The organism is Chryseobacterium sp. WLY505, from assembly GCF_030846215.1.
Taxonomy (GTDB): Bacteria; Bacteroidota; Bacteroidia; order Flavobacteriales; family Weeksellaceae; genus Chryseobacterium.
Genome location: NZ_JAVCWI010000014.1, coordinates 1 through 57,671, shown reverse-complemented (window position 1 = coordinate 57,671; position 57,671 = coordinate 1). Strand labels below are relative to the sequence as shown.

Annotated in this window: 52 protein-coding genes (1 of these 52 running past the window's edge); 20 read left to right on the top strand and 32 right to left on the bottom strand. The window is 36.3% G+C overall.

Going from position 1 to position 57,671, the window contains the following annotated elements; translation table 11 throughout:
* Positions 1–299, bottom strand: partial view of a hypothetical protein gene (locus RAH34_RS20455; RefSeq protein ID WP_114820706.1) — the 5' portion only. Its footprint begins 175 nt before the window's first position; only the first 299 of its 474 coding nucleotides appear in the window; it begins with the start codon at positions 297–299; its stop codon lies off the left edge, out of view.
* Positions 300–419: 120 nt separating this feature from the next.
* On the opposite strand from RAH34_RS20455, the gene RAH34_RS20450 reads away from it, so the two are divergent.
* Positions 420–2,549, top strand: coding sequence for a S9 family peptidase (locus RAH34_RS20450; protein WP_306597347.1), 2,130 nt, complete (start codon positions 420–422; stop codon positions 2,547–2,549).
* A gap of 56 nt (positions 2,550–2,605) precedes the next feature.
* Here RAH34_RS20450 and RAH34_RS20445 read toward each other — a convergent pair whose 3' ends face one another.
* From RAH34_RS20445 to RAH34_RS20435, 3 genes are all read right to left on the bottom strand, one after another.
* Positions 2,606–3,430 (bottom strand): GLPGLI family protein, encoded by an 825-nt coding sequence (locus tag RAH34_RS20445; RefSeq protein ID WP_306597346.1) that lies wholly within the window; start codon positions 3,428–3,430, stop codon positions 2,606–2,608.
* A 139-nt stretch (positions 3,431–3,569) separates the two neighbouring features.
* The gene (locus RAH34_RS20440; RefSeq protein ID WP_306597345.1) at positions 3,570–4,394 is read right to left on the bottom strand and encodes a GLPGLI family protein; all 825 of its coding nucleotides are present in this window, start codon (positions 4,392–4,394) and stop codon (positions 3,570–3,572) included.
* 69 nt (positions 4,395–4,463) lie between these two features.
* Positions 4,464–4,667 carry a hypothetical protein gene (locus tag RAH34_RS20435; protein ID WP_306597344.1) on the bottom strand — a complete coding sequence of 68 codons (204 nt, stop codon included), beginning with the start codon at positions 4,665–4,667 and terminating at the stop codon, positions 4,464–4,466.
* A 266-nt stretch (positions 4,668–4,933) separates the two neighbouring features.
* Between RAH34_RS20435 and RAH34_RS20430 the strand changes: the two genes are divergently transcribed.
* From RAH34_RS20430 to recG, 6 genes are all read left to right on the top strand, one after another.
* Positions 4,934–6,589: a peptide MFS transporter gene (locus RAH34_RS20430; RefSeq protein WP_306597343.1), complete on the top strand. Its 1,656-nt coding sequence runs from the start codon at positions 4,934–4,936 to the stop codon at positions 6,587–6,589.
* A 134-nt stretch (positions 6,590–6,723) separates the two neighbouring features.
* Positions 6,724–8,478 (top strand): peptide MFS transporter, encoded by a 1,755-nt coding sequence (locus RAH34_RS20425; RefSeq protein ID WP_306597342.1) that lies wholly within the window; start codon positions 6,724–6,726, stop codon positions 8,476–8,478.
* Positions 8,479–8,536: 58 nt separating this feature from the next.
* Entirely contained in the window at positions 8,537–9,529 is a 993-nt protein-coding gene (locus RAH34_RS20420) for a YhcG family protein (protein WP_306597341.1), read from the top strand.
* Positions 9,530–9,552: 23 nt separating this feature from the next.
* Positions 9,553–11,064, top strand: a complete 1,512-nt coding sequence (locus tag RAH34_RS20415) for a peptide MFS transporter (RefSeq protein WP_114820699.1) — start codon at positions 9,553–9,555, stop codon at positions 11,062–11,064.
* A 41-nt stretch (positions 11,065–11,105) separates the two neighbouring features.
* Positions 11,106–11,639 carry a thioredoxin family protein gene (locus tag RAH34_RS20410; RefSeq protein ID WP_114820698.1) on the top strand — a complete coding sequence of 178 codons (534 nt, stop codon included), beginning with the start codon at positions 11,106–11,108 and terminating at the stop codon, positions 11,637–11,639.
* Between the two features lie 165 nt (positions 11,640–11,804).
* Positions 11,805–13,892 (top strand): ATP-dependent DNA helicase RecG, encoded by a 2,088-nt coding sequence (recG, locus tag RAH34_RS20405; protein WP_306597340.1) that lies wholly within the window; start codon positions 11,805–11,807, stop codon positions 13,890–13,892.
* Between the two features lie 610 nt (positions 13,893–14,502).
* Here recG and RAH34_RS20400 read toward each other — a convergent pair.
* The 4 genes from RAH34_RS20400 to dapA all read right to left on the bottom strand — a co-directional run bounded on the left by RAH34_RS20400 (position 14,503) and on the right by dapA (position 17,315).
* On the bottom strand, positions 14,503–14,952 hold the full coding sequence (locus RAH34_RS20400) for a response regulator (protein ID WP_306597339.1): 450 nt from the start codon (positions 14,950–14,952) through the stop codon (positions 14,503–14,505).
* Complete coding sequence (locus RAH34_RS20395) at positions 14,945–15,526, bottom strand: AraC family transcriptional regulator (RefSeq protein WP_114820695.1); 582 nt, start codon at positions 15,524–15,526, stop codon at positions 14,945–14,947. The genes RAH34_RS20400 and RAH34_RS20395 overlap by 8 nt, the downstream gene beginning before the upstream one ends.
* A 294-nt stretch (positions 15,527–15,820) precedes the next feature.
* Positions 15,821–16,324 carry a GNAT family N-acetyltransferase gene (locus RAH34_RS20390; RefSeq protein ID WP_306597338.1) on the bottom strand — a complete coding sequence of 168 codons (504 nt, stop codon included), beginning with the start codon at positions 16,322–16,324 and terminating at the stop codon, positions 15,821–15,823.
* 118 nt (positions 16,325–16,442) lie between these two features.
* Complete coding sequence (gene dapA / locus RAH34_RS20385; protein WP_114820693.1) at positions 16,443–17,315, bottom strand: 4-hydroxy-tetrahydrodipicolinate synthase; 873 nt, start codon at positions 17,313–17,315, stop codon at positions 16,443–16,445.
* A 107-nt stretch (positions 17,316–17,422) separates the two neighbouring features.
* On the opposite strand from dapA, the gene RAH34_RS20380 reads away from it, so the two are divergent.
* Genes RAH34_RS20380 through recO form a run of 4 tightly spaced genes read left to right on the top strand, consistent with a single transcriptional unit; the run spans position 17,423 to position 22,075 of the window.
* Positions 17,423–18,178, top strand: coding sequence for a 5'-nucleotidase C-terminal domain-containing protein (locus RAH34_RS20380; RefSeq protein ID WP_306597337.1), 756 nt, complete (start codon positions 17,423–17,425; stop codon positions 18,176–18,178).
* Between the two features lie 2 nt (positions 18,179–18,180).
* Positions 18,181–19,131 carry a bifunctional UDP-sugar hydrolase/5'-nucleotidase gene (locus tag RAH34_RS20375; protein ID WP_306597336.1) on the top strand — a complete coding sequence of 317 codons (951 nt, stop codon included), beginning with the start codon at positions 18,181–18,183 and terminating at the stop codon, positions 19,129–19,131.
* Between the two features lies 1 nt (position 19,132).
* A complete protein-coding gene (locus tag RAH34_RS20370; protein ID WP_306597335.1) occupies positions 19,133–21,385 on the top strand; it encodes a T9SS type A sorting domain-containing protein in 2,253 nt (750 codons plus the stop codon).
* A 3-nt stretch (positions 21,386–21,388) separates the two neighbouring features.
* Positions 21,389–22,075: a DNA repair protein RecO gene (gene recO, locus RAH34_RS20365; RefSeq protein ID WP_114820689.1), complete on the top strand. Its 687-nt coding sequence runs from the start codon at positions 21,389–21,391 to the stop codon at positions 22,073–22,075.
* Between the two features lie 6 nt (positions 22,076–22,081).
* Here recO and RAH34_RS20360 read toward each other — a convergent pair whose 3' ends face one another.
* The 4 genes from RAH34_RS20360 to RAH34_RS20345 all read right to left on the bottom strand — a co-directional run bounded on the left by RAH34_RS20360 (position 22,082) and on the right by RAH34_RS20345 (position 26,873).
* Positions 22,082–24,760 (bottom strand): glucosidase, encoded by a 2,679-nt coding sequence (locus RAH34_RS20360; RefSeq protein ID WP_306597334.1) that lies wholly within the window; start codon positions 24,758–24,760, stop codon positions 22,082–22,084.
* Between the two features lie 134 nt (positions 24,761–24,894).
* Positions 24,895–25,704 carry a glucose 1-dehydrogenase gene (locus tag RAH34_RS20355; RefSeq protein ID WP_306597333.1) on the bottom strand — a complete coding sequence of 270 codons (810 nt, stop codon included), beginning with the start codon at positions 25,702–25,704 and terminating at the stop codon, positions 24,895–24,897.
* Between the two features lie 73 nt (positions 25,705–25,777).
* A complete protein-coding gene (locus tag RAH34_RS20350; protein WP_306597332.1) occupies positions 25,778–26,251 on the bottom strand; it encodes an N-acetyltransferase in 474 nt (157 codons plus the stop codon).
* A 4-nt stretch (positions 26,252–26,255) separates the two neighbouring features.
* Positions 26,256–26,873 (bottom strand): DUF1684 domain-containing protein, encoded by a 618-nt coding sequence (locus RAH34_RS20345; protein WP_306597331.1) that lies wholly within the window; start codon positions 26,871–26,873, stop codon positions 26,256–26,258.
* A gap of 130 nt (positions 26,874–27,003) precedes the next feature.
* Between RAH34_RS20345 and RAH34_RS20340 the strand changes: the two genes are divergently transcribed.
* The gene (locus RAH34_RS20340) at positions 27,004–28,584 is read left to right on the top strand and encodes a GMC family oxidoreductase N-terminal domain-containing protein (RefSeq protein ID WP_306597330.1); all 1,581 of its coding nucleotides are present in this window, start codon (positions 27,004–27,006) and stop codon (positions 28,582–28,584) included.
* Positions 28,585–28,586: 2 nt separating this feature from the next.
* On the opposite strand, the gene RAH34_RS20335 is transcribed toward RAH34_RS20340, so the two are convergent.
* From RAH34_RS20335 to mqo, 3 genes are all read right to left on the bottom strand, one after another.
* Positions 28,587–29,453 (bottom strand): AadS family aminoglycoside 6-adenylyltransferase, encoded by an 867-nt coding sequence (locus RAH34_RS20335; RefSeq protein ID WP_306597329.1) that lies wholly within the window; start codon positions 29,451–29,453, stop codon positions 28,587–28,589.
* 1 nt (position 29,454) lies between these two features.
* Positions 29,455–29,856, bottom strand: a complete 402-nt coding sequence (locus RAH34_RS20330) for a hypothetical protein (RefSeq protein WP_114820683.1) — start codon at positions 29,854–29,856, stop codon at positions 29,455–29,457.
* A 67-nt stretch (positions 29,857–29,923) separates the two neighbouring features.
* Entirely contained in the window at positions 29,924–31,429 is a 1,506-nt protein-coding gene (mqo, locus tag RAH34_RS20325; RefSeq protein WP_306597328.1) for a malate dehydrogenase (quinone), read from the bottom strand.
* 501 nt (positions 31,430–31,930) lie between these two features.
* Between mqo and RAH34_RS20320 the strand changes: the two genes are divergently transcribed.
* From RAH34_RS20320 to RAH34_RS20310, 3 genes are read left to right on the top strand one after another with little or no spacing between them, the layout of a single operon-like run.
* Entirely contained in the window at positions 31,931–33,034 is a 1,104-nt protein-coding gene (locus RAH34_RS20320) for a hypothetical protein (RefSeq protein ID WP_306597327.1), read from the top strand.
* Between the two features lie 15 nt (positions 33,035–33,049).
* Complete coding sequence (locus tag RAH34_RS20315) at positions 33,050–33,871, top strand: hypothetical protein (RefSeq protein WP_306597326.1); 822 nt, start codon at positions 33,050–33,052, stop codon at positions 33,869–33,871.
* 38 nt (positions 33,872–33,909) lie between these two features.
* Complete coding sequence (locus tag RAH34_RS20310) at positions 33,910–34,653, top strand: hypothetical protein (RefSeq protein WP_306597325.1); 744 nt, start codon at positions 33,910–33,912, stop codon at positions 34,651–34,653.
* 77 nt (positions 34,654–34,730) lie between these two features.
* Here the strand turns inward: RAH34_RS20310 and RAH34_RS20305 are convergent, their stop codons facing one another.
* A complete protein-coding gene (locus RAH34_RS20305) occupies positions 34,731–35,771 on the bottom strand; it encodes an NAD(P)H-dependent glycerol-3-phosphate dehydrogenase (RefSeq protein ID WP_306597324.1) in 1,041 nt (346 codons plus the stop codon).
* Positions 35,772–35,995: 224 nt separating this feature from the next.
* On the opposite strand from RAH34_RS20305, the gene RAH34_RS20300 reads away from it, so the two are divergent.
* Complete coding sequence (locus RAH34_RS20300; RefSeq protein WP_306597323.1) at positions 35,996–37,027, top strand: M23 family metallopeptidase; 1,032 nt, start codon at positions 35,996–35,998, stop codon at positions 37,025–37,027.
* A gap of 305 nt (positions 37,028–37,332) precedes the next feature.
* On the opposite strand, the gene RAH34_RS20295 is transcribed toward RAH34_RS20300, so the two are convergent.
* From RAH34_RS20295 to RAH34_RS20275, 5 genes are all read right to left on the bottom strand, one after another.
* Positions 37,333–38,505, bottom strand: a complete 1,173-nt coding sequence (locus RAH34_RS20295) for an MBL fold metallo-hydrolase (protein WP_306597322.1) — start codon at positions 38,503–38,505, stop codon at positions 37,333–37,335.
* 17 nt (positions 38,506–38,522) lie between these two features.
* Entirely contained in the window at positions 38,523–39,176 is a 654-nt protein-coding gene (locus tag RAH34_RS20290; protein ID WP_306597321.1) for an NAD(P)-dependent oxidoreductase, read from the bottom strand.
* Positions 39,177–39,234: 58 nt separating this feature from the next.
* Positions 39,235–39,645 carry an Rrf2 family transcriptional regulator gene (locus tag RAH34_RS20285; RefSeq protein ID WP_306597320.1) on the bottom strand — a complete coding sequence of 137 codons (411 nt, stop codon included), beginning with the start codon at positions 39,643–39,645 and terminating at the stop codon, positions 39,235–39,237.
* A gap of 65 nt (positions 39,646–39,710) precedes the next feature.
* Positions 39,711–40,661, bottom strand: a complete 951-nt coding sequence (locus tag RAH34_RS20280; protein ID WP_306597319.1) for a hypothetical protein — start codon at positions 40,659–40,661, stop codon at positions 39,711–39,713.
* Positions 40,662–40,804: 143 nt separating this feature from the next.
* Positions 40,805–41,239 carry an FKBP-type peptidyl-prolyl cis-trans isomerase gene (locus RAH34_RS20275; RefSeq protein ID WP_306597318.1) on the bottom strand — a complete coding sequence of 145 codons (435 nt, stop codon included), beginning with the start codon at positions 41,237–41,239 and terminating at the stop codon, positions 40,805–40,807.
* Positions 41,240–41,536: 297 nt separating this feature from the next.
* On the opposite strand from RAH34_RS20275, the gene RAH34_RS20270 reads away from it, so the two are divergent.
* The gene (locus tag RAH34_RS20270; RefSeq protein WP_306597317.1) at positions 41,537–42,544 is read left to right on the top strand and encodes a catalase; all 1,008 of its coding nucleotides are present in this window, start codon (positions 41,537–41,539) and stop codon (positions 42,542–42,544) included.
* Positions 42,545–42,772: 228 nt separating this feature from the next.
* On the opposite strand, the gene RAH34_RS20265 is transcribed toward RAH34_RS20270, so the two are convergent.
* From RAH34_RS20265 to RAH34_RS20225, 9 genes are all read right to left on the bottom strand, one after another.
* Positions 42,773–43,186 (bottom strand): nuclear transport factor 2 family protein, encoded by a 414-nt coding sequence (locus RAH34_RS20265; protein ID WP_306597316.1) that lies wholly within the window; start codon positions 43,184–43,186, stop codon positions 42,773–42,775.
* A 3-nt stretch (positions 43,187–43,189) separates the two neighbouring features.
* Positions 43,190–43,717 (bottom strand): TetR/AcrR family transcriptional regulator, encoded by a 528-nt coding sequence (locus RAH34_RS20260; protein ID WP_114820671.1) that lies wholly within the window; start codon positions 43,715–43,717, stop codon positions 43,190–43,192.
* A gap of 443 nt (positions 43,718–44,160) precedes the next feature.
* Positions 44,161–45,204 (bottom strand): TerC/Alx family metal homeostasis membrane protein, encoded by a 1,044-nt coding sequence (locus tag RAH34_RS20255; RefSeq protein WP_114820851.1) that lies wholly within the window; start codon positions 45,202–45,204, stop codon positions 44,161–44,163.
* Between the two features lie 85 nt (positions 45,205–45,289).
* Positions 45,290–45,898, bottom strand: coding sequence for a TerD family protein (locus RAH34_RS20250; protein ID WP_089694597.1), 609 nt, complete (start codon positions 45,896–45,898; stop codon positions 45,290–45,292).
* Between the two features lie 66 nt (positions 45,899–45,964).
* On the bottom strand, positions 45,965–46,912 hold the full coding sequence (locus RAH34_RS20245; RefSeq protein WP_114820852.1) for a hypothetical protein: 948 nt from the start codon (positions 46,910–46,912) through the stop codon (positions 45,965–45,967).
* A 16-nt stretch (positions 46,913–46,928) separates the two neighbouring features.
* Complete coding sequence (locus RAH34_RS20240; RefSeq protein WP_306597315.1) at positions 46,929–48,104, bottom strand: toxic anion resistance protein; 1,176 nt, start codon at positions 48,102–48,104, stop codon at positions 46,929–46,931.
* Between the two features lie 2 nt (positions 48,105–48,106).
* Positions 48,107–48,664: a TerD family protein gene (locus tag RAH34_RS20235; RefSeq protein ID WP_114820853.1), complete on the bottom strand. Its 558-nt coding sequence runs from the start codon at positions 48,662–48,664 to the stop codon at positions 48,107–48,109.
* Positions 48,654–49,478 (bottom strand): phosphoribosyltransferase family protein, encoded by an 825-nt coding sequence (locus tag RAH34_RS20230; RefSeq protein WP_306597314.1) that lies wholly within the window; start codon positions 49,476–49,478, stop codon positions 48,654–48,656. The genes RAH34_RS20235 and RAH34_RS20230 overlap by 11 nt, the downstream gene beginning before the upstream one ends.
* Before the next feature lie 8 nt (positions 49,479–49,486).
* Positions 49,487–50,155: an HAD family hydrolase gene (locus tag RAH34_RS20225; RefSeq protein ID WP_306597313.1), complete on the bottom strand. Its 669-nt coding sequence runs from the start codon at positions 50,153–50,155 to the stop codon at positions 49,487–49,489.
* Between the two features lie 628 nt (positions 50,156–50,783).
* Here RAH34_RS20225 and fusA point away from each other — a divergent pair.
* Positions 50,784–52,850, top strand: coding sequence for an elongation factor G (fusA, locus tag RAH34_RS20220; protein WP_306597312.1), 2,067 nt, complete (start codon positions 50,784–50,786; stop codon positions 52,848–52,850).
* Between the two features lie 96 nt (positions 52,851–52,946).
* Here the strand turns inward: fusA and RAH34_RS20215 are convergent, their stop codons facing one another.
* Positions 52,947–54,485: a SulP family inorganic anion transporter gene (locus tag RAH34_RS20215; RefSeq protein WP_306597311.1), complete on the bottom strand. Its 1,539-nt coding sequence runs from the start codon at positions 54,483–54,485 to the stop codon at positions 52,947–52,949.
* A 620-nt stretch (positions 54,486–55,105) separates the two neighbouring features.
* On the opposite strand from RAH34_RS20215, the gene RAH34_RS20210 reads away from it, so the two are divergent.
* Positions 55,106–55,534, top strand: coding sequence for a transposase (locus RAH34_RS20210; RefSeq protein WP_079240508.1), 429 nt, complete (start codon positions 55,106–55,108; stop codon positions 55,532–55,534).
* Between the two features lie 10 nt (positions 55,535–55,544).
* Positions 55,545–55,883, top strand: coding sequence for a helix-turn-helix domain-containing protein (locus tag RAH34_RS20205; protein ID WP_114820970.1), 339 nt, complete (start codon positions 55,545–55,547; stop codon positions 55,881–55,883).
* A gap of 433 nt (positions 55,884–56,316) precedes the next feature.
* Here the strand turns inward: RAH34_RS20205 and RAH34_RS20200 are convergent, their stop codons facing one another.
* Entirely contained in the window at positions 56,317–57,156 is an 840-nt protein-coding gene (locus RAH34_RS20200) for a hypothetical protein (RefSeq protein WP_306597310.1), read from the bottom strand.
* Between the last annotated feature and the right edge of the window lie 515 nt (positions 57,157–57,671).

Here is a 57,671-nt window from a genome sequence, read left to right as displayed (position 1 = left end):
AGTTTTGCTTTTATTTTCTGCAGCTCATCTGCATATTTTCTAAATCCCGGATCTGAGGAATGGATAAATTTATACTCATCGCCTGCATACACATAGTAATGAATTTTTTTCTCTATCAACCCCGCCTCATCAGTAATTTCGGGATTATCATTCCCGTCTCTAAATACTACTTCCACCAATGTTCCTCCTTTTTTATGAGCACATTCTTCAGCGTCATTAAAACTGGAAAAACCTGTATAGACAATCTGGTCTTTTAATACATAACGGTTCAGTTTCTGGTTGTATGCATTCGTTTCCATAATTATTATTTGATTTGATTATAAGTATTGATATTCAATTTTTTTGCCAAAAAGCTTATTTGAAAAGCTTTTTTATACATTTAATAAAATTATTATCTTTGAAATCCATTAGTACTAGAAATGAAAAAATTACTCTTAACTCTTACTGTTGCGGCGGTATTCCAAAATTTGTCAGCACAGGAAATCACTTTAGATAAAATATATTCAGGATATTACCGCGGAAAAGGGATTGCGGGAATCTCTTCCATGAAAAACGGAGAGAATTATCTTGTGATTGAATCCTCAGGAATTGCAAAATATTCTTATAAAACTTCTCAGAAGGAAGGAAATGTTGTAGACGGAAAATTCGAAAGCTATATTTTTTCTGATGACGAATCTAAAATTCTTTTACAGACAGGAAGCCAGCCTATTTACAGACATTCTTTTCTAGGCAAATTTGATGTAAAAGATTTGAAATCCGGGAAAGTAATAAGTCTGAATGAAGGAAAACCTGTTCAGGAACCTACATTTTCACCAGATGCTACCAAAGTGGCTTTTATTTCCGACAATAATCTTTTCTATCAGGATCTTAGCTCAGGAAAAATCACACAGATTACTACCGATGGTAAAAAGAATTCTATCCTGAATGGTTTGGCAGACTGGGTATATGAGGAAGAATTCGGGCATGCAAGACAATACGAATGGACAAAAAATTCTGATGCCATCGTATTTGTGAAGTCTGACGAAAGCCAGGTTCCGGAGATCTACATTCCTATTTACGGGAAAAACCTTTATCCGGCTGAAATGCGCTATAAATATCCTAAAGCAGGCGAAAAAAACTCAGTTGTTTCAGCACAGCTATACCGTCTTGACAATGGAAAAACAACGCAGCTGAACTTAGGTTCTTTCAAAAACTACTATATTCCGAATGTATTCCAGACCGCAAAAGCAGATGAAATTGTTTTAATTACTTCTGAAAGGATTCAGAATGCATCAGATATCTTAAAAGTAAATACCAAAACAGGTGCAGTTCAGAAATTATTTACTGAAACAGATGAAAAATGGGTAGATACCGATGGCCCTACTCTTGAATTCCTTGAGGATGATTCATTCCTTTGGGCTTCTGAGAGAGATGGAAACCGCCATCTTTATTGGTATGACAAAGATGGAAAACTAAAAAAACAAATTACTAAAGGAAACTGGGAGGTAACCGATTATTATGGGTTTAATCCAAAGTCCAAAGAAATTTTTGTTCAGACTACTGAAAAAGGAAGCATCAATAAGGTAATTTCCAAAGTAAATATTGAAAACGGAAAAACCCAGCTGATCTCCAATGCAGAAGGAAATAACTCTGCAAACTTCAGCAAAAACTATAATTATTTCATCGAAACGTCTTCTACAGCAGCAAAACCTTATACATACGTTTTAAAAGACGGTAACGGGAAAGCAGTAAAAGAGCTTCAGAACAACAATGATCAGTTACAGAAACTAAAGGCTGATAATTTTGTTGAAAAGGAATTCATCACGATTCCAAACGCTGTAGGCGATCAGATGAATGCCTGGATCATGAAGCCTAAAAACTTTGATCCGAACAAGAAATATCCTTTATTTATGTTCCAGTATTCCGGGCCTGGATCTCAGCAGGTAGCCAACTCATGGGATAACGGAAACGCCATGTGGTTCAATCACCTTGTACAAAAAGGATATATTGTCGCTTGTGTAGACGGACGTGGCACAGGTTACAAAGGAGCAAAATACAAAAAGGTTACCTATATGAATTTAGGAAAATATGAGATCGAAGATCAGATCACTGCAGCTAAGTGGTTCGGAAACCAATCTTATATTGACAAAAGCAGAATCGGAATGTTCGGATGGAGCTTCGGGGGTTATATGACCAGTTTAGCAATGACTAAAGGAGCTGATGTTTTCAAAGTGGGAATTGCTGTAGCACCGGTAACCAACTGGAGATATTATGACTCTGTGTACACAGAAAGATTTATGAGAACACCTCAGGAAAATCCTGATGGATATGATAAAAATTCTCCTACGGAATATGCTAACTTATTAAAAGGCAAATTTCTATTAATTCACGGAACGGCTGATGATAACGTTCACTTCCAGAATTCTATGGAGTTTTCAGAAGCTTTGATTCAAAACAAAAAACAGTTTGATTTCATGGCTTATCCTGATAAAAACCACGGAATCTATGGGGGACAGACAAGACCTCAGTTATACCAGAAAATGACGGATTTCATCCTGAATAATCTATAATATTCAATTTATAACTCATAAAAAATCCCTTTCAGAAATTCTGAAAGGGATTTTCATTACTTAGGGTATTTCACCGCTTTATCCAGTTCTATAGGATTATTAAAGGCTTTTAACTTTTTTCTTTCGTTGGCTTCTGCAGGTTTCAGCTGTTCTTTAGACAAGACTGTTCCGTCCTCCAACAACAATTTCTGCCCTTCGCGCATAGTTAAATTTCCATTAAATGCATATTTAAAAGGATTGGAATAGAGGTCCAACCTTAGTTTATTTAAATCTTTTTGGGTAACGGGAATTGCTCTGGATATAGAGGCATTCAATGAATTACGTTGATAAGCATCCGGAATCTTTTCACTCTTAATCACATTAAAATAATAATTCTTTTCTGTATCATACAATTCCATAATCAATCCCGGTAATCCGTTAAACTTATAAGGCCCGTAAGGCATCGGAATATCTTTAGTAAACCATGCGATCCAGTTCCTCCCTCCGAACTGTGTAGTAGCTTTTTGAAGCTGGAAATTAGTGGAACCCTTTATACTGTCTGTAATATTCCATTGTTGTTTTGCTTCCTCAGATATTTTATAAAAATTTACATCTCCGATATATTCATAGTTTTGGTATATATTATCATCCTTCTTTTTTATTAAAAAAGAAGTCAGCCTGTTGCCTTTAAATGCATATTGCCCGGTAGCAATAAATAATGAATCACTAATATAATTCAGTCTATTATAATAAGCAATATCATCTTTTGTGATATCCAGATAATAATTTTCCCTGGTGATATCTTTTGAGGTGGAATCTTTCTTGTATTTCATCTCATAGATGAACCTGTTCTGAGCAAACATCATGCATGTTCCCAGCAATATAAATAATAAGTTTTTCATAATAATTTAATTTTCAGATAATAATTCCGGGATAAAGAACTCCAGATCTGCTCTTTCATACTGAACCGGATATTCAGACAAATTATTTTTGAAAAACTTATAGTTTCTTCTGAATTTCATTTTTTTATTGAGCTCACATTCATTTTTTCAATAGATCAATCTCAATGATATTATTATCTTTTTTTAATCTTTCTTTTGTTAATCGATCAACATCCCGTACTATTTCAGCACCTTTCCGGAAATTACCTAAATTATCTTTTTGATCTATGATCTTTCCTTGCATATAAAGTTGCCTGGTTTCTGCAGCAGGATCATTTCTATATTTTTGAAAGAGTTCTCTAAATTTATTCTCATTTAATATAATATCTTTAGTTTTTGAGTTTAGCTCAGGATATTTAATATCATCAGAAATGTTTTTAATTTCTACTAAATTATAAATATGACTTTTAGTACCATCCTCAATTTTTACAATTAAACCAGGAAGTCCATGAAATTTATACGGTCCATCTGGAATTGGGATATCTAAAGTAAACCAGGCGATCCATTTTCTTCCAACAAAATCTAAAGAAGCTTTTTGGGTATCATAACCAAAAAATTTTTGTCTCTCAGGAAGGATATTCCAATTCATTTTTCTATCATCTTTTACTCTAATTTTATCTAATCCGTAGTCACTTGTTAAAAAGAATATATCATTTTTCTTCTTTTCTATTTTGTACAGTATATCTGCATTAGGTATATAAAATTTACCCTTTTCAGCTTCAGCTACAGATATTGAATCTTCATTATACTTATGCTGACTGTAGAATAAGGATCTGCTATCAGAGATATCTAAAAACATAAATTCTTTTACAACATGAGTCCTATTCGTTGAGTCAGGAATAAAGGAGTATTCATAAATAAATCTTTTATTCTGACTAAAAATCAATTGTGAGTACAACAGGAATAGGATAATGATAATTTTCATAACAGTAAATTTAAATAAAGAATACATCCTATAAAGTGCCGGATGTATTCTTTCCTATTTATATTAAAATTAAACAGCAACTAAATGTGATCCCTCAGAACAAGAAACAGATCCAGATTGCTCTACAGAAACAGTCACCGTTGCACTACATACTTGTGGGTTTCTGTCTGAGCAACATTTATAGCTACATCCTGTATCTCCACTTGGTTGGAAAGGCCCACCTCCTATTAAACCTTTCAAATTTTCTCTCGAAATCTTTTTCAATTTTTTCATAATAAATGTTTTTTTTAATAACGTGTCATTATTGACATTTTGAAACTAGAAAACAAATATCACTTTATAGAGAAATCTTATTGTATATTTCGTGTACAATCCCTTATTACACTATTTATATTCTGTGTACAAGTTAAATCCAACAATATAAATCACTCTTTACACTTAAAATTTTATATTTATTTCATTAATCATTTAGGTAAGTATTATTTATTTTATCAATTGAAATTAAAAAGCTATTTTTGGGAAATTTGAAAATTGATTATATGAAGACTAAACATCCTAAAGGGCTTCCCTTTCTCTTTTTTACAGAAATGTGGGAGCGTTTCGGGTACTACCTGATTCTTGGAATCTTTGTTCTCTATGTTATTGAGCCTACGGGCATGAAGGGCGGACTTGGACTTCCGGATAAAACTGCTGATGACATTTTCGGAACTTATATTGCCTTAACTTATCTGACTCCCTTTATTGGAGGATTCCTGGCAGACAGAGTGTTAGGATATATTAAATCTATTTATCTTGGAGGTTTTTTAATGGCTGCAGGATATATAGGTATGGGAGTTTTTAAAGACTTACCTCTGTTTTATGCCTCTCTGGCTTTAATTATTATCGGAAACGGTTTCTTTAAACCTACTATTTCAACATTATTAGGAAACCTTTATTCAGAAGAACCTTATAAAGCAAATAAAGACTCAGGATATAATATTTTCTATATGGGAATCAATATCGGAGCATTTATCTGTAATATTATTGCGGCTTTTATGCGTAATAAATTCGGCTGGGGTGAAGCTTTCATCACTGCTGGTGTAGGAATGCTGATCGGAATGGTTATATTCACTATAGGAAGAAAGCATTATATCCACGCTGCACAGATGAAACCTGTACAGGAAGGAGATACCAAGCTTTCAGAAATTCTGATCAAAGTATTTGTTCCTGCTATCGTTGCCGGAGCAATAGGTTGGTTTATTCCTGGAAATATTTTTGGAAGTGACAGTACGGATGCCTTTATTTTCGCCTGTGTACCCGTTATTTATTTCTATGCATCTCTTTACTTTAAAGCTAAACCTGATGAAAAAGCCTCTATCGGAGCATTACTTTCTGTATTCCTGATCAGTATGTTCTTCTGGGCGGTCTTCAAACAAAACGGTACAGCTTTAACAAGATGGGCTAATTATTACACGGACAGAAGTGTTCCTGCTTCTCTTGAAAAGCCATTGGAAGGAATTTATATGGTGGATGGGAAGAGCTATGAAGATAAAGAAACTCCTGTTTATGATAACCAGTTCCGTTCTCAGAAAGATGATAATGGGGAGACTAAAAAGGAAATGGGAAAAGATGTATACTTTAAAAACATATCCCCTGAGCAGCGTGCTGCTCTTGAGAAAAATCCGGAAAACAAAGTTTATCTATACAATACAGAATTATTCCAATCTATCAATCCGTTCTGGGTTATTGCGTTAACTCCTGTTATTGTAGGGTTTTGGGCATTATTGAGAAGAAAAGGAAAAGAACCATTGACGCCTACCAAGATTGTTTTAGGACTATTTATTTCGGGACTTTCTTGTTTGGTAATGGTTTTAGCGGTAATGGCCGGAGAGAATGGCGCTGTAAAAGTATCTCCTCTATGGCTGGTTGCCAGTTATGGAGTGATTACCATCGGAGAATTATGCTTATCTCCAATGGGACTTTCCTTTGTATCCAAACTTTCGCCTGCAAGGATTACAGCATTGATGATGGGAGGATTTTTCCTGGCTAACTCAGTTGGAAATAAGCTTTCAGGAATTCTGGCAAGTACATGGTACAATTACGAAAACAAAACGAATTATTTCCTTGTTAACTTCGCTTTGTTAATATTTGCTACACTTTTAGGTCTTTCTATGTTAAAAAGACTGAATAAGATTATGACAGAAAAAGGGCATTAAAATGCTTAATATTATAACAATAACTAAGCTGCGGAATAGTCCCGCAGCTTTTTTATTTAAAAATAAAATTAAAACCTTGCCAAAAACCCAAAATAAACTATATTTGTCAGTCTTAACAAAAATTAACAATAGAAATGGATAATATTGAAGCATTGAGTCCGAAACCGGATGAATTTGTAGAGAATAAGAATTCCAGGCATCCTAAAGGATTATGGGTTCTTTTCGGAACAGAAATGTGGGAGCGTTTCAACTTTTATGGAATGAGAGCTCTTTTGACGCTCTTCATGGTAAATTCCTTATTAATAAAAGAAGCTGATGCAGCAATCATCTATGGTGGATTTCTAGCTTTATGTTATTTAACACCTCTTTTGGGAGGATTTATTGCTGATAAATATATCGGAAACAGATATGCGATCATCATTGGTGGATCATTAATGGCTATTGGCCAGTTCTTATTATTCATCAGTGCCTCTACTTTCTCAGCGGATATTGGTAGTGCTAAACTTATCATGTGGCTGGCATTATTCGTGATCATTTTTGGTAACGGATTCTTCAAACCGAATATTTCTTCAATGGTGGGAAGCCTTTATCCAAAACAGGAAAAATCTAAACTGGATTCTGCCTTCACTATTTTCTACATGGGGATCAACATCGGGGCTTTCCTTGGTCAGTTTATCTGTCCATACGTAGGAGACGTAAAAGATGCTGCAACCGGAGTAAGAGATATCTTCGCATTCAAATGGGGATTCTTAGCCGCTTCTATTGCGATGGTAATCGGAACTGTTACCTTCTTTATCCTTAAAAATAAATATGTAGTAACTCCTGAAGGAAGACCTATCGGGGGATTACCGAAAAACAATACAAGTGCTGACTTTGAAGAAGGAGAAACACAAACTGCTAAATTCTCTGGCCAGGCTTTAGGAATCACTGGTGGAATATTTGTTGTTTTATTCTTCGTTTTCAGATACCTTCTTGTAGGTGAATTTGGATTCAACTCCGTAGAAATGGGACAGTTGATTAAAGGGATCATTTATCCATTCATCTATTCGGCTGGTATTGCTCTAGCATTCTTAATTATGTCTTCTGCAGAAAATAAAGTGGAAAGACAGAGAATCTGGGTAATCTACATCGTATCATTCTTTATTATCTTTTTCTGGGCAGCATTTGAGCAGGCTGGATCTTCATTAACGTTTATTGCAGATAACCAGACTGACAGAAACATTTTCGGATGGAATATGCCGCCTTCAATGGTTCAGATCTTTAATGGTATTTTCGTAGTTCTTTTAGCGGTTCCTTTCAGTTTATGCTGGGACAAGTTAAGAGCTAAAGGAAAAGAGCCTGTATCTCCGTTCAAGCAAGCAATGGGATTAGCATTGATCGCTCTTTCTTATTTCATTATTGCACACAATGTAAAAGATCTTGGAAACTCAGGTCTGTTAGCCATCAAATGGTTAATGTTACTCTATTTCATCCAGACTTGTGGTGAGCTTTGTCTTTCTCCAATTGGTTTATCATTGGTTGGTAAACTGGCTCCGAAAAGATTTGCTTCATTACTTTATGGTGTTTTCTTCATTTCTAACGCTGCCGGTTATGCATTGGCAGGTTCATTAGGAGCACTCATCCCTGCAACAGGTGATAAATTTAAGAAAGCTGAAGAAATGGGTATTAATCTGCAGGATGTTTTAGATAAAAAAGTAACCTTGACAGCAGATCAGGTTGCTGCTTTTGATAAAGCTCAGTTACCATTACACAACCCTACTTTTGTAGGATTTGAAATCCACAATCTATTCGAATTCTTCATGGTATTCGTAGTACTTTGTGGGATTGCTTCTGTAATCTTAGGTTTAATTTCACCTATCCTGAAGAAAATGATGCATGGTGTAAACTAATTGTATCAACAAAATATAATAAAACCTCTGCCAAGTCAGAGGTTTTTTTTATTTTCGTATGATGGAAATTTCCGAAGATTCTTTATTCCAATCCGTAAAGGAAATCATTAGACAATCGCGCGAAAAAGTGTTTCGTATAGCGAATTCTACTCTACTGCTCACTTACTGGCAGATTGGAAAATTGATTGTTGAAGATGAACAACAGGGAAGAGAACGTGCAGAATACGGAAAATATACACTGAAAAAACTTTCTCAGAAGCTTACCTTAGAATTTGGGAAGGGGTTTGATGAAAGTAATTTAAGAAATATGCGCTCTTTTTATCATACATTTCCAATATGTGACGCGTTGCGTCACGAATTGAGCTGGACCCATTACAGATTATTGATAAGGCTTGACAATGCCGATAAAATGGATTATTATATCAATGAGTCCATTCAGAATAACTGGAACTATAGAGATCTCAAAAGACAAATCAATTCCCTTGCTTACGAAAGAGTTTTAGAGCATAAAAAATCTTCTCCGGAAACTATTCACAGTGTTTTAAAAGATCCTTATATTTTTGAATTCCTTGGTTTAAAAGCTGATGAACAATTCTCTGAAAAGGAAATTGAAACAGCCATTATTGATCATATTCAAAAGTTTTTACTGGAGTTTGGGAAAGGTTTTGCTTTCGTAGCCAGACAACAACATATTTCAACGGATACATCGGATTTTTATATTGACCTTGTCTTCTATAATTACATCTTAAAATGCTTTGTCATCATTGATTTGAAAACCGGAGAACTCTCTCATCAGGATATCGGACAGATTGATATGTATGTAAGAATGTATGATGATCTGAAACGCGGTGAAGGTGATAATCCGACCATCGGAATTTTATTATGTTCAGAAAAGGATGAGACCATTGTAAAATATTCCGTTTTGAATGATAAAAACAATTTATTTGCCAGTAAATACCTGCTGTACCTCCCAAAAGAAGAAGAATTAAAACAAATTATTGACCAGGACAGAATCCGTTTTGAACTGGATCAGAAAGATAAAAACCCTTAATTAGAACTTAATCATATATCATTATGAGCTTAACTTTAGATGAAATACAAAATTTCAAAGGAAAGTATCCCAGACAAATCTGGAGCCTGTTTTTCTCTGAAATGTGGGAACGCTTCTGTTTCTACGGAATGCGTGGAATGCTGGTTTTCTTTATGATTTCACAGCTTAATTTCCATGAAAAAGAAGCCAACCTTCAATATGGTGCCACCCAGGCATTCGTATATGCCTTTACCTTTGTTGGTGGACTTTTTGCTGATAAAATCTTAGGATTCCGAAAGTCTCTTTTCTGGGGCGGTCTTCTGATGATCGTAGGAAGTTTAATTCTTGCTACCGATCCCCATAAATTCTTTTTCTTAGGAATAGCATTCACCGTAGTTGGGACAGGTTTCTTCAAACCTAATATTTCATCAATGGTTGGACAGCTTTACAAACCTAATGACTCTAGAGCAGACGCAGGTTTTTCGCTTTTCTATGCCGGAATTAATCTTGGAGCTTTACTAGGTGGTTACTTATGTATTGCAATAGGTAAAGGAGAATTTTTAAGCAACATTATTGCAGAAGAAATGAGATGGCATATTGCTTTTGGATTAGCTTCAATAGTAATGGTCGTAAGCTTGATCAATTTTGTCTTTACACAAAGAACATTAGGGACTATCGGTTTACAGCCGGGCCACCCTTTAGCAGAGGTAAAAACAGCTCCGATACCGAAATGGAAAGAATACGGAGTATATGTCTTGTCTTTAGTTTTTGTACCCATCATCATGACCATGGTAGCCAAGACAGAATATACAGATTATTTTATGTGGACCATCGGGCCTTTAACTTTGATCTATTTATTCTATGAAATGTCTAAAGTAACGGCTTCAGAGCGCAAAAAACTTTGGGCAGCTTTGGTTTTCATTATATTTTCAATCATATTCTGGGGAATCTATGAGCAAAGTGGAGGTTCTTTAAGTATTTTCGCTGCCAAAAACCTGAATAAGGATCTTTTCGGATTAGACCCAAATGGGGTGAATAACTCAGGAGGCGCTTTCTTCATCATTTTCCTTGCTCCATTGATCGGACTTCTCTGGATCTGGCTGAACAAAAGAAAAATTGAACCCAACACGATTATCAAATTCGGATTAGGATTTATTTTCTTAGGATTAGGATATTACGTTTTATTTGCAACGCGCCTGTTCGCAGACCTTCAGGGAATCACTTCACTGAATTTCTTTACCCTGGCACTGCTTATTATTACCCTTGGGGAATTATGCCTCTCTCCTATCGGATTATCCATTATGACGAAGCTTTCAACCAAGAATCTTCAGGGAATGATGATGGGAATGTGGTTCCTTGCATCGGCCTATGGACAGTACGTTGCCGGGATTATCGGGGCAAGTCTTGCTACTTCAAAAGAAGGTTCCACCAACTATGATGCTTTGATCACTTATACCGATGGATATAAACAATTGGGATTATACGCGGTAATTGCCGGAGTGGTATTAATTTTGATATCTCCGTACGTGAAAAAATTAATGCAGGATGTAAAATAAAGAATAAGTAATTATGCTTATTTTTACCTAAATATCACAATATGAAGAAAATTTTAAGCATAATTCTCTTACTTTTAATAAATTTTAGTTTTGCCCAGGTAAAATGGATGACCATTGACGAAGCTTTAAAAGCCCAAAAGGAAAGTCCAAAAAAAATATTAATTGATTTCTATGCAGACTGGTGTGGTCCATGTAAAATAATGGATAAAAAAACATATGGCCATCCTGTACTGGCTCAGATTTTAAATGAAAATTATTATCCTGTAAAATTTAATGCAGAAGAAAAAAAGAGCATTGAAATCTTTGGAAGAACATTTTCAAATCCTAATGCTGAACATAAAAAGGGGAAAAATTCTCTGCATGAGTTTACACAGTATATGAATGTAGGGGCTGTTCCAAGCACAGTATTTCTGGATGAACATGGCAATCCCATCACCATTCTTCAGGGCGAACTGTCTGCCAAAGAACTGGAACCTTATCTGGAACTGATCTCAAAAGATTTGTTTAAAAAGATTAAAACCAGAGAACAATGGGAGGATTATCAGAAAAAATTCAAATCTAAAATTAAAGATTAATTGAGAACTTCGAAACAGGATTTTCTCTTTCAATTCTAAAAATTCACTATAGAGGCTTCCAATTTTTTGGAAGTCTTTTTTATTTTACCGAAATTCGAACCTTTATTTTTTATCATCTGAAATAAGGATCAAAAAATTCGAAAAACAGCATCCTGAAACCTGACAATGAATCTCGAAACCTCCATAGAATACGTAAAAGGAATAGGTCCGGAAAGAGCCAAACTCATCAAAAGTGTGTTGGGTCTATCTACCGTAGAAGACATGTTGAATTTCTATCCTATCCGTTATCTGGACAAAAGTAAAATCTATACTGTTTCTCAACTCAGAGAAGAAACCAGTCAGGAAATACAATTGAAGGGAAAAATTACTCAGGTACAGGAAATTCAGACCGGTAAAACCAAACGATTATCAGCAAAGTTCAATGATGAAACAGGCAGTATAGATCTGGTTTGGTTTCAATATTCAAAGTGGCTGAAAGAACAGCTTCCAATCAACAGGGAAGTTTATATTTTCGGGAAGATCAATGTTTTCAACCGTCAGTTTTCTATGCCACATCCGGAAATTGAAGCAGAAGAAAAAAAAGAGGGAGACACTCGTCTTAAACCCATTTACCCGAGTTCTGAAAAACTAACCAAACGAGGATTGAATCAAAGATTTTTCCAGAATGCCTTAAGAAATATCTGCAAAGAAATTCCAAGTCTTATTGAAGAAAATTTCCCGGAATATCTGATGAAAACCTTTAAATTCATGTCCAGACAGCATGCTTTTCTGAATGTTCATTTTCCAAAAGATCAGGAACATTTTGATAAGGCAGATTACAGACTGAAATTTGAAGAATCGTTTTTCTTTCAGTTAGGATATGGCTTAAAGAAACTTCATCATAAAACACAATCCCACGGTAATCCTTTCCCGATTATTGGAGATCACTTCAATGATTTTTATGAAAACCATCTTCCTTTTGAGCTTACCAATGCACAGAAAAGGGTTTTAAAGGAAATAAGAATGGACATGAAAAGGCCGATTCAGATGAACAGGCTTTTGCAAGGTGATGTAGGATCAGGAAAAACGATGGTTGCCCTTCTTACCATGCTTATTGCCATGGACAATGGTTTTCAGAGCTGTCTCATGGCTCCCACAGAAATTTTGGCCCAACAGCATTACAATGGTATCAAAGGACTATTGGAAAAAACAGGAATCAATATCCGCCTACTTACAGGTTCTACCAAAGCAGCAGAAAGAAGAATCATCCATGAAGAACTGGAAAATGGTACACTTTCTATTTTAGTAGGTACTCATGCTGTGTTAGAAGACAAGGTTAAATTTAAAAATCTGGGATTAGCCATTATTGATGAACAGCATAGATTCGGGGTTGCTCAAAGGGCTAAACTGTGGGCTAAAAATAAGATTCCACCCCATATTCTGGTGATGACTGCCACTCCTATTCCAAGAACTCTGGCCATGAGTTTTTATTCCGATCTTGATGTTTCCGTGATTGACGAGATGCCAGTGGGGAGAAAGCCTATTATCACAGCTCACCGCCGGGAAAAAGACAGATTGTATGTATATAACTTCTGTAAAGATGAAATTAAAAAAGGCAGACAGGTTTATTTCGTATATCCTCTCATCGAGGAATCGGAAACCCTGGATTATAAAAACCTGATGGAAGGTTTGGAGCATGTGATGGATTATTTTTCAGAATACAATGTGACCATGCTTCACGGGAAAATGAAACCGGATGAAAAAGATGCTGCGATGGCTTATTTTGCATCGGGAAAAGCTGAGATAATGGTTGCAACAACGGTAATTGAAGTGGGAGTAAACGTTCCGAATGCTTCGGTAATGGTGATTGAAAGTTCTGAAAGATTCGGACTATCACAGCTTCACCAGCTCAGAGGGCGTGTAGGAAGAGGTGCTGAACAGAGTTACTGTATCCTGATGACCTCCGATAAATTATCAAAAGAAAGCAGAACACGCATTAAAACAATGACTGAAACCAATGATGGCTTTAAAATTTCTGAGGTGGATATGCAGCTTCGCGGCCCCGGAGATATATTGGGTACTCAGCAAAGTGGTGTGGTAGATTTTAAAAGACTGGATCTTATTAATGATTCTGCGATCATCAAAACAACAAAAAATACAGTAGAAAAAATACTTGAAGCAGATCCTATGCTTTCAAGACCTGATAATCTGATCATCAAAAATTATTATATCAGATACTACAAAGGAAAAAATAAGTGGAGTAAAATATCATAAAAAAACCGCAGAAAAAAACTTCCTGCGGCCCCCTTATAAAACTGTTATTTAGAAGAAATTACTTTTTGGTATGTCCAAAAAAAATTTATTTTAATAGTTCAGGCTTAATATTTTGTGATGTGGTGTGAAAATATTTATATAACAATATAATAATGAGCTAAAACCATAACTATTAAAATAAATTATAAAAAACAAAATGAATTATTTTTTCCAACTTGCTTATTATAAAAACTAACTGTTTTTCGGTGGAGATGAGGGAATGAAACGAATAAAAATATCTCCAACTACTTATTGAGTTTTCATGATTGTACCGTTTTGTTTAAAGATCTTCTGTGCTTTATAATTGGAAAATTAGTATAATCCATTTTGTTTAACTAACATCGTGATTTATATAATTTTGTTCTTTAGAAACAATTACTTTTCATTCACCTGTATCTTCTACTATATAATCAAATTTGTGTCTCAGTTTACTTTTACAAATGTCAGTATATTAATTCAGATGCCTTTTATATTATTTTAATTATTAGTTATAAAATTTTCACCTATTTGTGAATAGTATGCTATAAATACGATTTAGAATTTATTAATATTAAATTAATAAATCCCTTATTTATAGTACTTTCAAGATAAAATTATCTTTATTCAACCCTGAAGTATGATACTGCCAATTGATGGTAATAACTTCTGTAAGCACCTTTTTAAGCTTCTCAAAACACTCCGGTTTTTTCATAAAAATATGCGCTCCTTGTACAAAAATATCTTCTATTTCACTTTCAGGAATAGCATCTGAAAAAATAGCCGTTACCATATTGCTGAATTTTGAATTCGAACTGATATCCTTCAGGCATTCCATGCTTTCTTTTCCGGGAATTCTGTAATTGATAAAAACAAGTTCAGGAACTACGGCATCATCATTATTCAGGTATTCCATGAGACTGTTCCCATTACTGAAACATTGAACTTTTATAGAGATTTTCAACTCTTTCAGAATATTTTTAAAAAAAATCAAAGTGTTTTCATCGTTATCTGCTACAATTACGTTCAGAAATTCTTTATTCATACTGCATTTTAGGGTTTATTACCGTGCTTTGTGCTCTTCTTCGTTTGCCTATAATTTTTTGAAACTGGGATGGAGTGATCCCTGTTGTATTTTTGAACTGGGTACTCAAATGCGCCACACTGGAATAATTCAGCTTATGAGCTATTTCTGTAAGGCTTTGTTTGTTTCTTATGATCAAAGCCTTTGCATGCTCAATCTTTTGCAGAATAATAAAATTCTCTATAGAGGTATAAGCAACTTCTGAAAAAAGATTGGAAAGATATCCGTAGCTGTGATTCAGCTTTTCAGAAATATAGATGGAGGCTTTTACGGGTATAATTTCATCAGAAAAGACGAGTTCTACAATAGTATCTTTTATTTTCTGAACCAGCGCGCTTTTTTGGCTTTCTATGATCTCGATTCCATAATCTTCAAGATTTTTCTTGAAAAGATTGTGCTGTTCCTGTGTAAGGGGCTCATAGAATTCCACTTCACCGAAGTTCAGTAATCTGTACTTCAGCCCGTGTTCTTTAAGTTTTTCGTCCAATACCTTTTTACAAAGGGCATTGAAATCAAATTTAACATACATTTTCATCCTAGTATATATAAGCCAATATTATTTAGTAAATATAATAATTTATTTCAAGTAAATGTGAAATAGGTGTATATTTTTAATATTTTACGATATATACGAAAAAACTCCTGTATTTTAGAATACAGGAATTTAAACACTAAGGATGAAAAAAATATACTGATAAAAAGCTTTTCAGCTCAAAACCAAGCATATGAATGTATTGTATAAGTGATTTGGTTCTGAAGCAAAGATGAATCAAAAAAAGAAATCACTTGTTATAGAATTACAGGATAAAGTTACAAAATTTTAAGTCAATTATCTGTGAATTAGATACTCCATAAGATAATCATCCATCACAAAACCGTTACCAATATCAAAAACGCCTTCGTCATACACTTTGTATCCCTGGGATTCGTAGAAGTTTCTGGCAGCATTGTATTTATTAACATTCAGGATAATTCTGTTGTTTCCGTTTTCAGAAACTTTTTTATTCAGAAACTGAAGGGCTCCTTTCCCAAATCCTTTTCCTTTACTCTCAGGAACCAGATAAATCCTGTGTAACTTGGTGGTTTTCTCCTCATAGTTGTGCTCATATCCGATAAAGCCTTCACTGGTATTACTACTTTCATCCTGAATAAGATAATAATGATAATACGGATTTTGAAAATGATGTAAAATTTCCTTTTCAGAATACATTTCTGAGAGCATAAACTCCATTTGTTTTTTCGAAAGAATGTCTGCATAAGCATTTTCCCATGATCGTCTTGCAAGATCCTGAATCAAAGGGATATCTGCTTCTGTTGCCTGTTGTAATTTCATGACTGGTTATATTATGATGATTAAAAAAAGTGAAAAGCCTAAACTTTTCACTCCTTATATTGTTCAATGATGACTGATGAGTTTTAACATGATTAAAATTCATTTTGCCGGTTCATTATTAAATTGTAGCCATTTCAGCTTTAATTTTTGCATGAAGACCTTCTGAAGCTTTCACCAAAGGAAGTCTCAGGTAATTTTTGATGATTCCTTTTTCTGCCAGGATTACTTTGATACCACAAGGGTTACCTTCTGCAAAAATCAGACGGGTAATATCTACCAGTTTGTTGTGAATTTCATAAGCTTCTTTTACCTTACCCTCGAAAGCCAGCTGTACCATCGTGGAGAACTCTTTAGGATATGCCTGCCCGATTACGGAAATTACTCCATCTCCTCCTGCAAGAGTTACCGGCAATGTATATTCATCATCTCCTGAAACTAAAGAAAATCCTTCAGGTTTCTTTCTCAGAATATCAAAATACTGAAGAATATTAGGAGAAGCTTCCTTAATCAGGAATAAGTTAGGAAATTCCTTTGCAAGACGAAGCGTAGTATCTGCTTCAACATTTTGTCCTGTTCTTGACGGAACATTATAAATAATAATATTTTTTCCTGTGGAAGCTAAAGCTTTATAATGTTGATAAAGACCTTCCTGGTTGGGTTTATTATAATATGGAGATACTGAAAGTACGGCTTCAAATGCAGAAAGATCTGCTTCTTCAATCTGTTTCTTGACGTCAAGAGTATCGTTACCGCCAATTCCCAAAACTAAGGGAAGACGTTTATTATTCACCTTAATGATATGCTCAATTACCTGTTTCTTCTCCTCAGCAGAAAGCGTTGCGGCTTCTGCCGTTGTTCCCAATACAACTAAATAATTGGTTCCGTTTTCGATATTGTACTCCACCAGTTTTGTTAAACTGTCGAAGTCAACGGATAAATCTTCATTAAAGGGCGTTACCAATGCAACACCTACTCCTTTTAAAATGCTCATCTGTTAGAATTATTTTTGTCAAATTTAATAATTTACAGTAAGAATTTGTAATAAATAATAATGTTTTATTATACATATAGTTATATTTGCATATACTAAAAGAGATTATGAAAAATAAATTCTTGTTACTGGGAATTGCTCTGGTGTCGCTTACTGCATGCAAAACGGCTTCTGTGCCGCAGCTTGTGAATGTAAAGACCCAGAAAAATATTTCTATTAATAATGAGCTAAAGAATGATGAGGAGTTTGTAAAATTTATCGAACCTTATAAGCAGAAACTGGATAAAGAAATGAACCAGAAGATCTCACACACCAATGTGGATCTTACCAAACAGGGCGATAACAGCAATCTGGGTAATCTTTTAGCTGACTATACGTTTGAAGGAGGTAATGAATGGATCAAAACTCATCTTAAGCAAAACGTAGATGCTGCACTGATCAATATCGGAGGAATCCGAACCACTATTGGAAAAGGAGATATTTTACTTAAAAATGTATTTGAAGTAATGCCTTTTGAAAATGAAGTGGTAATTGTAAAAATGAAAGGAGCAGATTTACAGGGGCTTTTTGAGTATTATGCAAAAACGCAGGTCAACAATCCTGTTTCTCATTTATACATTGAAACAAAAAACGGACAGGTAATCAAAGCCTTAATCAACGGTAATACAGTAGATCCTGCTAAAGATTATTATATTGCGACTTCAGATTATCTTGCACTGGGAGGAGACAATATGAAATTCTTTGCTAAAGGAGAATCTATTGCTACAGGAATTAAAATGAGAGATTTATTTATCGATTATTTTAAAAAATCCCCTGAAGTGGTAGTCAATTCGGATGTTCGTTTAAATTTTATCGGGAAGTAATAATGGATAGAAAAAGTTTTTTAAAAGCAATAGGAGGCGGATCTTTAGCAATGGCTTTAGCTCCCAATATGATGATGGCGGAGGAATTAAAAATCCTTAATTTACAATCTGCAAATAAACTGACTATTCTTCATACCAATGACCAACATAGCAGAATAGAACCTTTCGACGCGAGCTATACCAAAAATCCCAATCAGGGAGGTTTTGCAAGAAGGGCAAGCTTAATCCAACAGATCAGAAGCCAGGAAAGTAATGTTCTTCTTCTTGATTCCGGAGATATTTTCCAGGGAACTCCTTATTTTAATTTCTTTGGAGGAGAACTGGAGTTCAGATTAATGTCTATGATGAAATATGATGCCTCTACTATGGGAAATCATGATTTCGACAATGGACTTGATGGATTTTTAAAAGTGCTTCCTAATGCGAAGTTCCCTTTTATCTGTTCCAATTATGATTTTAAAAATACGGTTCTTGACGGGAAAACTTCTCCCTACCAGATATTCAACAAGAATGGAATCAAAGTAGGAATTTTCGGAGTGGGAATCCAGCTGGATGGTCTTGTAGGTAAAAAGCAGTATGGAGAAACCGTTTATTCCAATCCGATTGATGTAGCACAGCATTATTCAAATTTCCTGAAAAAAGAGAAAAAATGTGATCTGGTGATTTGTCTTTCACACATCGGCTACGACTACAAGGACGAACCAAGTAAAATAAGCGATAAAATTTTAGCGGCCAATACAGAAAATATTGATATTATCTTAGGAGGCCATACTCATACATTCTTACCGGAACCTCAGACCTTTACCAACAGACAGGGCAAAAATGTCCTTGTTAATCAGGTGGGATGGGCAGGTCTTCTTTTAGGTAGGATCGATTTTTATTTTGATACAAACAAAAACGTACAGCATATTTCCTGGAACAATCAGGTGATAGATAGCAGCATAACCGCATAATATGAAAAAACTCTCTATAATTTCTCTTGGTATTTTAGCATCCCTGCAGCTGACAAAAGCACAGGTTATTTCATCCAAAAAGTGGGCAGATCTTTTTTCCTACAGTAATGTCTTAGCCATGAAAGAAGACAATGGAAAAATTATTGCAGCCACTCAAAACGGAATATTCTATTATACAATATCAACAGGAGAAATTACGAAGTTATCTAAAGCCAATGGCCTGCACAACATCGGAATTACCGCTTTCGATTATAATCCACAGACCAAAACAGGGCTTATCGGTTATGAAAACGGATCCATGGATGTTATTACACCTCAGGAAATCAAATATATTGTTGATATTCCTATTGCTACAGGATATAATGGAGATAAAAAGATTAACCACATTTCTATAACCGGAGATCAGGCTGTCATTTCTGTTGGGTATGGAGTTTCCATATTTAACCTTCAGAATAAAGAATTTGGTGATTCTGCATTTTTCCTTTCCGGTGGGGTTTATCAGGCAAGTAATGAAGCTACGATCTTCGGGAATAAAGTATATTCTGTAACGGATACGGGATTGAAGAGCCATCAAATGAATACTACGTTTCCCGTATATTCTACCTGGACAACGGAGGCTCCAGGAGCTTTCAAACATATAGATTCAGAATCAGAATTGGTTTTCTCAACGGCTACAGCAGCTTATATTTATAATAATGGTACTCCAACACCACTTCCTACTACTTTTGAAAAAATAAGGGATGTGGTGATTACTTCCAACAGTATTACCGTTACCGATAACAGAGTATATACATATGGTATTAATGGAGTATCACAAAATGCGGTAAGCCTTGGTGAAGAATGCAATACTGCATTAACAGCCGGGGGAAAGATTTTTGGAGGAACAGTATTATCAGGAGTCAAGGATGAAAGTAACAATACTTTTAAACCTTCCGGACCTTACTTCAATTTTGCTTATAATATCAATCTTTTTGATAATAACCAACTTCTGGTCTCTACCGGAGCAAGAGCTAATAATTATAACGAACCGGTTAGTAATCCTAAAAAACCTGGATTTTATTATTTTACCGGTACAGAATGGGTGTATCCTTCTTTTTTTGTTAATAACCCACAGTCCATCAATGTACTGGATGCAACATTAAGTCCTTTTAGTAATAATGAAGTATTTTTTACCAATTATACGATGTTTGATAATGGGGTCTACAAAATGAAGTACAATGCTACCAGCAAAGATTTTGAACTGGTAAAGTATTATAATCTCGGAGCACAGCCTTATTACAGACGTCCTGTTGGTTTTGCCACAGACTCTCAGAGCAATCTTTTTGTATCATTTGGTTTCAATGATGGTAACCCGTCTATGGGAATTTATGATAAAGCAGCTGATGATTTTGTTATCAAAAAAATAGTTCTTGCCAGTGATGGTACACAAAAACCTGTTTTCCACGAAAATATGTTGTGGACTCCGCTACCGAGATCTAATAACTTCTGGGTGTATGACTATAAAAATGCTCTCAACCTTTCCGATGATTCAGATTATATTCTGGGAGCATCAAATGGATTTAACAGTTCAGGAGGAATTTTATCTGTAGCATTTGATAAGGCTGGTGATGCATGGATCGGTACAGACGGAGGGCTGAGGATCATGTCAAACGCAGCATCAGAAATAAAAAGCGCACAGCCTAAAGTAGAACCTATAGTTATAGAGCAGAATGGTTTGGGTGAAGAGCTTTTCAGAGAATCAGCAATTCTTCAGATTGCAGTAGATGCAGGTGATTATAAGTGGGTATCTGTTGACGGTGGTGGTGTTTACTACCTCTCTTCAGACGGTCAGAGAACTATAAAACATTTTACAAAGGAAAATTCACCCCTTCCTACGAATAGTGTTACCGATATAAAAGTTGATAAGAAAACAGGTAAAGTCTATTTTGTAACGTATAATGGTATTGTAACCTATCAGGGAGATGTTGCGGATGTAACTTCCAATTTCGGTGATGTGGTAGTATATCCTAATCCTGTTGTGTATTCTAATTTCAAAGGAAAAGTAACGATAAAAGGTCTTGCGGAAAAAACCAATATAAGAATTGTGGACGCTGCAGGTAATGTAGTTCACTCAGCTGTAGCACGAGGAGGATATTATGAATGGGATCTGAATAATCAGAAAGGAACAAGAGTAGCTTCAGGGATTTATTTTGTTCTGATGACGAATGAAGACGGATCTGATAAAGCTACCGCCAAAATAGGAGTAGTCAACTAATTAATGAATTCACAAAACGGTTTTTTACTTTCATTTATCAAATATGGAGAAAATGATGCTGTATTGCATTGTTTTACAGAAGAAGAAGGTTTTCAGAGCTATTTTCTGAAGGGAATTTATTCCAAAAAGAACAAAAAGAAGGCCTTGCTTCAACCGCTGAGCCAGCTCAATTTTTCTGTAAATCCATCACGTGGCAACGGTATTCCGTCTGTTTCAAAGTTTGAACTGGTAAAAAACAATGATATTTATACAGACATCAAGGTCAATACCGTCATTTTCTTTATCTCAGATTTTCTGAGTCATATTCTTAAGCATGAGAATAAAAATATTCCGATCTATTCCGGTATTGATCATCTTATCAGTGAGTTGACCCATAAAAATTACCAGGCCCATCTTCTGTTTTTGCTGGCTTTTTTAAAAATTCAGGGTGTTGCGCCCCTATTGAGTGAAGGCAGGTTTTTAGATCCGGAAACAGGAACTTTTTCTCCGGGAATAAGTCACCAGCTCTTCAATGAAGAGATCTCCATGCTGTGGAAAGAAGCACTTTGTGCAGAAGATTTTTATGCCACAAAAATCCATTCTTCTTTGAGAAAAGATTTCCTTGACAGCCTTTTAGTATACTATCATTATCATATTACAGATTTCAAAACTCCGGCCTCACTGGAAATTATACAGCAGATATTTGAATAGATAATATTATTCCTTTGACTTCCCTGCTGTTTTTCCAATATCCTCCGGCATTTCTGTTTCAGATTCTGCCATTTCTTTTTTGGAAAATCTAGGTTGAAGAATCTTAGCAATAAGTCCTGTCCAGCCCGTCTGATGGGAAGCTCCTACTCCACGGCCGTTGTCTCCATGAAAATATTCATAGAACAAAATATAATCTTTAAAATCCGGATCGGTCTGAAATCTTTCATACTGTCCATGAACCGGGCGTTTACCATTTTCATCCTTTAAAAAAATCTTGGCAAGTCTCTTGTTTAAAGCATCTGCAATCTGGTCCAGGCTGGAATAATTACCACTTCCCGTAGGATATTCCACTAAAAAATCCGGGCTGTAATAAAAGAAAAAACGCTGAAGACTGTCAATAATAAGGAAGTTGATCGGAAACCACACCGGACCGCGCCAGTTGCTGTTTCCACCAAAAAGTCCGCTATCACTTTCCGCAGGGGTATATTTTACGCTGTAATTCGTATCATTCAATGTTAATGTGTAAGGATTTTTCTCATATTCTTTGGATAAAGCTCTTACTCCGTAATCACTTAGAAATTCATCAGGATTCAACATTCGGTTTAACAGTCTTTTCAGACGATGTCCCCGAAGCAGAGACAAAAGGTGCTTGGAATCCTGCCCTTTCACTTCCCATCTTGAAACCAGAGAAGCCAGTTCAGGTTTATTATCCAGTACCCATTTCATTCTTTTCTTGAAATTGGGAAGGTTTTCAATCATTTCATCATCGATGACCTCAACGGCAAACATCGGAATTAACCCAACAATTGTTCTTAACTTCAGATACATATGTGTTCCGTCGCTGGAAGTTATGGCATCATAGAAAAATTCATCCTGTTCATCCCAAAGACTGAAGTTCTCATCACCCATATTGTCCAAGGAATGAGCAATCGACAGGAAATGTTCAAAGAACTTCATGGCCATTTCTTCATACACCTTATTGTAAAGAGCCAGTTCCAGGGCAATTCTCATCATATTCAGGGCAAACATAGCCATCCAGCTTGTTCCATCGGACTGCTCCAGCTGTTCCCCGTTGGGCAAAACAGAATTCCGGTCAAAAACCCCAATATTATCAAGTCCCAGGAATCCTCCTTCAAAGATATTATTGCCATTAAGGTCTTTCTTATTAACCCACCAGGTAAAATTCATCAATAACTTCTGGAAAGCACTTTCCAGAAATTCGAGATCGGGCTTATCTTTTAAATATTCATCAATTTTAAATACCCTGAAAACCGCCCAGGCATGTACGGGTGGATTCACGTCGCTTAAGTTCCATTCGTAGGCAGGCAGCTGACCGTTGGGATGCATATACCATTCAAACAGGAAAAGTTTTAGCTGATGCTTTGCAAAATCCGGATCTATCAGGGAGAAACTGATGGTATGAAATGCCAGATCCCATGTTGCATACCATGGATATTCCCATTTATCGGGCATTGAAATGATGTGTTCATTGTTAAGATGCTTCCAGTCATAGTTTCTTATGGTTTCACGGGACTTTGGCGGAGGCATTCCGGCAGGATCACCTTTCAGCCATTTTTCCACATTGTAGTGGTAAAACATTTTATTCCAAAGCATTCCGGCAAAAGCCTGTCTCTGAACCAGTTTTTCATCTTCCGAAGCAATTCCTTTCTGGATTTCTGCATAAAACTCATCTGCCTCTTTGTGTCTTTGTTCAAAAAGAATATCGAAATCTTTAAAAGGCTCTCTGACCTCCTTATCTGAAAGCCTGAATTCAAAGACTTTTGATTCTCCAGCTTTAAAATCCTCATCAATAAAGAAAGACGCTTTGGTCCCTGTATTTTGAGGATTCACAGACTGAGAATTTCCCGTCATCACAAAATTATTGATCCCGTCTTTACAGTATTTTGACTCATTGGAACATTGGTAAAGCCTTTCATTATTCGTTTCGTTGTTACAAAATAATGTTTTTAAAGATTGTTTTGCATAGACATTTTTAATCTCGATATCCTGATGATTGATTGTGATATGATCAGCATCTTCAGCAGACAATTGTGGTCTATAATCATCATATCCCCAATTCCAGGTATTCCTGAACCAGACAGTCGGAAGAATTACCAGTGACGCTTCTTTTTCAGATTTATTGACTACTGTTAGTCTTACAAGGATATCATTCTGACTTTCTTTTGCATATTCAATAAAAATGTCAAAGTATTCATTGTGATCAAAAATCCCTGTATCAATCAACTCATATTCCGGCTCCTCTTTCCCTCTTGCTGCATTTGTTTTTATGAGATCTTCATAAGGAAAAGCATTTTGAGGGTACTTATAGAGCATCTTCATATAAGAATGTGTAGGGGTGGAATCCAGATAGTAAAAATATTCTTTCACATCTTCACCGTGATTTCCCTGTCCGTTGGTGAGTCCAAAGAACCGCTCTTTCACCATTTTGTCCTTTTTATTCCAGAATCCTACAGAAAATACAAGCTTCTGGAGATCATCACAGATGCCGCATATTCCTTCTTCTCCCCAACGGTAAGTTTTGGCTTCTGCGGTGTCATGATTGGTGTAATTCCATGCATCTCCGTTTTCACTGTAATCCTCACGAACAAGTCCCCATTCACGGTTACTGACATAAGGTCCCCATTTTTTCCATGAAACATCTGAAATTCTCTGTTTTTCCGACATAAGCGATAATTATGAGTAATGAGTAATAAGCAATGAGTAATATTTAATTCCGTTTCAAACTCTAAGAACAACCTCAAAAACTTTAAACTTGAAACTTTAAACTTTAAACCTTGAACTTGAAACGTTGAATTCCCCTATCCTCCCGTAGAAAAACTCTCAAACGTAGTCATTCCACCATCCACGAAAATGCTGGTTCCGGTGATGTAATCTGCAAGGTCACTCGCAAGGAATGCTGCTAAATTTCCGATATCCTGCGGTTGCCCGATTCTGTTATAGGGAATAAGAGTAAGAAGAGAATTGAGTGCTTCCGGAGTGTTCCATGCATTCTGGTTAATTGGTGTCTGTATCGCACCCGGGCAAATGGAATTGACACGGATTTTGTCTGCCCCATATTCCTGAGCCAATGTCTGCATCAGCATTCTGACAGCACCTTTACTGGAAGCATAATTAGCATGTCCTGCCCACGGAATAATCTCATGTACTGAACTGATATGAATAATTTTTCCACAGGCAACAGACCTTGAAGGATCTATTCCCCTTCTCAGAAATTCTTTAATAGCTTCTCTGGCACAAAGAAATTGCCCGGTCAGATTGACTCCTATCACTGCATTCCATTGATCCAAAGTCATTTCAGTGAATTTTGCATCCTTTTGAATACCTGCATTATTGACCAGAATATCTACCGTTTGGAATTCAGAAACAACATCCTGAAACATCCTGACTACCTGATCTTCTTTGGAAACATCACATTGGTAGGTTATTCCTTTACCTCCTGCATCCGTTATTTCCTTTAAAACAGCTTTAGCTTCTTCTGTAGATCTTTCTGAAGAATGATTAACAATGACTGTTGCTCCAGCTGCTGCCAATGATTTTGCAATTCCTGAACCGATTCCACTGGAAGCTCCTGTGACAACTGCCACCTGGTTATGAAGTGATATTTCCATATTTTGTAATTTGATCTTACTCAAAGTTATGGAAAGATATCAGCAGATAAAAAATTAAGCTTTTAAAATTTTATTAAAGTTTTTTATACATCAGATATTGAGGTCCGCTTCTTCCAATCCTCGTTTTACCATCATAAATATATCCTGCCTGAAGATAAATATGGTAAGCAGATTCATTTTTCTGGTTGACAGCCAGTACAATTTCATCGCAGGTCTTGAAATGATTTCGGACAAAAGTACCTACTTCATGCATTGCCGCTTTTCCAATTCCTTTTCCCTGCAGCTGTGGATTCACGGATAGCGAACGAACTAAAACAGAATTCTCATTATCCGTAAGATCTAATTTATCTTTTCCAAAATCAAGGACAAAAAAACCTACAGGCAGATCATTTTGAAATATCGTCACTGGAAATGCGTCATCATCATCCCGTTCGCTGATGCTTTGTAAGGCCTGCTGAGCAGTTGCTGTAAACCTCATCTGATTTTCATCCAAAGCATAACTGACTCCGGAAAGGTCTTCTGGTTTAAAGAATTCTAAATGTATCATAATATTAGTGATGGTAGATATCTTCGTACATTACCCCAGCACGGATTTCCACGGGAAGTTTATTTTCCTCAGGAACGATGGGACAATTGTAATCATAAGCATTGTAAGCACAAAAAGGATGATAGGATTGATTAAAATCAAGCACAATGGTATTTCCTTTCGGGATTTTAAGATCCATATATTTCCCTCCACCATAGGTTTCTTTTTCATTGGTGGCATCACGGAACGGAAGGAAGAGATAGTCTTTGTATTTTTCCTGTTTAATCAAATCCAGACTCTGGTATAAAGTAACGGTATAAGGTTTTCCATCCAGTGTAAAGGTTGCTTTTCCATATTCCTGATAAGACTTTGTTTTTCCTGAAGACGTAGGAAGATCAAAGGGTTTTGTATCTTCTGATTTCACAAATTGCGCAGTAACTCTGTATTTAGCATCGAATGGAAAGAAAGGATGCTCTTTAAAATTTTTAAAATTATCACCCCGTAACGGCGTTTCTTTTGGATTGAGGTATTCGGCATTAAGTTCTTTCTGAAATTTCTGCACCTCTTTCTCTTCTTTTGACATCTTTTTTTGAGAAAAAACCCATAGTGGAAGCAGTAGAAAGAGTATGATATATTTTTTCATGAATTTAAAATTATAAGTAAAGCTATGAATTTTCATTCCAACAAAAGTTAAAATTGTAATAAAAAATATAATCTGTTTTAAATAAAATTAACCTCTGATAATCTAGCATACTTTTTGAAAAACAAAGCTCATGGACAGAAAAAGCTTCATAAAGACCAGTGTTCTGGCAATATCAGGATTTTATTTTATTCAATCTGAGTTATTTCATGCTGCAGAAAGAAGAAACAATCAGATAAAGGAATATCATGATGTTCCGATTGTTATTATTGGCAGTGGATACGGAGGTGCTGTATCTGCCCTTCGTCTGTGTGAAGCCGGAAAAAAAGTAGTACTGCTGGAAATGGGTCTCAACTGGGAAAAAGCAGGAATTCCGTTTTCCAATCTGCTGAAACCTGGAAAAAGTTCTGCATGGCTGAAAAGCAAAAGCATTGCTCCTTTTATGAATATTTTTTCGCTAACTCCTTTCACCGGAACATTGGACCGTCTGGATTTTGATCATATTAAAATCTGGGTAGGAAGAGGAGTTGGCGGAGGCTCTCTGGTGAATGGCGGAATGGCTGTGACTCCCAAAGAAATCTATTTCAAAGAGGTTTTCCCTGATCTTGATGCTGAAAAGTTTTATAATCATTACTTTCCTCTGGTACGGGAAGAACTTAAAGTCAATGTGATTGACGAGCAGTTTCTGAAAGACTGTCCTTATTATAAATTCACCCGGGTAGGTGAAGAAGAAGCTCATAAAGCTGGTTTTAAAACAATAAGAGTTCCCAACGTGTATGATTTTAAATACATGGAAAAAGAATTCCTGAATGAAGTTCCCCGCTCGGCTCTTAATACTGAAGTGATCTATGGAAACAATCACGGGAAAAACAGTTTAGATAAAACCTATCTCAGAAAAGCGATGGAAACCGGAAATTTAGAAATTCTTGATCTTCATCGTGTCCAGACTATCCAACTGAATGATGACAAAAGTTATACATTGAATGTCCAGCAAATTGATACTTTCGGTGCTTTGCTTACTGACAAAGTCTTTACCTGTAAAAAACTGATTCTTTCTGCAGGAACGATGGGCACTCTACAGCTTCTGTTACAATCTCATGCAGAGAACGGATTTCCCATCCATGAAAAGATTGGTAAAAACTGGGGAAACAACGGAAATTTTATGACAGGAAGAAACTGGGTGAAGCCTTTGTCTGGTGGCACCGGAGCAAAGCAATCTACTATCCCGGTGGGAGGAATTGATAATTGGGATGATCCTGAACATCCGTTTTTCACAGAAATAGCTCCTTTGCCTATGGGAATGGATGTGGCCACCGCTTTGTATCTACTCATCAACAGGGTGGATAAAAAAGGAGAAGTTGCTTACCATAAAGCCAGCAAGTCACTGACACTAAACTGGAATGAAAGTAACACTATCAAAATGAAAGAAAATGCCCAGTATTTTATCCGGAAAATGAATAAAGCTAATGGCGGTACCAGAAGTCATCTTCTTTTCGATAATGGTTTTGGGGCAGATATTTGTTATCATCCGCTTGGTGGGTGTGTTTTAGGAGAAGCTACCAACGAATATGGAAAACTCAAAGATCATGAAAATCTGTACGTACTGGATGGATCTTTAATTCCGGGAACCATTGGTGTGAACCCGTTTGTAACTATTACGGCCGTTGCAGAATATTGTATTGAAAATCTTATCAGGCAAAATGAATTTGCCTGAAATTAAGACATTGTCTTCACTTCCATAAGGTAATTTCTGATATCTTCCTCCAGCTTTACCGGATAGATAAAATGAAGCTTTTCAGCCAATGAAATCCCAAGCTCATGTACTAGATCTGCATAAGCAAAGAGTGCATTCCAGTTTTCTTCAATATTGCTTCCTGAGAAAGTTTTTTCCACTTTATTCCATAGATCAACGGACAGGTATTTTTTGAAAAGTCTTCCGTGTTTATTGGTTGTGATATTATTCCAGTCCTGATTTCCGGCAATATACCATTCAATCAAAGGGACAAGATAATCTGTACGCAGAATATTTTCAGACATAAATTTGGCGTAAAAAATATCTCCACGCTTCAGACACTTTGCCACATAGGTCGTATCCCACCAGAAGTCATTCATCAGCTGCTGAAATTCTTTTTCTGAAGGTTTCTGAATCATGATAGACTGATACGTTGGTGGCTTCAGATTTTCAGTCAGCTTATCTTTATCTATTAAAACTTTGTATCCTACGTCCCAGTCTTCAGGAAGGTTTTCTTCTTTAATCTCTTCAATAAATTCCGCTACCTGATAGAGTTTAAAGTCAACCTTCACATGGTCTTTGTACAATACCATTTTCATGGCATGCTTTCCGTCAAAAACGCTGTCATCTTCCTCAATCATGGAAATAGGCTCACCAAAGAGTCGGATCCATTCATTTCCGGATTCATAAGAGGTTCTGTTTTCAAAAACAAGTTCTACATCAAGATCACTGAAATTGTCTACGGGTGCATAAGGATTTACCAATGAGCTGGTCAGGAGAACAGCACGGATATCAGGATTGTTTTCAGCCCAGTGAATAATCTGTTCCAGCTTTTCTTCCCTTCCTTTCATATTAATAAGATTCTGATATTTTCACGCGATATACGTCGGAAGAATTTCTCTTGATTGATTCTACAAAGAATCCTCCTTCCTCAGGAATAACTTCTTTCAGATCAAAACTTTTGCAGTCTTTCGGGAGACCTGAAAATATAAGGGTAAACCAAAAGTCTTTCATAAAGGGAACTGGTGTCCAATAGGGCGAAATTGAAATATTTTCCGCATGAATCATTTTGCTCCTGTGCTCAGACTGATTGTCAAAAAGATAGGTCGAATGCCAGATCCTGATCAGGTTTCCAAGGAACGGTGACGCCGGAAAACAACAGTGTACAATAACCTGCCTCTCCTCTTCTGTTTTCGCCTGAAGAGATTCAAGGAGTTCCTTGGCAATGACTGGTTTTACAATGACTTCTTCCACCTTTTTATGAGTAATAGGTAATGAGCAATGAGTAATAGTGTTTATTACTCATTGCTCATTATTGATGTTAATATTCTAATTCTAATTTTTCTTTGGTATAATTTCTTACTTCATGAGTCAACTCTGGATTCTCAGCCAGTTTTTGTCCGTAAGAAGGAACCATTTCAAGCAGCTTTCCTTTCCATTCTCCATGTAGTTTTTCCGGGAAGCATTTTTCCAGCACATTCAGCATGGCATATACTGCTGTGGAAGCACCCGGTGAAGCGCCCAATAGAGAGGCAATCGTTCCGCTCTTGTTTACTACCACCTCAGTTCCGAATTCCAGCTTACCCCCTTCTTTTTCATCTTTTTTGATGATCTGAACTCTCTGTCCTGCTACTTTCAGTTCCCAGTCTTCTTCTTTAGCATCTTTGATAAATTCTCTCAAATGCTGCATTCTCTGAGACTTCGTCATGGCAACCTGCTGGATCAGATATTTCGTTAGTGGAATATTATGCCACCATGCTCCGAAAAGGGATTTCAGGTTTTTGGTGTTGACACTTTCAGGAAGATCGAGATAGCTTCCTTCTCTTAAGAATTTAGTTGAGAATCCTGCAAAAGGTCCGAAAAGAAGTGCTTTTTTACCATCAATGATTCTAAGATCCAGGTGTGGAACAGACATTGGCGGAGCATCTACCGTAGCCTGTGTATATACTTTAGCATGATGCTTTTCTACCAACTCCTGATTGTGGCTTACCAGCCACTGGCCGGAAACCGGGAAACCTCCATATCCTTCACTTTCCTTAATATCTGAGCTGTCCAGTAGCGGAAGCGCATAGCCTCCTGCCCCGATGAATACAAAATCTGCCACCACTTCCTGTTTGTGGCTGTGGATCCTGTCTTTCACTTTCATTTCCCATTTACCACTTTCTCTCGGGCTGATGTCTTTCACTTCATGGTATAAGAAAACCTCTACATTGGAATCTTCCAGAAGATGTCTTCCCATTTTTCTTGTCAGTGTTCCGAAGTTCACATCCGTTCCCATATCCATCTTCGTTGCAGCCATTACTTCAGACTGATTTCTTTTGCTCATCACCAAAGGAATCCATTCTTTCAGTTTTTCATGATCGGTAGAAAATTCCATTCCTGAAAAAAGGACAGATTCTGCCATCTTATCATGACGTTTTTTAAGATATTCAGCATCTTTTTCTCCGAATACCAGACTCATGTGTGCACAGGAATTGATAAATTCTTTGGGCTCATGAATATATCCTTTGGTAATCAGATAAGACCAGAATTGTTTTGAAATTTCAAACTGCTCTGCAATGCTTTCTGCCTTGGAAATATCAATAGATCCGTCTGGTTTTTCAGGGGTATAATTTAGCTCACAAAAAGCGGAATGTCCTGTTCCGGCGTTGTTCCATGCAGCTGTACTTTCTTTGGCAAACCTTCCGAGTCTTTCGAAGATAGCGATTTCAAGATTTGGATCAAATTCATGAAGCAGCGTTGCTAAAGTGGCGCTCATGATTCCGCCGCCTATCAGTACAACGTCGTATTTAGGTTTCGGTGTTCTGCTTGTAAGCGATTGTGACATAATTTTAAAATTTTACTTCAAATTTCGGGAAAAGTTTTAAAAACCGGAACGATTTTAACACGTTATTTTTTCGCTTAAAACACTTATTGAGTACACAACAAAAAACCATGGAAAATTTCAATAAAGTACCATTGAAATGATTGATAATGTAAAATATTTTTTGATGAAAATGTTAATTTTTTATTTTTTTAATTCACTGAATGGTAATTAATTGACCCATTTTTCAGGAAGAAAATTTAATAAAATTTTAAGTTTATTTAAGTTCATCATATTAAATACTGTAACCATAACTATTTACGCCCTTAAACTTTTTCAACAATAAGTGATAAATAATTACATTAAATACACAAAATATCACATTTTATTGAAAAATATTCAGTTTTATAAACGAAATAACACACATACCACATTGCATAACTGTTTTTTTTATGTACCTTTCAATTGATTTAATACCTATTCCAACAAGTATTTAATTAAAATTATTTCATAAACATACTAAAGATGAGAATTATTAATTTCGTGAGTACACTGTTCGCGACAATGGGATTTGCCCAAAGCGGAAGTGTAGGAATCAACACGTCCACCCCGGACCCCAGTGCTATTCTGCACATTGAGAACTTCAGTGGAACCCCAGCCACAGCTACCGCCACCATTTCGGGAGGTGCTGTTACCGGGATTACCATCAATAACGGCGGAAGCGGTTATACTTCAGCACCAACAATTAATTTTTACGGAGGTGGATCTGTCGTCAACGGAGGTTCAAAAGCCCGTGCTACAGCAGTTGTTTCCAATGGTCAGCTAACTGGTATAACGATAAACAACGGAGGTAGCGGCTATACTACCGCTCCTACGATAACTGTTTCCGGAGGCAATAAAGGAGTATTGTTTCCTAACCTGAATATTACCAACGTTACCAGCACAACGAGCCCTGTTGCCTCTCCTGCCAACGGACTTATTGGATTCAATGGAGGAACTAACAGCAACAACAGGGGTCTTCATTTCTTTAACAGCAGTACCAATTCATGGCAAAGCACAATTGATGCACAAAACACACCCAAGGTTGCCTATCTTGATTTTACCGGATCATTATCTGCTCTTGACAATGCGATAGCAGGTGCCAGCACTCAGCTTATAGTTAATAATCCTGCAGTTTCCGGGGTATCCAATATCAGCGGATTTAAAGTGCTTCCAAACACTTTCGGAGGATATTCCCTGATTCTTCCCCAGGGAAATTATCTGGTAGAGGTTAACCTGAATTTAAACTCACCGCAGGAAAGCCCATCGGGACAGGGAGGAACGGCTCCACTTTCCGGGAGTACTTATTACCTGATGGGGTATTTTATAGATTTTATCAACGATACCTATAATAATACGACGAACAGTTTTACTGCAGGAAGCGCTACAAGGAAAGAAGTTCCTATTGTTTCTAAAGTCAGTACCAACCATCTTGCCACCTGGTCCTATTATTACACCGTTCCTGCTAATGTGAACGCCAATATTATAGGAGGATTAAGATTAAATCTCGGAAGAATGCAGAACAGTACATTCTATGATCTTGTGAATGTAATTCCTACCGGCTCCTATATTAAAATATCTCAGTTATAAAAAAACAATCAACATATGAAAAAAAGTTATATCCTGCTATTATTGATCATAGCTCACATCCTATATGCACAGGTTGCTATTGGGAAAACCTCAGTAAACAGCTCAGCCGTTCTGGATGTTTCGCAGACCGCCGGTAAAGGAGTACTTCTTCCAAGAGTGGATATTATCGACGTTTTGAACAATACCTCTCCGGTAAATAATCCTGCAGAAGGACTGGTTGTTTACAATAAAGGAAACTCCATCAGTCCCGGGCTTTATATCTGGAAAAACAATAGGTGGACTCAGTTGTCTGACACCTATAATCTGGTGGATTATATGATGCTTCAGCGCACGTCTGACTATGCAATACTTGGAGGTTTTGCGAACGGTACTTACAAAAATTTCAGCGATGCCGCATTTACTGTTGTATCCAATGATATCGGAGCTTTATACAATACTTCTACAGGAATTATCACACTTCCCGGGAACAGCGGTTATCTGGTGAATGTATGCCTGAACATCAGAACAGCTCTTGAAAGTACTACTGCCGGAATCGGGGGAACTTCTGTTCATCTGCATCAATATCTTGTAAAGCTTATTGATCCGTCCAGCGGAAATCAGTATGGTAAAACAATCAGTATCAATGCTCAATCGATTGCCAGCAATAAGACCCATACTCTGAATATGAGTTTCTCTTTTGTAACGACTTCGGCAGCGCCTATTCTTTTAGTTCCTGCCATTGCTCATGATGCGGGAGGAACTTACCAGAACGGATCCGGAGGAACAACTCCAAACAACGGAGAAATAATCATTACCAACGCCAAAGTTGATATTCAAAGATCAGCGCTTAATCAATAATCAATTGCACAATGAAAACATCTATTTATATAATCTGTATGATACTGTTAAGCATTTTCTCAAACGCACAAGTTGGTATCAATACAAACACACCTAATGCAAGCACTGTTCTGGATATCAGTTCTTCCAATAAAGGGGTTCTTTTTCCGCAGTACGATCTGCTTGTTCTGAACAGTACCTCTACTCCTATTGCGAATCCTGCAGACGGACTTATTATCTACAATAGCGGAGGAGCATCTACTTTTCCGAAAGGATATTATGTTTGGGTAAGAAATCAATGGCAGCGTATTGTGGTTTCCGGTTCTGAGCCTCAGATCATGTCTCTGTTGATCAGTCCGGGGGTACTTATTCCTACCGGAAGCACGAATAATACATTGGGAAGTTTTACGGTAACTTCAAATAAAATTACAGGAGCTTCACTAGGAGCGGATAATTCCACGATTACCCTGCCTGCCGGAACTTATATTGTACGGTATTCTGTGGATTCCAGTAATGCGAATAATAATAACGGGACAGCCAATACACAGTATCTTTCCCAGAATTTCACCTGTACCCGTTCTTATCTGATTAATTCTGCTACCAGCGCAACCATTACAGAAACCAACAGAATGTGTCAGCTGTCAAGCTCTTTTACATTTTTCCAGGGAAGTTACTTTTTAACATTGGCAGCTCCAACAACGATCCGTCAGAAGTTTGAATTTGATACAGGAAACGGTTTTACTGCCAGTAATCTTAATGTAAGATCATCATTATCACTTGTCATTACCAGGATGAGTCTATAAAAAAAACTTAAGCATGAAAAATGCTTAAGTTTCATTATTTATGTTTAACAGGACTTAATTTTTAAGGTCCTGTTTTTTTAATTCAATTTTGCGGTCAGTTTTTTAAACTGCTTTTCAGCATTTTTACCTTCATACAAAATAGCATATACGGTATCAATAATCGGGAGTTTAAGGTTTTTCTGTTTCGCAGTCTTATAAATGGAATCTGCTGCGTAATATCCTTCTGCTACCATGTTCATGGACTGAATCGCAGACTTCACGGTATATCCTTTTCCGATCAGGTTTCCAAGGTTTCTGTTTCTAGAGAAAAGTGAATACGCCGTTACCAAAAGGTCACCCAGATAAGCACTTTCATTCACGTCTCTTGGTGCCTCATAAATCGCCTCCAGGAATGTTTCCATTTCACGGATCGCATTGGAAACAAATACGGCTGTAAAGTTGTCTCCATATCCTAATCCACTTGCTATTCCCGCTCCGATGGCAAAAATATTTTTAAGAATGGCGCTGTATTCATTTCCTAAAATATCTTTGCTTGTATGAACTTTAATAAAATCTGAACTGAAGATTCCTTCAAGTTTTTCAGCAGTCTCATCTTCTACGGCCGCAATAGTGAGATAAGAAAGTCTTTCCATAGCCACCTCTTCTGCATGACAAGGACCTGCAATAACGGCCTGATTTCTGAAACCAATTTTAAATTCATCACGCAGATAGTGCGCTACCACGTCATTTACTTTAGGAATAATTCCTTTAATTGCTGAAATAAAGATTTTATCTGAATAATCACAGGTCATTTTATCCAACGTATCAGACAGATAGATAGACGGTGTTGCCAGAACAATAACATCACAGGCAGTAACCAGTTCGTTAATATCTGTTGTCAGTTTTAAACTTTTAAGATTAAAATGGGCAGCCGTAAGATAAGTTGGGTTATGTCCACGAAGCTCAATAGCTCCTTTTACAAATTCATTTCTTACACACCAGTGTACTACTTTGCAGTTTTCAACAAGCATTTTTACAATAGCGGTTGCAAAACTTCCGCTTCCTACAACTCCTACAGAAATATCCTTTTTATTCTTTTTTGGATTCGAAGATTCTGAAATAATTTTCTTTTTAGCCATAATTGGAATGTGAACTGCAAAGATATTAAAACAAAGACGTAACGCGGGCTTTGAAACTATGATAAAAGCCATTTTCTGAAAAAATTAACACTACAATACAATTAAATAGCTAATTAGCCGTTAAATACAGAAAAAACTGAATTTTAATTAAAAATAACTCACAAAGCTTATTTTTAATTAAATTTGCAGCTTCAAAACCGTTTTAACTTACTAAGAGAAGAAATATGAAAAAATTTCTAAACAGCAAGAAGAACGTAAACATTCTCCTGGGAGGACTTTTACTAGTAGTTTTTGCACAAGGTGTATTCATTGCCAAACTCTTTTCTGAAAGAGATGACAAAACCTACGAAGTAAACCTTGTAAAAATAAACACTGAAAAAGACAGTGTAGATTATTTAAAAATGAAAAGTGATCTTACTCTTGTAGATCAAACCGTTGCTCAACTCAACTCCTTCCTGAAGTCCAAAGACATCACTAATGAAAAACTAATGATGCTCAACCAGGACAGTATCTCCAATTCTATTTATCTTTCCAAACAGGCTAACCGATACAGCCAATATCTGATGGATCTTCAGAAAAAACTAATGCAGGTTCCATTAGGAATGCCTACTGATGGATATATTTCCTCTAATTTCGGGATAAGAAAAAATCCTATTCCATTCAAAACTGTTTTTGCTTCGGTAAGATCAAGTGCAGCAACAGAGGCAAAACCAACAGTAGTGGCAGCTGCCAAGCCTGAAGTAAAAGCTGAACCTGTGGAAAAAGTCATTGAACTTACAGACAGCTATGGAAATAAAAGAGAAGTAAAAGTAATGGTTACCCCAAAAGCGGCTCCTGTAGCTGCAACTTCTGCTCCTGCAACCACAACAAAAGCTGCTTCCGGAGCTCCTTCAACTAAAACTGCTGTTGCTGAAAAAAACAATCCACCTGCTGAAGCTGATCAGATGCAGTTTCATAAAGGGCTGGACATTGCTGTTGCCTATGGCTCTGATGTAAGAGCTGCTGCTGCCGGAACAATTATTTTTTCCGGACAAAAAGGAGGCTATGGAAACTGTGTGATTGTTTCTCACGGAAACGGACTGGCTACTTTATATGGACATTTATCTCAGCTTGTTGCTAAAGTAAACGAAAAAGTAAAAGTAGGTCAGGTCATTGCAAAATCCGGAAATTCCGGACGCTCCACCGGGCCTCATCTTCATTATGAAGTACACAAAAACAATACTCCGATTAACCCGAAATTGTTTATGAATCTATAAAAAGAAAACTGTCTCTTATGAGGCAGTTTTTTGGTTTAAAAAAATAGAGTATTCATTTAAAGGCCTTTTTTAAACACGAAGAACGCGAATAGTTTCACGAATATCACGAATCACGAATATAATTTTCATAGATCTGCATAATCTGAAAATCTGTGAGAGGCTATTTTAACACAAAGTTTTTAATTTGCTTTCTTTTGAGTCTAAGGAGGCAAAGTTGGAATCAGCAAGCTGATTTAACGAAGCGTTGAGGATATTTCATTGTAATTCTTATGATATAAAAAACAGCTGCATTGGCAGCTGTTTTTTTACTTTAAGATTTTAAGCGTTCCTTTCGGGTGGGTAAATGTACCGTCCGGACCAGCAATATTCGAATAGATGATATTTTTATTATAATCCTGAATATGGGTTACATTGAAACCAAGGTGCGGCTCATGCCAGTAGACCATAAAAACATTCTTTGCTACCTCTACAGCAGTATATTCTACGGTATCTGTACTGTTTTTTGAACTTCCGGCTGTTCCTGTGAATGTCATGGTTTTATTATCTTTAAAGTCGAGAACGAATTTTACTTCTCCAAAGTCCACTTCCACTTTATGTCCGATTGCCGGATAGGGTGATTTAAGATCCCAGTCCATTTCTTTAAGATAAACCTTTACTCCCATTTCCAGTTCTTCTTTTCCTGGCAGATCAGGGTATTTTTTTACCATGAAATCTACAATTGCAGATGTAGTTTTGTTTTCAGTAACTGCCTGTTTATAATTTTCCAGATAGTTTTTCACAAAATCAAGAGATTGTGGTGATGTGGAAAGTTCTGCAAAATGAGAAGGAATAACTTTCTCCGGTTTCAAACCTTTCATAGCATCAATCTGTGCTATCCATTGATCGATTGCTTTTACATTCTGAGTATCTGCCATCCAGAGATGTGAACCAACAGAAACTGAAATCCCGCCTGCAATGGTTTTGATGGACGGAATCCAAAGAAAGCTATGGGCAGGATCATCAGGATTTTGTCTGATTTCAATTTTGTTTCCTTCAAGATCAGGAATCGAAGTAACTGCTTCAGGAACTATAATTTCCGATGGAGCATCTGCCTTCAGCTGTGGTTTCCACACTCCCATTTTATCATCTTTTGAAGCTGATATCAGGTAAGCAGTCTGTGCTGTTGAAATAATTTTAGCATTAGGAAAAGCTTTTTTAATCACATCCAATCCAAAATAGAAATCCGGATCGCTGTGAGAAATAAAAACGGTTTTCAGGTTCTTTCCTGTTGCTTTTATTTCTTTTACCAGCTGTTCTGCATATTGTTTCTGAAACTGAGCATCTACAAGTACAGCATCTTTATCTCCATAAATAATGGTAGAGGTAATGGGAAAAATAGCTTTGGTTCCCGGATTATACACTTTCACTTTAAGATTCCCGGCAAATATGCTGATGAATCCCAACAGTGCCACTAACGACCATAATTTTTTTTGTATCATTTCTGTTCTTTTATCGATTAGTAAGCTGCTGTGAAACGTTCACGGATATGGTTATTCTGTTCCAATTCATCTACCAAAACTACGGCTACGTCTTCCACAGACAGACGACTTCTTCCGTTTTCATCAAATACAGGAGTTTCCAATGAAGTTCTGTACTTCCCTGTTCTTTCTCCTACATTAGCCTGGTTCATTTCGATGGCAGGGCTGAAGAATGTCCAATCCAGCGTATTATTTTCTTTGATTTTGTTTAAATAATCTCTTGCTGCCGTAGCACCAGGTTTGTAAGCTTCCGGGAAATCAGGAGTATCCACGATTTGTACATGATCCGGCGTGTAAAGGCTTCCTGCCCCACCTACCACGATCAGTCTTTTTACGCCAGACTGTTCTACAGCTTTTTCAATATTCTCGGAACCGTTTAAAAAATCGTTGTAAAGATTAGGATTCGTCCATCCTGCATTAAATGTGCTGATTACCGCATCGCTTCCTTTCAATGCTTCAGCCAGTTCATTGATATTGTTTACATCCACACTTTTTGCAGTTACATTTTCCTGTGTCTTTACTTTCGAGGCATCTCTTACCAATGCTTCTACGGCATATCCTCTTTCTGCTAATTCTGATACTACGTGTGCTCCTACAAATCCTGTTGCACCGATTACTGCTACTTTTTTCATAATGTTTTATTTTTAATTAAATTGTAATAAAATTTGTTACATTTAAGATGAAATTTTTTTATTCGAACTGGTCCGTAAATTCCTGTAATGACTTGTCTCCTAAAAATTTCACCACCAATTGATCTGTTTCTTCAAATAATGTATTTAGATGATTGTTGATCTCCTTTCCGACACTACATGCAGGATTGGGATTCTGATTTTTTTTGCCTAATACTTCTGTATTTTTTACTGCTTTATAGATCTCGGAAATAGTGATCATTTCAGCATTCTTTGCAAGCTGGCTTCCTCCCTCTTTTCCCTGTCTGCTGATAATCAGACCTGCTTCTCTCAATACGCTGATTTCCTTTCGGATAATCACCGGATTCACATTGATACTACCGGCCATCCAGTCAGAAGTAAGCCACTCCTGAGGGCTTTTCGCCAATAATGTCATTATATGTACTGCCGTAGCAAATCTTGTATTGTTCATTGTAATTACTATGCAAAGATATACATTTTTTAAATGTAACAAAATTTATTACAGTTAAATTTTTCTTAAAGGATTAATTTATCCAGATCAAGGAGCAAATAATTGATGTTTTGATTGATGGTACGGGTTGCCGACTGCATCTGATTCAGCATGGCTGCACGGTTGTGGAGATCATCTGCCCTGTAAAACCCTCCATCACTGAAGATCACAGAATTATCCGCGGCTTCCTTACTGTCATCAAACTGATAATGCAGCCATCTCTGTTTCATATTTCCAATAATGGAATGTTCTTCTTTATTGGAAAACTTTTTCTCTGTATACATATACCAGATAAAGGGTGGAAAATTGGGTGATTCCAGTTTTTCTCTCCAGATATCTCTTAAAAGGTTTCTCTGGTGAATAAACTCTACCTTTTTTCCTTTTGGATTAAGGGTTGCCAGTCCAAACCCTGCTCCCAGAACCCCTCCGCCTATATCGATGGCATTACTCCAGCCTTGATCATGTACAATTCCGCCTGCTATGGAAGCTGCTGCTCCTGCAACGATTGAATATAAAATAAGCTTGTTATTTCTTGATGAATTGAGATTATCTACATAATTTCCAATCTGGGCTACTCTTTCCCCTTCACAGTCAAATTCTGCAGCTACAGCATCCAGTTCCGTAAGAGCAATCGTTATTTTGCTGTTTATTTTTGTCTTTAACTGTAAAACTTTAACCTGAGAAGCAAGGGATGAATCCTTTTTAAGATCAATAATATCATGAACCTCATCTAAATTATCCAGTGCATTTAAGATGAGGATACTCTGATCAGAAAAGACCTCTTTTAATTCTTTATTGGCTGCTAAGATAGAGTCCGAGTTATATGACGGAAGTTTATTGCTGTAGTTATATTTGAACGGCGCTTTACAATAGCTGTCTTTCAGCGTGAGAATATTCTGCTGAATAGCCTGATTCTTCCTGGAAACACAGGAAGTAAGAAGCCCGAAAACAATTAAAAGGTAAAAAAGTTTTTTCATACAGTCCTATTTTGTGTTGCCCGGACGTATTGTAAAATCATCTCTTTTTTCTGCTTCATTCTACAATTCATCAATACGAATATAGTACAAATAAAAAAATTTACCTGAAATCAGGTAAATTTTTAATCTATTTTTAAGAAGGATTATTTAATATCCAGCAATTCAACCTCGAAAACAAGGGTACTGTTTGGTCCGATTTCTTTACTGATCTCCTGATCACCATACGCTAAGTGTGGAGGAATGATTAATCTCAACTTGCTTCCGACAGACATCAGCTGAAGCGCTTCCGTCCATCCGGAAATCACTCTGTTCAAAGGGAAAGATGCAGGTGTACCTCTTTTTACAGAGCTGTCGAATACCTTCCCGGAAATAGTAGTTCCGTGGTAGTGGCACTTTACAGTAGATTTAGGTCCCGGTTTTGCACCGTCACCTTCTGTAATGATTTCATATTGCAAGCCGCTTGGTAACTGCACAACGCTTTCTCTTTTACCATACTCTTCCATATATTCTTTACCATCTTTCAGGTTCTTTTCTGCTAATTCTTTTTTACGTTTAAATAACATATCTGCTACTCCCATATTATAATTTTTTACAAAGATAAGGCTTTTTGGGTTTGGAAGATGAGAGCACGATGCGGAAGGTTTAAAAGCCAGAAGTATTTTCCTCTCAAACAAAATGACTTTAATTCATTCTCATTAAAAATAAATAAACCTTAATAATCAATAAGTTAAACAGATTATTTTTCAATATTCATTAATCATATTATCTTACATTTCCTTATTTTCAAACACCTTTTCCACAAAATTCAAACAATTGTAATACTTATTTAACACAGATTTCGAAACTTGGCGTTATAATTGGATTTTAAAAACTAAATGCCAAATCCATTAAAATATAATAAGAAGTTTGATGAACTGAATGAAGAGGAAAAAAAACTTCTGGAACTCAATAAAAAAACAATTGCGGATTTTGTTGAACAATCCTCTTCCATCAGTGATGTCAATTATGCTACCAGGAATGCCCATGCTAAAACGTATGCGGCAGCAAAGGGTGCATTCTGGATAGAACCCGATATCCCGGAATCATTGCAGCCCTATTTTGACAAGGAAAAGTTTGATCTTACCATACGTTTCTCTAATGCTCAGCTGAAAATTAAAAATTCAAAAAAAGATATTCCGGCTTATGGCTTTGCTGTGCAGATCAAAGATGAAAACGGAGTATTGCTTGCCAATTATCCGTTGGTGAATTTTCCTTTATTTCCTATCAATTCGGTTTCAACTTTTTTGAAATTGTTTACTGCGGTCAACAGATTTTACATTAAAAAATGGAACAGTGTTTTTACTGTATTGCTTCAGATCATTAAAATAATTCCTTCACTGTTAACAGGTGATATGATTCGTAATATGATCAAACTCCTTCGTAAAAGAAATGATTTTATTCTTTCCTTCGACTATCATTCTATAGGAGCGTACCGGCTTGGAGATCATATCATCAAAATAAAGCTATCTCCTCAATCTGTGGATAAGAACATTGGAAAAAAACAAAAGGTGAAGGATTCTTTAAAAAATTATCTGCAAACCCATGACTTTACTGCAGATGTCCTGATACAGATATGTTATGACCTGAAAGACCAGCCTGTCAATAAACTGAATGTGGAATGGAAAAATGCGCCTTTTATTAAAATCGGAGAAGTAAAAATCGAAAAAGATTCTTTGCTGGATTCCCGTAACTGCAACACTGAACTTCTTTCATTCAATCCTTTTGAGAGTAAAATCTTTTTTCAGCCTGTAGGAAAAATACAAAAGCTGCGTGATGAAGCCTATAAAGTTTCTGTGCAGACCAGAAGGAAGATTAACAAACTGCTGCATGGAAAAAACAGTTAAAATAATGATGAATTATAAGTTATAAATGATGAATTTTTGAGGGAAGCTATAAAGATTTTATCTAAAAAAGTATTTCTTGGAGTGTCATTCTGAACACAGGCTGAAAGTCTGCGAACGCAGTTCAGAAATGTAGTGAAGAATCTCATATCATTGGTTATTAATAAGATTCTTCCTTCGTCAGAATGACATAGGCCCAATTATATAACTTCCGGTATAACCTCTACTATTTTATCTGAACTTTCGGTCTTCTTCCTGGATAGCCAGATCATTGATGCTTGCGTATCTTTTCGCCATCAGTCCGTTCTCATCAAACTCCCAGTTTTCGTTTCCGTATGCTCTGAACCAATTTCCTTCTATGGTCTGATACTCATATTCAAAACGGACAGCAATATGATTATCTGTGTGTGCCCAATATTCTTTCTTAAGCTTATAATGAAGCTCTTTTTCCCATTTTTTCTGAAGAAATGCTACAATCTCTTCTCTTCCATTCACAAAGGTATCTCTGTTTCTCCATTCGCTATCGATGGTATATGCTTTGGAAACCTTTTCAGGGTCCTGACTGTTCCAGGCATCTTCTGCCAGTTGAATTTTTTCCATTGCCGTTTCAAGAGTGAAAGGCGGAAGCGGATGTTTCTGTTCCATAACTTAATGTATTAAATTGGTGGCTATTTTTTTTGATTTTTCAATGAGTTCATTGGATTTGAAAAGCTGGCTTTCTATGATACTGCTTTCAAAAAGCATGTAGATATGATCGGAAAGTTCATCATCATTCAGTAATTCTGAAAAGAAGTTTCTGAGATCGGCTTTATGAGATTGAATAACAGTCAGAATTTTGGTATTATCCATTGGGATCTCAGATAAGATATTCAAAAAACTGCATCCTCTGAAGTTCTCTTTTCCGTTCATATAGACTAAGAAATCGAAAGCATTGATGATCTTAGATTTTGAATCTTTTTCTTTGGCTAAAAAGGTATTGAGTTCACCAAACCAATATTCATGTCTCACCTTCAGAAATTCTACACATAGATCTTCTTTGGATTTAAAATATTGATAGAAACTGGCTCTGGCTACTTCTGCTTCAGAAATAATCTGGTTAATTCCGGTTGAGTTATAACCCTGTCTGGCAAACAATTGAAATGTAGTTTCTATGATTCTTTCTTTTGGAGATTTCATTGCTTTTCTTTTCTGGAACAAAGGTAGGAAAAAAAATAAAGAACAGACCAGTCTGTCTGTTTTATTTTGAAAATATTTTTGAACCTATTCTTATGAGAATTTTGGAAAACGCAAAGTCGCTAGATTTATATAAAAATGTTGTATTAAGACGCAAAGATTTTATCTCTGATAAAATTGAGTATCGCTAATAATATGATTCTGAATGATGTTGATAATCTGATTCGCTTTATCTTAAACCTTATAGGTTTTTGAAACCTATAAGGTTTACATCTTAAAAATTCAACGTTGCTGAAAATCTTACATTGAGCGAAGTCGAAATGTTCTCACGCCTTAAAAAAGCACAATATTTACCCTCTTTGCGCCTTTGCATTTTTCCAAAAAAAGATAAACAAAAAAGCCTCCAGAAATAAATTCCGGAGGCTTTTATATTATTTTAAATGTGATTATTTTTCGTCCAATTCTTCCTTCTTCTCTTCTTCTTTTTCAGGGAAGATGATCGATAAAAGAACAGAGATGACCAATACTCCTCCTACGATTCCCAATGAAACCGGAGACGGAATATGAATCCATGGTGCAATAAGCATTTTAACCCCAATAAAGGATAGGATAATCGCCAATCCGTATGGAAGTTTGCTGAACATATGGATAAAGTTCGCTAACAGGAAGTATAATGATCTTAATCCTAAAATTGCAAAGATATTCGATGTATAAAGGATAAACGGGTCATTTGAAATGGCGAAGATTGCCGGAATAGAGTCTACTGCAAAAAGAACGTCCGTAAACTCGATAACCCCAACCACTACTAGAAGAGGTGTTGCCATTTTGATTCCGTTCTGGATGGTGAAAAACTTATCTCCATCGTAATTGTCTGAAACTTTCCAGAAACTCTTGATTAATCTTGCACCTGCCGTATTGCTGTAATCTTCATCATCGTCATCGTCACCGTCGCCCCAGGATTTGATCCCCGCATACACAAGGAATAATCCGAATAAGGTCATGACTACGTTGATTTTCACTGCTTCTCCGAAGATATTCATTTCAGGAAGATATGTCAGGTTGATCAACCCAACTCCTGCAAAGATGAAGATCGCTCTGAAAATCAGGGCTCCGATAATCCCCCAGAAAAGGACTTTGTGATGAAGGTATTTCGGAACTTTAAAGAATCCGAAAACCAGGATAAAGACAAATAAGTTATCCACCGACAAGGCCTTTTCAATCCAATAGGCAGCCTGATACTGTGTAAATTTCTCTACTGCCAAAGCATGACTTTCAGGACTTCCATCGGTGTTGAATACCCAATATACCACTCCTGAAAAAACCATTGAAAGTGAGATCCATACGATAGACCAGATGGTAGCTTCTTTGGAAGATACTTCATGACTTTTTTTATTAAATACCCCTAAGTCCAGGAGCAGCATGATAACGACTGTTACTGCAAATCCCCACACCAGACCTGGGTGCAGTTCTAAAATACTTTGATGTTCCACTTGAGTTATGTTATTATATGATAAAAGCAATAGATGCACAGTGTGCAAATATTGCTATTTTATTTATCTTTTGATTGTCAATTGATTATAGATAATTCATCTGTACCGTCTGAATCGTCTGCTCCAGCTTTTTATCTGCTGTAGGATCTCCGATCGCGTTGAATTTCCACTCTCCGTTTCTCTTATAGAAAACACCCATTACCATAGCGACGTGTCCTCTGAAAGATGCGTCATTGGCAATATCATATTTTGCAAAAACTTCTCTTACATTGGTAGGTGATCCTTCATAAATACGGATAGAAGCAAAAGGAATTGTTCCGAAATCCTGACCTCTGTAGCTGTTCAAAACCATTGCTACGTGCTCTACATTCGGTTCAAGCTGGCTGAAGTCTACTGTGATTACTTCGTTATCCAGTCCGTCATCACCATCTACATCCCCGGTAAGATCATCTCCGCTGTGTCTTACAGATCCGTTTCTGGATTTAAGGTTTCCGAAATAAATTACTTCAGTAACGTTTTTGTTTGAATCATATAAAATACAGCTTCCGTCTAAGTCTACTGCTTCTTTTTTAGTTCCAAAAAATCCTTTCTTTTCAATTGCTCCCCAGTTGATTCCTACACAAGCCTGGGAAAGTTCAGCTCCATTTTCTTTTTTAAGGTTAATTCTCTGACCTTTTTGTAAGTTGATAGCCATCTTTTTATGTTTAGTTGTTATTTATTTTTTGCAAAAAAGTGAATCTTCTCTGCTTCAAATTTCGTTCTAGTTATTATTCAAATTCAAATTAAGCATTGCCCGCAGAATATTCGTCTCTTCATCGAAATCAAATATCTTGCTCATAATGTCCATATTTTCCAGGTTTTTGATATAATCTTTCAAAACACCTTCTACTTCCGGCGGTAACGTACGTTTTCTTTCGTTCATACTGTGTTCCAATTGTTCATTTTTGCTTCTAAGCTGATCAATAATGGAACTCTGATTTGATTGATTTTCAGAAGTATCCAGCTTATCCAGTTCCTTGTCAAAAAGATACAATTTCTTTTCGTCTACACTGAAAATAAAATGATCATCCGACTGAAAGATTTTAAAAAGCTCATAATCATGGGTTCCAATTAGGTAACCACAGACAAAACGGACTTTAAATCCCTGTATATTAAGCCTTCCCAACAGTTTTCTTTCAATGGAATAATCCTTATACTGATAGGCCGGGAAAGAATCAGATTTCAGCAGCGTTTCATCTGCATCTGTTCTGTAAAATTCCTGAGCATATTTTTTATGAAAATACAGTACATTCTCCCAATTGGCTGTAAAGCTATCTTCTGTAAGATCTTTGTACAGTGTTTTCAGATGTTGAGAAAATACACCGCTGTACATTTTCCTGTCGGTCTGAAAGTTATCTGACTGTCTTTCTTCAAAACCTGAAATATATTTACCGTTGATGTTAATTTCATTAATGACTGCCAGCATATCATTTTCCTTCTGCTTTTTAATTTTAGTCAGAAGCTCTATGAGGCTGTCCGTATACTGCAGGTGGAAAAGTTCAAGTTTATTATAATCTAAAGCCGTATTTTCCTGGAACAGATTGTGAATAATATCCGTTTTGATGTAAATAGATATAATATCAATATGCTCAAAAAAATTAGCGAGAAGCTTAAGCTTTGTTAATCTTCTTTTGCTTTGCGACAATATGGTTGCTGCATCATCCCCCACCTTAGTATGCTATAAATTAACCTCTGACATTAGCTTTAAGTTCATGCTCCAATGTCTGAAGATCCTGATCCAGTTTTCTTCTGTTATCTGCTCCCTGTTTCTGGATTTGTTTCACTTCATTCAATGTATTGATCAGCATTGATGTTGTTTCTCTCAATGTTTCCACAGATACGATAGTCTGCTCGTTCGCTCTGGCAACATTCACAGAATTCTGTCCTAGACGTTCCGCATTCTTTCTTAAGATCTCTTCTGTAGTGGAAGATACTTTCTGCTGGATTTCAATATTCTGCTGTTGTCTGTACATTGCTACAGCCAGTGAAAGCTGGTTTTTCCAGACTGGAAGTGTCGTAGTAAGAATCGTCTGTGCCTTTTCAGCAATAGAAACGTTGTTGTTCTGTACGAGTCTGATCTGCGGAAGCGACTGCATCATGATCACACGCACCACTTTAAGATCTGCCATTCTTCTGTCTAATCTTGCAATAAAATCTCTTTTATCTGCAATCTGATAATCCTGATAAATCTGCGGATTCGCTTCCATCTGAGCAAGCTCGCCTGCAGCTCTTTCCATTCTGATGTTACCTGCAATGACAAGCTCTTCTATCTGCTTGATAGAATTCACATTGCTTTCAAAAATAGTCTGAAGTACAGCATTATCTTTTGTAGAGGTGATAATCCCAGCATTTACTTTATAAGAAATCTGCTCAATATTATTGATGATCTTGTCATATTTTGCGAATAAGTTTTCTACCTGAGTCATTACCTTCTTCATGAAGGGTAATTTGCTCAGGAAACTTTTCACTTTATTTCCGTTAAGCTCTTCTACATCAACATAGTTAAGCTCTACCAAAAGGTCGTTGATAAGCCCTCCTACTTCTCCTGAGTTTGATCTTCTTACATTTCCTAAGAAGCTGTCACTCTGGTTGGTTAAAGTTTTCTGAAGCTCTGCTCCAAAATTCACAATGGAACCTGGGTTTGCTTCATCAATAGAGTTCGCAAGAACTTCATATTTCTGACGTTCTTCTGACTGCAATTGCGTCAGGTTTACATTTCCTTCTCTATCCACAAGAACTGCCGGTGCTGCATTCTGAACAGGCTGAGCCGGAGTTGGAGGAACCATTGGAGTTGGTTCAAAGGTTTTAAGAGGTTCTATTGACCCTAGCGGATCTATCGGTTGATTTTCCTGATTGTCCATAATTACTTCTGATAGATTGATACAAATTTCTCAAGGCCTTCTCTCTGCCCTGCCCCTACAGCCTCAAATTTCCATTCTCCGTTTCTATTGTAGATTCTTCCGAATTCTACAGCAGTTTCGATTGAGAAATCTTCGTCTAATTCATATTTTAAGATCTCTTCATTCGTATCTGTATTGAAAATTCTGATGAAAGAATTTCTTACCTGTCCAAAGTTTTGCTTTCTTGAATCAGCCTCGTGAATCGTTACTACTACTGTAATTTCTTTGATAGCGCTGTCAATTTTAGTAAGATCAATTTTGATCTGCTCATCGTCACCTGCACCTTCTCCTGTAAGGTTATCGCCTGTATGAATGACGGATTTGTCCGGAGACTCAAGATTGTTATAGAAAATAAAGTGATTATCTGAAACTAATTTTTTGTCGTCTCCAAGCAAAAATAAAGAAGCATCAAGGTCGAAAGCCGTTCCTGTAGAAGTATTATTGATATCCCATCCTAAACCTACAGTAAATTTAGGTGCGTTAATGTTTTCTCTTTGTCCTTTTTGTAAGTTAATAGCCATAGTATAATTCCGTTTGTGTTAAAGTATTGATGTTATTTTCGTATTCTTTTATTAAATGATAATTGTTACTGATCGCCAGCTCCAAAAGCAGGTCCATCTGCTCCTTTTTTACTTTAGACGTAAGATAATCAAAATTACTTGAATCCAGGCCTAAAATATATTTTACAATCCTTGTATTGAACTGAAAACTTTCTTTATTCATCACTTCTGCAACATGTTTTACATTTTTTACGGCATAGTAATTAAAAAAGTTTTCAATTTTCGGGTCAAGGTCAAAATTCATCAGTTCTGCATAATACAGGAACATAAAATCAGCCTCTACGTTATATTCATTCAGGATCCTGTTGACTGTATATTCATGACTTCCCGTGATTTTTATATCGTCTATAAAAATACAAAGTTTTCCTCTCAAAAAATCCTTATCGATATAATAAGTATCATTGGCAATCAGATTTTTGCGGTCTTCAAAATTAAGATTCCCGTAATCTGTGATGTATGTATGATTTCTGTTGATTTTAGATAAAATACTTGATTTCTTTCCTTTCTGAAACAGATAAAAATCCAGGTGTTTTTTAAAGTAAAAACATAAAAAGTTGGATGCGGTAGGAATCGCCATATAAGGACTTGGAAGCACTACAATCTCTCTCTCAGTATTTAAAAGTTCTTCATTTTCGGAAATAAATCCGTCGAATAATTCTCTTGCAAATTTTTCAGCATACGACTTATCGCCATACTTGAAAAAGCTGTATTCCGCAGGAGAGAAAGTAAACTCATCCGCCGAATGAATGTGGTGTAAGCTGTATCTTTTATTCATGTTTATGGTTAGTGTTTAAGTAAATGGGCACTGAAACCGAAGTTCTTTGCTCCCTCATAATCTGCCACCGGATTATCTCCGATGTGCAGAATCTGGTGCATGGGCAAATCCTGATCATTGATCCTGTTTTTCACTTCCTGAAAAATAAGCGGATTAGGTTTGGAACAGTTGATTTCATCAGAATAAATATGGAAATCTATGTACTGATCCAGGTTTTCATGAATCAGAAATTTTCTCATTGTTTTCCCTTTGATAAATCCGGTGTTACTCAGAATATTAATGGTCTTTCCCTGATTTTTGATATCCTCAAAAAAATCATGAATATTTTCAAAAATTACAACTGGTTTATATTCCAGAAACAATTCTTCACTTTTATTGTAAAACCCATTGAGTTTTTCCTTATTCAAAAGCTTCACATCCACATCCAAAGCACCCAAAATCATCAGATAAATTTCAAAAGTATCGATATTCCCCCCTGTCACCTCATTGATGGTATTGCAAAGATCATCGTAATATTTTACAGTTTTCGCAACCTGTTCTATCGATTTATCTACGTTGAAAAATGAGGAGAACAGCTCAACTCTTTTTGCTTTAAATTCAGGATGAGATTTGATTAAAGTGAGCCACAGATCAAAGGAAAAATGACAGTGGTTATGGATGTCGATATCTGTTTTCAATAGGTTTTAAGTTAAAAGTTTTTATTTAGCTTCCTGAAAAAGATTTAAAATTTTTTAATCATCAAAAAGTGTTTCCCTACTATTCTTCCCAAAGATAAAATATTTATCATAAAAGCATTACGTCCGTTATCTGTTTTAAGATATTTTTATGAAATTCGGTGGATTTGGAAGATTCTCAGAAGATGATTTAAAAAGTGTTTAATATCCTTTTACAAAAAAAGATTTTCAAAAATTCTTTGAAAATCAAAAAAAAATTATAATTTCGCAACCGATTAAAAATCAACAATGTCAACAAAAATGATAAATATTATAACTTTAAGCAATCCTGTCAGAGCTGTGTTCTTTGGCAGCAATGAATATTTATCTGAATAGTTCTATAGATCTTTTATACCCAAAAATATATTAAAGACCTGTCTATTCGGATAGGTCTTTTTTGCTGCCCTGATTTCAGACTTTAACAATTCAACAAATTTGTGTTATTTGTTAAGATCTCTGAAAAATTTTCCTTTGATACGAAATACGAAAAATATTTTACCGGCTTTACAAGACCGGAGTGTATTTTGTGCTTATTTTTTTCAGAACCTTTTCCAAACACAGATCTAAAAATCAACAATTTAAATCAAACAAAATGAAATACAACACACGAAATATAGGGATTATAGCACACGTAGATGCAGGAAAAACAACGTTATCAGAAAGACTTCTGTATTACACAGGACTTATTCATAAAATCGGTAATGTAGATGATGGAAATACCACCATGGATAAAGACATCCAGGAAAGAAACAGAGGAATTACCATTTCTTCCGCTGCAGTTTCTACCCAATGGAAAAAAGGTGATAAAGTGTATAACATCAACATTATTGATACGCCGGGACATATTGATTTTGCAGTAGAAGTGGAACGTTCATTAAGAGTCCTGGACAGTGTTGTCGCTGTTTTCTGTGCTTCTTCAGGAGTTCAGCCACAGACTGAAAACGTTTGGTTCCAGGCTGAAAAACATGGAACATCCAAAATCTGTTTCATCAATAAAATGGACAGAATCGGGGCGGATTTCTTTGCGGTTCTCAATGAGATAAAAACCAAACTGAATGCTGTTCCTTTGGCTCTTCAGATTCCGATGGGTGCTGAAATACATTTTGAAGGCGTCATTGATCTTATCAAAATGAAAGCGTTATACTGGGCCGATGAAAATGGTGAAACCATTGTGGAAAAGGAAATTCCCGATCATTATATTGCTGAAGCTGATGAATACAGAATGAAATTACTGGAAACGCTTGCAGAAAATGATGAGAAGTTCTTTGAGATGTTTATGGCTACAGAACAAACCTTCACTATTGAAATGATCTCGGAAGCGATACAAAGAGTCTGCAGATCCGGATCAGCCGTTCCCGTTCTTTGTGGTTCTGCCTTTAAGAATAAGGGAATCCAGCCTCTTCTTGATGCTGTGGTCACTTATCTGCCCGCTCCGGATCAGCTTGCTGACCTGCAGGGAAGAGATCCTCAAACAGAAGAAACAGTAACATTGGAAAGAAATGAAGCGACTGCTTTTTCAGGGCTTGTCTTCAAGGTTGTGATCGACAAACATATGGGAAGGCTGGCGATGCTTAGAGTGTATTCCGGAAGGATACAATCCGGAGATACAATATTGAACGTAAGGACTGGTGAAAGCTACAGGATTTCCAGAATTCTGCAGATGCAGTCCGATAAAACGTTATCACTGGAAGAAGCTAAAGCTGGAGATATTGTTGCCTTAACAGGAATAAAGGATGCCAAAACCGGAGATTCTTTATCGTCTACAGAGCAACCGGTTTTACTGGAAGCCATTACAATCCCTACTCCTGTGATCAGAGTGGCTATCGAGCCGAAAACGAATGGTGATGAGAAATCTTTCGGTTTGGTACTGGCAAAAATCCAGGAAGAAGATCCATCTTTGGTGGTTGAAAGAGATCCGCAGACCGGGGAAACTTTATTAAGTGGCTTGGGAGAACTTCATCTCGAGGTTACTCTGGAGAAAATCCGTCTGAATCATGGTATTGAAATCAATCAGGGGAAACCTAAAGTTTCTTATCGTGAGATCCTAACGGAAACCAAAGTTCACAGAGAAAAACTTTCCAAACAAAACGGCGGAAGCGGTCAGTTTGCTGATATCACTTTTGAAATCGGACCAGGAAATGATCATGAACATGGACTGGAGTTTGTTAATATGATCAAAGGAGGTGTTATTCCTACTGAGTTTATCCCTTCTGTTGAAAAAGGTTTCAGAGAAGCTATGGAGCATGGCCCATTAAAAGGATATCCTCTGGAAAACATGAAGGTCACTCTTCTTGATGGTTCTTTCCACGCTCAGGATTCTGCAGCATTTGATTTTGAAATTGCAGCAAGAGAAGGATTCAAAGCAGCGGCAAAAGGATGTAGTCCTAAATTGATGGAACCTGTCATGCAGGTGGAAATTCAAAGCATTGAGGAATATACAGGTGCTGTCACTGCGGATATCAACAGAAGAAGAGGAATTATTACTTCTATTGATGAAAAGTCAGGAAGAAAGATTTTTGCTGCGGAAATTCCGTTAGCTTCAACTTTCGGGTACATTTCAGACTTAAGAACGCTGACAAGCGGAAGAGCATCTATTAGCATGAAATTATCACACTATGCTTTAGTACCTGATTTTATCGCCAATACATTAATAACCTAAACAAGCAAGGACTGTAGATTTTTCTTACAGTCCTTGTCTTGTTATTGGAATATATTCTTGATAATTGATAATTGATAAACAATTCAATTTTATTTTCTATTTTTCCGGCATCACCTTATACGTAGGGTCATCCTGAATATTAACTTCCACCACAGCTTCTGCATTTTTAAGTATTTTCCTGCAGTCCTCACTGAGATGGCGCAGATGTAGGGTTTTATGATTTTGCTTATAACGTTTGGATAATTTGTCCAGCGCATCTATGGCACTCATATCTACAATACGGCTTTCTTTAAAATCGATAATCACCTGATCCGGGTCGTTCATAGGATCAAATTTATCTGTAAAAGCTGTTACTGAACCAAAAAATAAAGGCCCATATATTTCATAGTACTTCACTCCGTTTTCATCCACATGCTTTCTTGCTCTGATTCTTTTAGCATTATCCCAGGCAAAAACCAATGCTGAAATGATCACTCCAATTAAAACCGCTAAAGCAAGATTGTGTAAAATCACGGTAATTAAAGCTACGGTAACCCCCACGAAAATATCAGATTTCGGCATTTTATTCACAATTCTGATCGATACCCACTGGAAGGTACTGATCGCAACCATCATCATCACTCCTACCAGAGCCGCCATAGGAATTTTCTCTATCACAGGTGCCCCACACAGAATAATGATTAAAATTAACAAAGAAGCTATAATCCCGGATAATCTGGCTCTGGAACCTGCGTTGAGATTCACTAATGTCTGCGCTACCATTGCACAACCTCCCATTCCGCCAAAAAAACCATTGGTAATATTGGCTAATCCCTGAGCTACGGATTCTTTATTGGCACTTCCTTTCGTATTCGTGATTTCATCCACCATAGATAATGTCAGAAGAGATTCAATAAGACCTACTCCAGCCATAATCAAGGCATACGGCAAAATAATCTGTAAAGTTTCCAGAGAAAAAGGAATCTCAGGGATATGGAAACTCGGAAGATTTCCACTGATATGGGCGATATCTGCTACTGTTTTTGTTGGAATATTAAATCCGAGAACCACAGCAAAGACAATGATAATAGCCACAAGAGAGGCAGGAACAACTTTTGTGATTTTTGGAAAAAAATAAACAATGGCAATTGTAAGAGCTGTTAAGCCAGCCATAATGTATAAAGGCATTCCCTGCAACCAATTTACCGCACCACTACTATCTGTTATTTTAAACTGCTCTACCTGGGCCATGAAAATAATAATAGCCAACCCGTTCAGGAATCCGTACATAACAGGTTGCGGAATCAGTCTTACAAATTTCCCAAGTTTAAAGATTCCGACCGTCATCTGAAGGATTCCGGCAAGTGCAACGGTGGCAAAAAGATATTCTATCCCATGAGATTGTATCAAAGCAATCAGTACAACGATCGTTGCTCCTGCTCCACCGGAAACCATTCCCGGCCGACCTCCCAAAACAGCGGTTACAAGACCCATCATAAAAGCTGCATAAAGACCTGTAAGCGGAGACAGACCGGCCAGGATAGCAAATGAAAGAGATTCGGGAATCATTGTCATCGCTACGGTAAAGCCAGCCAGCAGTTCATTTTTATAATTGATTTTTTTCGAAAAGTCGAATAAGCTTATAGTATTTTTCATTGATTTGCAAAGGTATGGACTGTCCGGATGGTATACAATTTTTTCTTTTTATGTTTTTTCACAGGCAAATATGTTACTTTAAATAATTCACACATCAGTTCTTATAATATGTTAATTTTAATTAAAATAAATACATAAGACATAATTTTTATATTTATGATTGTTTTTACGTCTTATTTTTTGTCTACATTTGAAAACGAATAAGCAATTATTTGGTACTAATTAAAAATTCAACGGGTAAAAAGCTGTATATCAATCTATCTGCAGCTTTAATCATAGAATTGTGTAAAACCTTAATAGGTTATATATTATTTCACACAAATGGCAGGAAAAGAAGTTTGAAAAAAAAGAAGAGGAAACCATTGAAAATAAAGAATATAATCCAAGTACGTTAAGGTGATCCCTACCCACCTGTTTTTAAGATATTTGGCAAAATACAGATTTAGTTTTATAGGATATATGGTCTTATTAAATCTGTCGTAAGATTCTTACATCATTATTTCTCCTTCATATCAATTTCAAATTTCTGTGAATTATTTCCCGTTATGTAAAATAATATATATCACCTATTCTCGTTTTTTTATATATAAGTTTAAACAAAAGAACAATATTTAGTAAAAATGTTATATAAAGAAATCCATATTGGGAAATTTATTAAGGAAAGAGTTGATGAAAATGAAATTACAGTAGAGAGGATATGTAAATTTTTAAGTAAAGATGAAGAGGCTGTCGAAATGATGTATGACAGCAGATCAATGGATACGGATCTTCTTTTAAGATGGAGCAAATTGCTGGAATATGATTTTTTCAGACTGTACAGCTCACATTTGATTTTATACGCTCCTCCTTCCGCTATTAACAAAAACCAGCAGAAGTCCGAGAAAACACCTTATTTCAGGAAAAATATTTATACACAGGAAATTAAAGACTTTATCATGAAAAGGATTCTTTCCGGTGAAATGACTCAAAGTGAAGTTATTAAAGAGTATTCTATTCCAAAAAGTACTCTTCACAGATGGCTTCAGAAGAGTGATAATGCAAACGGATAAACAGATAAAGATGCGCCCAAATTACAAAAAGATTTACCAGGATATGCTGAGGATGGAATATCCCGAAAAGCTTAAAGATCCAAAAATTAAAGATCTTCTTGAAAAGCTTCATACGAGCGAAGATGTCCTTAAGTTCAATGAAAAACTGTTCAAGCAATCCAGAGAAAATCAAAAACTTAAAACCTATGACAGGCAGACTATGCTGAAACTGCTTCAGTATCAAAAAAAGCATGGTCATTCTACAAGCTATATGTCACGAAAATATAAAATAAGCCGAACAACGCTTTCAAAATGGAAAGGAATGTTTGAAGAAGAGCTTGAAAATACAATGAAAAATGCCGGTAAGTAATCTACCGGCATTTTTTTAAAGGTAATAGTAAGGAAAAAACCGGGCTAAACGTTTGCCGGAGTCGAACCGGATAACCTTGCCGGAGTGACCGGCTTCGCTATTCCTCCCATAGTTGTGTTACGATGAATTTTTTCCTAACGACACTTCAAAATGGTAATATAAAGAAGCTGGAAGTGGGCAGAAGAAAGGGGTTAAAGCCTGAAAATCTATCTGACTTTATAGAAAATTATGATACAAAGATCTTTCAACCTCCCACTTCCGGCTTCTTGTATGATAAAACAAGGCTAAAAACGAATAATGTAGTCGTGCTCTAACCAACTGAGCTACTCTTCCTATATAGACCGTGTTTTTTTGTTGTGGAAGAGACGGGATTCGAACCCGTGACCCCGTCGTGATGAGCGAAGTAACATTTTTCTACGGCACTTGTTTGTTTTTATTTTTCTTCTTCAGCAATATATGTTTTGACAATAGGATGAATCCGGGCATCTTCAGAATAATAGCTTAAACCAAACCCACGCCATCCGGAGGACCAATAGAGAATCATTTCTTTCAGATAAGGAATGTCTTTGGTTTCATCATACTTAAAGTTTTCATTGAATATTTGTTGTACCTCATCAATAAGTTCCGGATAAAACCTCTTATCTTCTTCATCATATACGTCTGTATAAATATCAAGATGATCTCTTAGTTCATATAGTAAGTATGTTCTGAAATCCCAACCCAGAATAACAACATCCGAACCACTAACGCTTACTACAGGATTCCATTTTAAATTGTTGTTTTCTACAACACAAGCTGAATCCCTGACAGGTAATAATTGGGGAAGTTTTGAAAACCATTCGTCAAAAATTTCTTTTTTTCTCTCCAAAGATTTAGGCTTTATTCCCCAGGATTTCAACCAAACGTGATTGACACTCATAATATCATCCCACATCCATTTATAAACAGAATTTATCTGACTGATAATTTCTGTTTCATTCTCTAACCAATTATAAAAGAAAGTACATTCTTCTGCAATCAGTGTCCCTTCATCTTCATATTCAACAATTTCTTTTTTGTCAATTGCATGAAGAATCTTTAGAAATTCTCTGTGTTCAGACGTAAAGCTCACCTCATATTTTCTTTCAACCTGATCAATCTGTTCTTCAGAAAGCCCTTGCCATTTGGCACCGTAAAATCCTTTAGGACAATTTTCATCATTTACAGACCACAGTTTTTCTGTGCGTTCTTTGACCCAGTATAAAAATTCAGTCAGATTACTTTGTATATGCATGGTTATTCATTTTAAAATAAAAAAGAGGCAAGATTCGAAAAGACTTGTACAAGATCACTTTCATGACCTTCTGGAGTCGAACCAAATTAAACCGAAGCAGGCCTTTTCTACGGCACTCTTTTACAAATCAAGGTAATATTTTTCAGAATCTTCCGTGCATTTGCTCTACCTGCTGAGCTACCTCTCCTTTTCGAGGGAGAAGGCAGGATTCGAACCTGCGACCCAATGTTTACTCAATCTCGAAGTATGATTCTAAGACGACACTTGATTTTAATTATTCATCGTTATTAGTTTTCTTTTTACAAAATTATATTGTTATTGCGCATTCTATTTACGCAGTATAATTTTTATTTACATATTCGTTCGTTTTGCCTTGAAGCAAAAGAACCAAAAGTTCAAGACCTGGAAACTCCAGCTAAAAATAACCTACACTCTCTAAAAATTCTAAAACTTGCGCGAATCTAATGTTACTTTTTCATTTCATTTTCTGCCTCGCGCTTCAAACAGTAGAATTT

Bases quoted from the DNA above. Each gene is read 5' to 3' on its own strand.
- RAH34_RS20355 (WP_306597333.1), bottom strand. From the start codon at position 25,704: ATGGAAATATCACTTCATAACCAGGTGGCAGTTGTCACAGGAGCTTCC.
- RAH34_RS20280 (WP_306597319.1), bottom strand. From the start codon at position 40,661: ATGAAAAAACTTTTTTACCTTTTAATTGTTTTCGGGCTTCTTACTTCC.
- RAH34_RS20445 (WP_306597346.1), bottom strand. From the start codon at position 3,430: ATGAAAAACTTATTATTTATATTGCTGGGAACATGCATGATGTTTGCT.
- RAH34_RS20240 (WP_306597315.1), bottom strand. From the start codon at position 48,104: ATGGACAATCAGGAAAATCAACCGATAGATCCGCTAGGGTCAATAGAA.
- RAH34_RS20315 (WP_306597326.1), top strand. From the start codon at position 33,050: ATGAAAAAAAGTTATATCCTGCTATTATTGATCATAGCTCACATCCTA.
- RAH34_RS20250 (WP_089694597.1), bottom strand. From the start codon at position 45,898: ATGGCTATCAACTTACAAAAAGGTCAGAGAATTAACCTTAAAAAAGAA.
- RAH34_RS20395 (WP_114820695.1), bottom strand. From the start codon at position 15,526: ATGAAAATGTATGTTAAATTTGATTTCAATGCCCTTTGTAAAAAGGTA.
- RAH34_RS20420 (WP_306597341.1), top strand. From the start codon at position 8,537: ATGATGGAAATTTCCGAAGATTCTTTATTCCAATCCGTAAAGGAAATC.
- RAH34_RS20410 (WP_114820698.1), top strand. From the start codon at position 11,106: ATGAAGAAAATTTTAAGCATAATTCTCTTACTTTTAATAAATTTTAGT.
- RAH34_RS20340 (WP_306597330.1), top strand. From the start codon at position 27,004: ATGGACAGAAAAAGCTTCATAAAGACCAGTGTTCTGGCAATATCAGGA.
- RAH34_RS20305 (WP_306597324.1), bottom strand. From the start codon at position 35,771: ATGGCTAAAAAGAAAATTATTTCAGAATCTTCGAATCCAAAAAAGAAT.
- RAH34_RS20210 (WP_079240508.1), top strand. From the start codon at position 55,106: ATGTTATATAAAGAAATCCATATTGGGAAATTTATTAAGGAAAGAGTT.
- RAH34_RS20285 (WP_306597320.1), bottom strand. From the start codon at position 39,645: ATGAACAATACAAGATTTGCTACGGCAGTACATATAATGACATTATTG.
- RAH34_RS20320 (WP_306597327.1), top strand. From the start codon at position 31,931: ATGAGAATTATTAATTTCGTGAGTACACTGTTCGCGACAATGGGATTT.
- RAH34_RS20235 (WP_114820853.1), bottom strand. From the start codon at position 48,664: ATGGCTATTAACTTACAAAAAGGACAAAGAGAAAACATTAACGCACCT.
- RAH34_RS20425 (WP_306597342.1), top strand. From the start codon at position 6,724: ATGGATAATATTGAAGCATTGAGTCCGAAACCGGATGAATTTGTAGAG.
- RAH34_RS20290 (WP_306597321.1), bottom strand. From the start codon at position 39,176: ATGAAAAAAGTAGCAGTAATCGGTGCAACAGGATTTGTAGGAGCACAC.
- RAH34_RS20335 (WP_306597329.1), bottom strand. From the start codon at position 29,453: ATGAAAGGAAGGGAAGAAAAGCTGGAACAGATTATTCACTGGGCTGAA.
- RAH34_RS20415 (WP_114820699.1), top strand. From the start codon at position 9,553: ATGAGCTTAACTTTAGATGAAATACAAAATTTCAAAGGAAAGTATCCC.
- RAH34_RS20345 (WP_306597331.1), bottom strand. From the start codon at position 26,873: ATGAAAAAATATATCATACTCTTTCTACTGCTTCCACTATGGGTTTTT.
- dapA (WP_114820693.1), bottom strand. From the start codon at position 17,315: ATGAGCATTTTAAAAGGAGTAGGTGTTGCATTGGTAACGCCCTTTAAT.
- RAH34_RS20375 (WP_306597336.1), top strand. From the start codon at position 18,181: ATGGATAGAAAAAGTTTTTTAAAAGCAATAGGAGGCGGATCTTTAGCA.
- mqo (WP_306597328.1), bottom strand. From the start codon at position 31,429: ATGTCACAATCGCTTACAAGCAGAACACCGAAACCTAAATACGACGTT.
- RAH34_RS20370 (WP_306597335.1), top strand. From the start codon at position 19,133: ATGAAAAAACTCTCTATAATTTCTCTTGGTATTTTAGCATCCCTGCAG.
- RAH34_RS20450 (WP_306597347.1), top strand. From the start codon at position 420: ATGAAAAAATTACTCTTAACTCTTACTGTTGCGGCGGTATTCCAAAAT.
- RAH34_RS20265 (WP_306597316.1), bottom strand. From the start codon at position 43,186: ATGGAACAGAAACATCCGCTTCCGCCTTTCACTCTTGAAACGGCAATG.
- RAH34_RS20400 (WP_306597339.1), bottom strand. From the start codon at position 14,952: ATGAATAAAGAATTTCTGAACGTAATTGTAGCAGATAACGATGAAAAC.
- RAH34_RS20435 (WP_306597344.1), bottom strand. From the start codon at position 4,667: ATGAAAAAATTGAAAAAGATTTCGAGAGAAAATTTGAAAGGTTTAATA.
- RAH34_RS20230 (WP_306597314.1), bottom strand. From the start codon at position 49,478: ATGAATAAAAGATACAGCTTACACCACATTCATTCGGCGGATGAGTTT.
- RAH34_RS20200 (WP_306597310.1), bottom strand. From the start codon at position 57,156: ATGCATATACAAAGTAATCTGACTGAATTTTTATACTGGGTCAAAGAA.
- RAH34_RS20275 (WP_306597318.1), bottom strand. From the start codon at position 41,239: ATGGGAGTAGCAGATATGTTATTTAAACGTAAAAAAGAATTAGCAGAA.
- RAH34_RS20295 (WP_306597322.1), bottom strand. From the start codon at position 38,505: ATGATACAAAAAAAATTATGGTCGTTAGTGGCACTGTTGGGATTCATC.
- RAH34_RS20300 (WP_306597323.1), top strand. From the start codon at position 35,996: ATGAAAAAATTTCTAAACAGCAAGAAGAACGTAAACATTCTCCTGGGA.
- fusA (WP_306597312.1), top strand. From the start codon at position 50,784: ATGAAATACAACACACGAAATATAGGGATTATAGCACACGTAGATGCA.
- RAH34_RS20215 (WP_306597311.1), bottom strand. From the start codon at position 54,485: ATGAAAAATACTATAAGCTTATTCGACTTTTCGAAAAAAATCAATTAT.
- RAH34_RS20350 (WP_306597332.1), bottom strand. From the start codon at position 26,251: ATGATACATTTAGAATTCTTTAAACCAGAAGACCTTTCCGGAGTCAGT.
- RAH34_RS20390 (WP_306597338.1), bottom strand. From the start codon at position 16,324: ATGAAATTACAACAGGCAACAGAAGCAGATATCCCTTTGATTCAGGAT.
- RAH34_RS20440 (WP_306597345.1), bottom strand. From the start codon at position 4,394: ATGAAAATTATCATTATCCTATTCCTGTTGTACTCACAATTGATTTTT.
- RAH34_RS20380 (WP_306597337.1), top strand. From the start codon at position 17,423: ATGAAAAATAAATTCTTGTTACTGGGAATTGCTCTGGTGTCGCTTACT.
- RAH34_RS20205 (WP_114820970.1), top strand. From the start codon at position 55,545: ATGCGCCCAAATTACAAAAAGATTTACCAGGATATGCTGAGGATGGAA.
- RAH34_RS20260 (WP_114820671.1), bottom strand. From the start codon at position 43,717: ATGAAATCTCCAAAAGAAAGAATCATAGAAACTACATTTCAATTGTTT.
- RAH34_RS20430 (WP_306597343.1), top strand. From the start codon at position 4,934: ATGAAGACTAAACATCCTAAAGGGCTTCCCTTTCTCTTTTTTACAGAA.
- RAH34_RS20360 (WP_306597334.1), bottom strand. From the start codon at position 24,760: ATGTCGGAAAAACAGAGAATTTCAGATGTTTCATGGAAAAAATGGGGA.
- recO (WP_114820689.1), top strand. From the start codon at position 21,389: ATGAATTCACAAAACGGTTTTTTACTTTCATTTATCAAATATGGAGAA.
- RAH34_RS20270 (WP_306597317.1), top strand. From the start codon at position 41,537: ATGCCAAATCCATTAAAATATAATAAGAAGTTTGATGAACTGAATGAA.
- recG (WP_306597340.1), top strand. From the start codon at position 11,805: ATGAATCTCGAAACCTCCATAGAATACGTAAAAGGAATAGGTCCGGAA.
- RAH34_RS20310 (WP_306597325.1), top strand. From the start codon at position 33,910: ATGATACTGTTAAGCATTTTCTCAAACGCACAAGTTGGTATCAATACA.